We start from the raw sequence: 56,433 nt of genomic DNA on the forward strand, positions 1-56,433 counted from the left end.
TCCACGGCGCATGAGCACAATGAGCGCAATGCGTGGAATGGGTTGATTCCCCGTTAGCGAGCAGAAGGACGTTTGGTGGGCTGCGTCACCGTAGGGTGACTGCGAATCGCGGCCCCGTGTCGCCCGTCACACCCGCCGGCGTCCGCCGGTCCTCCCCGAATCAGGAGTTCCCATGCTCGTCCTACTGGGCTTCGCGATGGTGGCCACGTTCATGGTCCTCATCATGACGAAGCGGATGACGCCCCTGCTGGCGCTGATCCTCGTCCCCACCATCTTCGGCCTGTTCACCGGCGCCGGCCTCGGACTGGGGGACATGATCCTCGAGGCCATCGGCCAGATGGCCCCCACGGCCGCGCTGCTGATGTTCGCCATCGCCTACTTCGGCATCATGATCGACGTCGGCCTGTTCGACCGGCTGGTGAACTGGATCGTGCGCGTGGTGGGCCACGACCCCGCCAAGGTGGTCATGGGCACCGCCCTGCTGACGGCCGTCATCTCCCTGGACGGGGACGGTTCCACCACGTTCATCGTCGTCACCGCGGCCCTGCTGCCCGTCTATCATCGGCTGGGCCTGAGCCCGGTGGTGCTGACCTGCGTGGCCGGGCTGACCAACGGCACCCTGAACATCGTTCCCTGGGGCGGACCCACCGTGCGCGCGGCGGCGGCCCTGAACGTGGACGCAGCCGAGATCTTCGTCCCCATGATCCCCTCGCTGCTGGTGGGCCTGGCCGTGGTCTTCGCCTTCTCCTGGCTGCTGGGCCTGTCCGAGCGACGCCGCCTGCGCCGTGACGACCCCGAGCGCTGGTCCGGCCCCGGTGTCCCCGCCGGGACCTCGACCGGTGGACCCGGCGGCAGCCTCGTCCCGGCGGGGGCACCCACCGGGTCGCCGGGCACCTCCCTCACGCCGTCCGGCGTCGGGCTCCTGGAACGCACCGTGACCGAGACCGGCCCGGACATGTCCGGGACCGCGCTGGACCCGGAGCGCGAGACCCTGCGGCCGCGGCTGTTCGTGTTCAACCTCGCGCTGACCGTGGCCATCATGGTGCTGCTGGTGGCGGACATCGTGCCCCTGGCCTACCTGTTCATGATCGGCACCGCCGTCGCCCTGCTGGTGAACTTCCCGAACGTCAGGAAGCAGGCCGAGGTGCTGGGCAACCACTCCTCCTCGATCGTGGCCGTGGTGTCCATGGTGTTCGCCGCCGCCGTGCTCACCGGCGTGCTCTCCGGCACCGGCATGGTCGAGGCCATGTCCCAGTGGCTCGTGGACGTCATCCCGGACTCGATGGGACCGATCCTCGCGGTGCTCACCGGGCTGATCTCCATCCCCGCCACGTTCTTCATGAGCAATGACGCCTTCTACTTCGGCATCCTGCCGGTACTGGCCGAGACCGGTGCGCACTACGGGATCCCCGCGGTGGACATGGCCCGGGCCTCCGTCACCGGGCAGCCCGTGCACATGCAGTCCCCCCTGGTCCCCGCGATCCTGCTGCTGGTCTCCATGGCCAAGGTGGACCTGGGCGATCACCACAAGAAGGTCCTCTGGCGGGCCTGCATCGTCTCCCTGGCCATGCTGGCCTCGGGCGTGGCCTTCGGGGTCATCGGCATCCACGGCTGAGCGACGCCCTCCCGGCCACCGCACAGGGGGCCGGGAGGCTCAGCTGACGTCGCCGTCGTAGTAGAGCCAGGTGCCCTCGCGGCGCACGAACCGGGACGTCTCCTGCTGGGTCCGCCGGCCCGCAGGGGTCCGGAAGTGCGCCGTGAAACGCACCGTGCCCGCATGGTCGAACGGCCCGCCACCGGAGGTCTCCTCGACGTCGAGGCGAAGCCAGTCCAGGTCCTCGTCCGGTCCCGCTCCGGGGGCGTCGAGCGCCAGCGACGCCGGCCGGGTCTCCGGCGCCCAGCTTGCCAGCAGGTACCGCTCGGCCTCGGGGAACTCGCCCTCCGAGGCCAGCGCGAACGCCGAGTATCGCGAGCGCATCAGGGCCTCCGCCGTGGGCGCCGACAGGATGCCGTGCGCGGCGAACCGTGCGTGGAAGCGGCCGCAGCAGGACCCGTAGAGCTCTCCGGTGCCGCAGGGGCAGCGGCGCGCCGCCAGTTCCCGGGTGTCAGCGGCCATCGTCATCCACGGTGGCCCTGACCGCCACCTGCCCCGAGGGGCCGGTGGTGCCGGACCCGGCGGCCCGGCGGCCCGTCCCCGCCGCGGCGCCCGCCCGCTTCGCGGCCAGCTGCCGCACCGTCGCCCGGGACCTGCGCACCGACCAGGTGATCGCGACCCCCGCGGCCACCAGTGCGGCGGCCATGGCGGCCGGCAGCACCGACACCCCGTCGGCCCCGGTCATCCGTGCTTCTGTGCGCTCTCGTCCGCGGTCTCTGCTCTGCCCCATGGGCCCAGCGTAGGCCGGGGCCCCGGCCGGCCGGAACAGCGGGAACCCGGCGGGGAACGGTGGCGGCGCGGCCGGGTCACGTCACCCTTCGTTCCCGCGGGGGCGGCCCGCGGCGGGCCGGACTAGAATGGGGCAAGCCCTCCCGCTGAACCCTTGGAGAACTCCCCCATGCCCACGATCGTCGTCGACGTCATGCCCAAGCCCGAGATCCTTGACCCGCAGGGCAAGGCCATCGCAGGCGCCCTCCCCCGACTGGGATTCACCGGCTTCGCCGCGGTCCGCCAGGGCAAGCGCTTCGAGCTCACCGTGGACGGCGAGGTCACCGACGAGGTCCTGGCCCACGCCCGCGAGGCCGCCGAGCAACTGCTGTCCAACCCGGTGATCGAGGACGTCGTGAACGTCGAGGTCCTGCCCGACGCCGCGGGCCACCCGGCCGAGGGGCCGACGGCCTGATGAGCACGGACCTGCCCCTCATCGGAGACTTCTCCACGGCCGGCCCCGTCCTCACCGGGGCGCGCGTCGGCGTCGTGACCTTCCCCGGGACGCTCGACGACCGGGACGCGGCCCGCGCGGTGCGCCTGGCCGGTGGCGAGCCGGTCGCCCTGTGGCACGCCGAGACCGACGGCGGCGCGGCCCTGTCCTCGCTCGACGCGGTCATCATCCCCGGCGGCTTCTCCTACGGCGACTACCTGCGCGCCGGGGCGATCTCCCGCTTCGCCCCGCTGATGGACGCGATCATCGCCGCCGCCGGCGGACGGGACGGGTCCGGGAGCGGACTGCCCGTGCTGGGCATCTGCAACGGCTTCCAGATCCTCACTGAGGCGCACCTGCTGCCCGGGTCGATGATCAAGAACGACCACCTGAAGTTCATCTGCCGCGACCAGGCGCTGCGCGTGGAGAACAACGCCACGGCCTGGACCCGGGACTTCGGCACCGGTGAGGAGATCACCGTGCCGCTGAAGAACCAGGACGGCCAGTACGTGGCCGACGAACACACCCTCGACGAGCTCGAGGGGGAGGGTCGCGTGGTGTTCCGCTACGTCGGCTGGAACCCGAACGGCTCGCGCCGGGACATCGCCGGCATCTCCAACGCCGCCGGCAACGTGGTGGGACTCATGCCGCACCCCGAGCATGCGGTGGAGGCCGGGTTCGGCCCCGACTCGGACCACGGCATGCGCATGGGCACGGACGGACTGGGGGTCTTCACCTCGGTGCTGGCCTCGATCGCAGGAGAGACGAAGTGACTGACCAGACGAGCCGACAGGCCACCGCGACGTTCAACATCGACACCGTCGAGCACGCCGCGCAGACCCCGGACACCGAGCTGCCCTGGGCCGAGCTGGGGCTGAAGCAGAACGAGTTCGAGGAGATCGTGAGGATCCTCGGCCGCCGCCCCACCGCGGCCGAACTGGCCATGTACTCGGTGATGTGGTCCGAGCACTGCTCCTACAAGTCCTCCAAGGTCCACCTGCGCCAGTTCGGCGAGAAGGTCACCGAGGAGATGAAGAAGGACCTGATGGTCGGGATCGGCGAGAACGCCGGCGTGACCGACCTCGGGGACGGCTGGGCCGTGACCTTCAAGATCGAGTCCCACAACTCCCCCTCCTACGTGGAGCCCTTCCAGGGTGCCGCCACCGGCATCGGCGGCATCGTCCGGGACATCATCTCCATGGGCGCGCGCCCGGTGGCCGTGATGGACCCGCTGCGCTTCGGCGCGATCGACCACCCGGACACCGCTCGCGTCATGCACGGGGCCGTGGCCGGGATCGGCAGCTACGGCAACTCCCTGGGACTGCCGAACATCGGCGGCGAGATGGTGTTCGACCCGATCTACCAGGGCAACCCGCTGGTCAACGCCCTGGCCGTGGGGGTACTGCGGCACGAGGACCTGCGCCTGGCCAACGCCTCGGGCGTGGGCAACAAGGTGGTCCTGTTCGGCGCCCGGACCGGTGGCGACGGCATCGGCGGCGCCTCCGTGCTGGCCTCCGAGTCCTTCGACGACGCCAAGCCCTCCAAGCGCCCCGCCGTCCAGGTGGGCGACCCGTTCGCGGAGAAGGTGCTCATCGAGTGCTGCCTCGAGCTGTTCAAGGACTCCCTCGTGGAGGGCATCCAGGACCTCGGTGCCGCCGGCATCTCCTGCGCCACCTCCGAGCTGGCCTCCAACGGCGAGGGCGGCATGAACGTGGAGCTGACCTCCGTGCTGCTGCGCGACCCCACCCTGACCCCGGGCGAGATCCTCATGTCCGAGTCCCAGGAACGGATGATGGCCGTGGTGACGCCCGGGAACGTCGAGGCGTTCGAGGCCGTCATGGCCAAGTGGGACGTGGAGTACTCGTGGCTGGGCGAGGTCACCGACGACAACCGCCTGACCATCACCTGGAACGGCGAGGTGATCGTCGACGTCGACCCCCGCACCGTGGCGCACGACGGCCCGGTCTACGACCGGCCCTATCACCGCCCGTCCTACCAGGACGCGCTCGTGGCGGACACCTTCCGCTCGGCGGTCGACGCCGGTCGCGTCCCCGCGCTGCCGGGCACCGGTGACGAGCTGCGTGCCGCGGTGCTGGAACTGATGTCCTCGCCGAACCTGGCCGACGTCTCGTGGGTGACGAGGCAGTACGACCACTTCGTGCAGGGCAACACCGCCATGGCCGCCCCGGACGACGCCGGCGTGGTCCGGGTGGACGAGGAGACCGGGATGGGCGTTGCCGTCTCCACCGACTGCAACTCCCGGTACACCTACCTGGACCCGTACGCCGGTGCGCAGCTGGCGCTGGCGGAGTCCTACCGCAACGTGGCCACGGCCGGCGCGGTGCCCAAGGCCGTCTCGGACTGCCTCAACTTCGGCTCCCCCGAGGACCCCGAGGTGATGTGGCAGTTCGCCGAGGCCATCCGCGGCCTGGCGGACGCCTGTCAGCAGATGGGCGTGCCCGTCACCGGCGGCAACGTCTCCCTGTACAACCAGACCGGTTCCACGCCCATCCACCCCACCCCGGTGGTGGCCACCCTGGGCCAGTTCGACGACGTCTCCCGCCGCACCCCGTCCGGCTTCCACCGCGATGCCGACGGTCAGGCCGTGTACCTGATGGGCGTCACGCGCGACGAGCTGGACGGCTCCGAGTTCGCCCGATTGCGCGATCACCTCGGCGGCGTGCCCCCGCAGGTGGATCTGGCCACCGAGAAGCTGCTCGGCGAGCTGCTGATCAACGCGTCCCGGGACGGGATGATCGACGCCGCCCACGACCTCTCCGAGGGTGGTCTGGCCGCCGCGCTGTCCGAGATGGTGCTGCGCTTCGGCGTCGGCGCCCGGGTGTCCCTGGACGAGGTCATGCAGCGCGACGGCGTGGACGCCTTCACCGCCCTGTTCTCGGAGTCGCAGTCCCGCGCGATCGTGGCCGTGCCGCGGACCGAGGAGGTCCGGTTCAAGGACATGACCACGGCCCGCGGCTTCCCGGTGGCGCGGATCGGCGTGGTGGACGCCGCCTCCGGGGCACTCGAGGTGCAGGACCAGTTCGTGCTGCCCATCGAGGAACTGCGCGAGCGCTGGGCCGCCACGCTGCCCGAGTACTTCGGCTGACCCAGCTGACCCACCCAGGCAGCGCGGCCGGCCCGCGCGGTGACCATCAGGTGCTGGATTCGTCGCTCTCCCCGTACGTGGAGGGCGACGAATCCAGCACCTGATGCGTTCCGGGCACCCGGGCACGTCACCGGTCGGTGCTCAGTACGCGGTGCGGTCGGCGTTCTCCTGCCATGCCTCGAACGGCGCGGTGGAGCCCGGGGCGGCCCGGTGCACGATCGGCATCAGTCCACCCCGCTCCGGGGACGCGAAGTAGTCGTAGAAGGCCGCGTCATCGAAACCCGCTGCGGCGGCATCGTGACGGTCGGCGGCGAAGACCACCCGGTCCACCCGCGCCCAGAGCGCCGCGCCCAGGCACATCGGGCACGGCTCGCAGCTGGCGTACAGCACCGCCCCCGAGAGCTCGAAGGTGTCCAGCCCGCTGCAGGCCGCGCGGATCGCCGTGACCTCGGCGTGGGCCGTGGGGTCGTTGGTGGCCGTGACCCGGTTGGCGCCCTCGAAGGCGCGACCGTCCGCGGTCACCACCAGCGCCCCGAACGGTCCCCCGTCCGTGGCCGCGTTCGCGGTGGCCAGGGAGATGGCACGGGACAGGTGAAGCGCATCCTCGTCCGCCCCAGCGAGGGCTTCGTCGGAACCGTCCGCGGCGGCCGGGCCGGGGCCGTGCCCCGACCGCACGACCGGGTCGACGCGAGACACCGCGGCCACCGGCAGCGGTCCACCGTAGACGTGGGGGAAGCGCTCGGAGTCCGGGTCGGCGGGGTCACCGGGTTCCCTGACCACGCTCAATCCCGCCGCGGCCAGGGCCGCCTCGTCCAGCGTCAACACCACCAGGGGTTCGCCCACGTCCGCGTAGAAGCGCGTGAGCACCGCTCGGACCTGCTCCGGCCCGTCGCTGGCATGCAGGAAACCGACCTCCTCGATCGAGGCACCGCGGGTGGACCGGTCATAGGTCCCGGTCCGCTGGGCCTGGCGCCAGTCCTGCCGGAACGCGATGTGCTGGATGACCATGGCCCCAGTCTGACAGCCCTCGAGGGGTCGACGACGAGCGGCCCTCACCGGGGGCCGCCGTCGAACCGGCCGCCGTGGTCCCCCGGAAGCCACGGGTCTACCCTGTACCCATCACCCCCGAGTCCGCTTCCCGCCCTGCCGACCGCGTGCGACGGACGATGCGGAGGCATGTGCCGACCGGGGCCGCCCAGGCCCTCGACGAGGCCTCGGACCGCGCCGAGGAGGTCACCCGCCATCCCTGGTTCCGGAAGGCCGCCCGTGTCGGCCATGTCGCGAACGGGATCCTGCACATCCTCATCGGCCTGATCGCCTGGAGCCTGGCCTTCGGGTCGGCACCCCAGGACGCGGACCAATCCGGCGCGATCCAGCTGCTGGCCACCAGCCCGCTGGGCGTCGGCCTGATCTGGCTGTGCGCCGCCGGCTGTGTCCTGCTGGGCCTGTGGTACCTCAGTGAGGCGATCTGGGACCGCCGCTCCGCCCTCGACGGGGTCAAGGACGCGGGGAAGGCCGTCGTCTACGTGGCGATCGGGGTGATGTTCACCGTCGCGGCGCTCGGCGGGCAACAGGACTCCGGGGAGTCCACCAGCTCGGCCTCGGCCGCGCTCATGTCCCATCCGGTCGGTGCCGTGCTGCTGGTCGTGGCCGGCCTGGTCATCATCGGCATCGGCGGATACCACGTGTACTCGGGGGTGACCCAACGGTTCATGAAGGACCTGCGGTCCTCGAGCCGGCGTGAGGTCTCCCGCGCCATCCGCGTGACGGGCACCATCGGGTACGTCGCCAAGGGCATCGTGCTCGCCCTGGTGGGGTTGCTGTTCGTGGTCGCCACCCTCCAGCGGGACCCCGAGGACGCGACCGGGATGGACGGTGCCCTCAAGGCCCTGCTGGACCAGCCGCTGGGCCCCGTGCTCCTGGCCTGCATCGGCGTCGGACTGATGCTCTTCGGCGTCTTCGCCTGCATGCGTTCCCGTTACGAGGCCTAGGTGTACTAACCCAGGCCGGCCCGGGGTGGTGTCCGGCCACCGACGACCGGCCATTGTCGCAACCGTTGCACTGTGCCTAACGTGGCGTGCATCACATCCCTTCGCACGGCCCGAGGGCTGCGACGTCTCCGCTTCACCCCGTTGCCCGGTTGGGCCTGCTCGTCTCCCAGGAGCGCTCCATGGGCAGTGTTGGTCTGCTGTACGTGGGGGCGGTGTTGTTCATCAACGGCCTGATGCTGCTGGGGCTCGTCCCCGGCAAGGCCGCCGCCCCCATGAACTTCTTCGTCGGCATCATGCAGGTGGTGTTCCCCACCATCCTGCTCGTCCAGGCCGAGGGTGACCCCGCGGCCATCCTCGCCGCCTCCGGTCTCTACCTCTTCGGCTTCACCTACCTCTACGTCGGCCTCAACCTCACCTTCGGCCTGGACGGCGAGGGTGTGGGGTGGTTCTCCCTGTTCGTGGCCGCCATCGCCGTGGTGATGGGCATCCTCCAGTTCACCGTCGTGGCAGACCCCGTCTTCGGGGTCATCTGGCTCCTCTGGGCCGTGCTCTGGCTCATGTTCTTCCTGCTGCTGGGCCTCCGGCGGGAGTCCCTCACCGCGGCCACCGGGTGGTTCACGGCCATCATCGCGCACCTCACGGCCACCATCCCCGCCGTCCTGCTGCTCATGGGCGAGTACCGCAGCACGTGGACGTGGGCCGCGATCCTGGCCGTGGCCGGTGTCGTCGCCCTGGTCCTGTCGTTCCTGCTCGGCCGGCGCGGTCCGCTCAGGACGCCCCCCGAGCTGCAGGACACCGGACCGGACCACACCCTGCGCGGCCCGGTGGACAGTGACCCGCGGGACGAGGGGAGGCGCCGTGCCGCTGTATGAGTTCCGCTGCCCGGAGGGCACCGTCCTGGAGGCGTCCTACAGCATGACCTCCGTTCCCGATGCCGTGGACTGCCCGGACTGCGGGGCTCCGGCGGCCCGGCGCATCACCTCCGTACGGCTCTCCCGGGCCGGTTCCGCCGCCTATCGGCTCATCGAGTCGTCCCAACGCAGCGCGGCCGAACCAGAGGTGGTCACGGCCCTGCCCGCGGCCGGCCGCAAACCGCGCGAGGGCCCCCGCTACACCGGCAATCCCCTGCACCGGAAACTGCCCCGGCCCTGACCTCGGTGCAGTGGTACCGGCGCCCGCTGACCCCGGCGCCGCATGTCCTCCTCCCCCTGATCCCCTTCCCGCTCTCGTTCCCACAGCAAAGGATCCGTCACCATGCCTGACAACATCTTTCCCCTCGACTCGGCCAAGTCCTTCGAGGACCAGGAGAAGCTCGGCCACAACCGCTGGCACCCGGAGATCCCCCCGGTCGCCACCGTCAAGCCGGGTGACACCTTCCGGGTCGACTGCCGCGAGTGGTTCGACGGCGCCATCGTCAACGACGACTCCGCCGAGGACATCCTCAACGCGCCGCTGCTCACCGTGCACAAGCTCTCGGGCCCCTTCGCCGTCGAGGGAGCCCAGCCCGGCGACCTGCTGATCGTGGACATCCTCGACGTCGGCCCGATCCCCCAGGAGGACAGCGGTCCGCTGGCCGGCCAGGGCTGGGGTTACACCGGCATCTTCTCCCGGAACAACGGCGGCGGGTTCCTGACCGACCAGTTCCCGGACGCCTACAAGGCCATCTGGGACTTCAACGGCCAGGTCGCCACCTCCCGGCACGTCCCGGAGGTCCGCTTCGAGGGCCTCATCCACCCCGGCCTCATGGGCACGGCGCCCTCAGCCGAGCTGCTGGCCAAGTGGAACAAGCGCGAGGGTGACCTGATCGCCACCGATCCGAACCGCGTGCCCCCGCTGGCCCTGCCGCCCGAGGCCGAGCACGCGGTGCTCGGCGGGCTGGACCGGGGCGAGTGGCAGCGCGTCGGCTCGGAGGCCGCCCGGACGGCACCACCGCGCGAGAACGGCGGCAACCAGGACATCAAGAACCTGTCCAAGGGCACCCGGGTGTTCTACCCGGTGTTCGTGGACGGCGCCAACCTGTCCATGGGCGATCTGCACTTCTCCCAGGGCGACGGGGAGATCACGTTCTGCGGCGCGATCGAGATGGGCGGGTTCATGGACCTGCACGTCGACCTCATCAAGGGCGGCATGGAGACCTACGGGGTCAAGGAGAACGCCATCTTCATGCCGGGCCGGGTGGATCCCCGGTTCAGTGAGTGGATCGCGTTCTCCGGGACCTCGGTGACGCTGGACGGCGAGCAGCGTTACCTGGACTCGCACCTGTCCTACCAGCGCGCCTGCCTGCACGCGATCGACTACCTGGTGAAGTTCGGCTACTCCCCCGAGCAGGCGTACCTGCTGCTGGGTGCGGCCCCGATCGAGGGCCGGCTCTCCGGGGTGGTGGACATCCCGAACTCGTGCTCCACCGTCTACATCCCGACGGCGATCTTCGACTTCGACGTGCGGCCCAGCGCCAGCGGTCCGCACCAGGTCGATCCGGGGATCGGCGCCCCGAAGGCGGCCAACGCCTGATCCCGCCACGTCGTGCGGGCAGGGACGGGCGATCGTCCCTGCCCGCACGGTGCAGGGGGCACCGTCCGCTCAGTCGACCTGCAGCTCGCCCATCCGGTCCCAGCCCTCGCCCTCGACCTGGCGGCTGACGATCCTCGGGGTGGCGGCCAGCACGGGGCGCATCGCCTCCAGGCCCGCCGTGAAGTGCTCCGAGGACACGTGCGCCTCCCCCGCTCCGTCCTTGAACGCCTCGACGAGGACGAACTCGTGGGGGTCCTCCACGCTGCGGGACCACTCGAACCACAGGTTGCCCTCCTCGGCACGCGTGGCCCGCGTGTAGTCACGGACGCGGTCCATGAAACCGTCCACGTGCTCGGGCTTGACCTGGAATTTCACGACGATGAAGATCATGGCCCCACCCTAGCGGCGGGCCGGGGAGGTCAGTCGCCACGTAGCGAGGGGGTGGCCCGCACCTCGATGACGGGGCAGGTGTCCATGACCACGTCCAGTCCGGCGGCCGCGGCGCGCTCCGCCGCCGCCTCGTCGATGACCCCGAGCTGCAGCCACACGGCCCGCGCGCCGACGTCGATCGCCTGGTCCACGATCGCCCCGACCTTGTGGGAGTTGACGAAGCAGTCCACCACGTCGATGGTCCCGGGCACGTCCGCCAGGGTGCGGTACCCGGTCTCCCCGTGCACCTCCTGCGCCCCGAGGTTCACCGGGATGATCTCCATGCCCAGGTCGTCCCGCAGGAATCTCGAGACCCCGACGGCGGCCCGGCGCGGGTTGGGCGTGAGTCCGACGACGGCCCAGCGGGCTCCCCGGTCGGTCAGCAGCCGGCGGATGGTCGCCGGGTCATTGGTGTGTCCCATGGCTTCACGCTACCGACCCGGCCGGGCATCCGCGACGGGCAGCACACCCAGCCGGATGAGCCGGCGCCGGGCCGCCTGTTCCGAGGGGCCCGGCCCGGACAGGGCCGCGCCCACCACGGCCAGGGTGGCGCGGCCGCCGGCACGGGTCAGCCGCGGCACCGGTGTGGCGCGCAGGCCGAGCAGGTCCCGGTAGCGGGCCGGCAGGGTGTCCACGACCGCGGTGAAGAGCGCACGGTAGCCCCAGCCGAGCTGGCCGGGCAGCGGCGGGTTCCGCAGGAACCCGAGGACCTCGGTGACCCGGTCCCCGCCGGACAGCTCGCCGGCGTCGTCGAAGGCCTGCAGCCGGTCCTTGAGCTGCTGGCGGGTGGTCGGCGGGTCCTGCACGCCCATGAGGGATCCGGCGACGGACCACTCACGGACGTAGTCATCCGCCCCGCCCACGGTCGGCACGGGACCGATGAAGTCCTCGTGCGCGGCCAGGAAGGCGTCCGTGAAGGCCAGGTGCACCCATGCGGCCAGGTGCGGGGCGTTGGCGGAGTAATGCCGTTCCTCCCCACCCCGTCCTCATACCGCCCCCGCACCGGCACGTGCAGCCGGCGGACCTCGGCGCAGGCCTGGCGGGCCGCGTCGGTGGAACCGTAGGTGACGGAGAAGATCCAGCGGATGGTCCCCGCGAGCCGTTGCAGCGGGTCGGCCCGGTAGTCCGAGTGCTCGGCCACCCCCGCGAGCGCACCGGGGTGCAGCGCCTGGACCAGCAGGGCGCGGATGCCGGCGGCCACGGTGGACATCGACCCGTGGACCGCCCAGGTGGCCGAGTCGTGGGCGAAGTACCCGGCGTCATCACCCCGCTCTAGATCCAGTTGCCACTGCGGGACGCCGGCGTCGCGTTCACCGGAGAAGGTGTGGACCAGGTCCGAGCGCATTCGGGACAGCAGCCGGTCCGGCAGGATGGCGGCGGGGTCCAGGGCCTTCATGACGCCGACTGTACGGCAGCCTCGGTCACCACGGGGCACTCACCGCATGGCCTCCGCCTCCGGGATGACCCGGACCCATCCCGGGCCGAAGGCGGCAGGCGAGCACCCCGGGCGCCGGCCGGGGGCGCTCGCCTGCTTGGGCGGTCCACTGGAGACGACCCGGCCGGTCAGCCCTCCTCGGTGGTCGCGTCGTACCGCTGGAGGAAGGCGGAGATCTCCCCGCGGGTGATCTCCGCCGACTGGTTGAACCGGCCTCGGGTATCGCCCACGGTGATCTCCTCACTGGCCAGCCAGGTGATCGCCGCGTAGTTGGTCCCGCCGGTGCTCAGGTCGTTGAACGGTGAGGTCTGCGGTGCGGTGAATTCTGGATCGGCCATCCGGTACAGGAACGCCGCGAACTCACCTCGGGTCACCGGCTGCGAGGGCTTGAAGGTGCCGTCGGCGTAACCGGCGGTGATCTTCTCGTCCGCCGCCCAGGTCACCGCGGTGAAGAACGGGTCACCGGGGGCCATATCGTTGAACGGTGAGGACGTCGGCGAGGTGAATGCGGGGTCCATGTAGCGGTAGAGGAACGCGGTGGTCTCCCCGCGGGTGACCTTGCGGTCCTTCCGGAACGTCCCGTCCGCGTAGCCCACCGAGATCTCGTTCTCGGCCATCCACTGCACGGGGGTGAAGTACGGCGAGCCGGCGGGGTTGTCGGAGAACACCGGTGCGGCCGGTTGCTCCGGACCGGTCGGGTCAGTGGGCTCCTCCTCGTCCGGTTCGCTGGGGCCTGCGGGCTCTTCTGGGTCGACCACGGCCTCCACGATCACCGCGCGCGAGGCGATGGTCTGGTTGCCGTTGGCGTCCTCCACCACGTACGTCAGCGTGTAGGTACCCGGGGTCGCGGTGTCCAACTCACCCAGAACCTGCACCGAGGCGGTGACATCACCGTCGGTGTCGTCCGCGGCGGAGACCCCTGCCATCGCATCGAAGAAGTCCCCCGCCTGGATGGTCGCTGCATCCGGGACTGTCAGCTCCGGTGCCTTGGTGTCGGTGCCGGCGGCGGCAGCCGTGAAGATACCCATCTGACCGGTCTGACCTGCAACCAGCTCGTCACCGGTTTCAGTGTCGCGGCTGGTGACGTACCAGGCGTAGGTCTCACCCTGGTTCAGCCCGGTCCATTCCACCGACGCCGGCCAGCCGGACTTCGCGGTGGCCTCCCCGATGACATCGTCGGTCGGGGAGGTGAGGACCACCTGGCTGGTCGAGAAGGACGTCTTGCGGGTCTCAAGCTGAATCGGCAAGCGGGTGTCGTCTTCGGTGCCGTCGTAGCGGTTCCGGTCGTCATACTCGGTGGCCCCGAAGTCCTCCAACAGCGGAGAGTAGGTGTCCACCGCCATCTCGGAGCGGTCCACGTCGATCTGCAGGAGCCGGAAGAAGCTGGAACCGAACTGCAGCATGTCTTGCGGGGTGCGCCCGTCCACCCCCGTCAGTCCGAGTTCCTCGGCGGACACGGTGTAGAACTGGTAGTCGGCCAGCAGTTCGACGATGTTGTTGCCCTTGGTGCCGACGTCCTTGCGGACCTCGATGTCCACCCCGTGCTCATGGCCGGACAGCACCAGGAACACGTTGTCGTTCTTCTTGAGCAGACCCTGGTCGACTCGAGCACCGTCATGAGAGAACGCCGCACCGCGACCGTCGGGGCTGGTGCTGGGCTTGCGCTGGGCGTGCGTCAGGACGATCGCATTGCGATCGGAGTACTGCTTGAGCACCCCGTCGGCCCATTCGATCTCCTCGGCGGTGACGTCGTATCCCAGGTGCACGGCCACGAAGTCCAGGCCCTCGGCGGTGAAGAGGTCGTAGTGGTTCTGGTTGTCACCCTCCTTCCAGGGGGTGAAGGACGCGTTGGCCTCCTTCCAACCCTCGGTCTGCTCCAGGGCCTCGTAGCGTTCGGGGCCGAAGTAGTCGTTGTAGAGGCTGTCCGGGCCCACGTCCTTGCCGGAGCGGTTGTCGTGGTTGCCCGGCAGCGCCCCGTTGACGATCTGCGCGTCGTCGAGGATTCTCTGCGCCTCGGAGGCGAACTCGAACTCCTCGACGGCGATCTCTCGGTAAGCCTCCTCATCGGCCCGCTCCGAACCGGTGTGCCAGTTCTCCATGATGTCCCCGGTGTGGCCGACGTAGGCGATCTTGCGCTCCTCGGCGTTCTCCACGATCCAGTCGGTCACGTCTGTGTAGGCCTTCGCCCACACGGCCTTCTGCTCCTGCGAGTAGGTGTCCTCGGCGGCGCCCTCGGAGAGGTACTGGGTATCCGTCAGGTGCGCGATGGAGAAGTCGTAGGCGTCAGGGTCCTCGAACCCGTCCCTCACCTCGTTCTCCAGGTCGTCGGCGAAGGGATCCTCGCCGACGACCATCAAGGACGCCGTGCCCTCCCCATTCCGATGGTCGGCACCGAGGGTGCCGGTCAGCACCAGTTCGCCCTCGTCCAGGCCGCGGCCGGTGGCGAGTTCATCCCAGGCCCCGATCGCAGTGTTCCAGGCCAGCAGGTTCACCTGGCGGGTGGGGTCCGCGGTGCCGGCCCAGCGCACGGACTGGCCCTGCGTGGCTTCACCGGCCTCCACATCGAACCGCTGGAACGGGATCTGACCGGGGCTTGCGCTCAGGCTCTCACCGGAACCCTCTAGCCCGGTGGCCTCGGTGTGCTCGAACTCCAAAGTTTGGGGCATCTGCGACACCAGGCCCTGGAAGCCGCCCGCGGCGATCTCCGCCCGGCCTGCGTAGAAGGTGGAGGTGACGTCACCGCCGTCTGGGTTGACGGCGCGGGCCGAGAGCGTCACGGTGCCTTGTCCTTGCCCGGTCTGCGTGCCACCGCCCACGGGGATCGAGCCCGAGGTAAAGGTGACGGTCTCGGAAACCGGGGCGCCGAAGACGGTCTTGCCCTCGATGGACAGGACATGTTCACCGGCGGCCAGTCCGGCACCGATCAGCTGACCGAGTTCCACCGACTTCCCGTCGAGAGCGTAGGTGGTGCCGGCCGCCACGAGTCCGGGCCGGTTCCACTCGACCGCCAGTTCGGTGGCCCTGGTCAGCTCGGAGCCGGCAGCCGGGGTCGTGGACAACAGTTCGAGCTGCTGTCCGCGGGCCTGGTCCAATGCGGTGAGGTTCAGCGCGGCAACCTGCTGGGCGTCCAGCGCGTCCCCGAAGATCCGGGCCGAGGCCACGGTGGCCGTGGCATGGAACTGGCTACCGCCGTTGGAAGCGTCGGCACCGATGACCATGTTGTGGGCCAGAGCGTTGGGGGGCCACTTGATGGTGCTGTTGGCGGTGGGCACCTCGGCGGCGAGTTCGCCATTCACGTAGAGCCGGACCGTCTTGGTGTCCCCGTCGAACACGCCCACCGCGTGGTACCACTGATCCGGTTCGATCTGGATTCCGGCGTTGTGGTACGAACCCGTGTTGACCGCGAAGGTCAGCTTGTCGGCGTACATGGTCATCGAGAAGCCGCCGGCCTCCTTGTTGGCGCACAGGTTGGTCTCGCCGGAAGACGGCAGCTCGCCGTCATAGCGGAAGACGCACTCCACGGTCATCGAATCACCGAGGGTCTCGTACTGCTCCCCTAAGGGGTACAGCAACGCGTCGTCACCGTCGAAGGCAGCCACGTTCCGGCCCAGGGCCGGATCCTCCTGGATCACGGGTTCACCGTGGGTGGTGACAGCCAGACCCTGAGCCCTCTCGGCGGAGGTGCCGTCTGTGAAGTCCACATCGAAGACATCCGCCTTCGGCGCCACGACCTCCACGGCGAACTGCTCATTCAACGCAGCGACCTGCCCAGCGGAGGCCGGTGCGCTGAAAAGACGGGCGCTATCGATCTTGGCGATTGCATGCTGACCGGGCTCCCCGGGCCCGCTGTCAGCACCGACCACCAGGGCGTGGGCGCTCTCCTTCGGAGGGATCGTCATCGAACCGCCGGCTTTGGCCTCGCCAGCCAGTTCCCCATCGAGGTAGAGACGGACGGACTTGCCGTCGTACACGCCAGCGGCGTGGTACCAGCGTTCGGCCTCGATGTCCGCCCACACGATGGTGTACCCACCGTCGGTGTGGACCATGAACCCGGCCTCGTCACCCTTAACGACCACGGCGAATCCGCCGGCCTCCTTGTTGCCGCAAAGGGTGTCCTCACCGGAAGTCGCCGTGGCGTCGCGCTTGAAGGAGCATTCAACGGTGAACCCGTCGGTCAACTGCTCGTAGTCGGCCTCGGTGAGGGCGTAAGAGTAAGCCGATTCCCCGTCGAAGTCACCAACGGAGCGCGCTAGAGTGCCATCGACTGTGATCCCCGGAGTGCCGAAGGCCTCGGCCGTGCGGTTCTGAGCGGCGTCAGCCGGGGTGCCGTTCTCGAAGTCCACGTTCAGCAGGTCAGCCACCGGAGCGGCGGCAATATCGGCGGCCTGGGCCACTGCCGGGGCGATGGGGGCGGCTTCGGCCCGAGCGGTGGGAGCCGCCGTGGCGGCTGGCAGGACGGCACCGGTGGAGGTCAGTCCGACCGACAGGGCAAGAACGGCAAGGGGCATGCGCTTTGCGGTCATGTTCCATTCTTCTGTTGTGAGTGTCCGCGCGCGGTGGCGGCGGTGATGACACGCTGACGTTAGGAACCGTCGATGAACGGCGCACCGCCGTGTCATGAACCGCCCGTCACCGGGTCGTGAACCCCGCCTTTTCTGGGTGAACCCCGGGCAAACGGCGTTTGACATGGGCGGACAGCACGCTTCCGCGGGACTCGGGACCCGGTGGACCGCGAGCGCGAGGGGCCGGGTCCGGCGTCGTGCCGTCCTCCTCCGGGATGACCCGGATCAGGCCCGGATTCACCCCGCAGGTTGACCCCGTGCGGGACACGCGGCCACTACATTGGAGGGCATCGCTGCAGGTCGGCTCCCGTCCGGCTGCCCATTGCCTGCCGCCCGACCCAGGGAGACAATCAGCGTGAGCAACCCGGCCAGCACCGGCACCGGCGGACCCGCAACTGAGGAGGACACCATCCAGGACCTCCCCGGCGCAGGCTCACCCGCGGACCCCCACGCCGCCACCCCCGCTGGCTCCCGGACTCCTCGGGTCGGCTCCCCTGCCGCAGCGGTGGCCGGTGGAGCGGACCACCCCGACGTGCGCCGTCGCCACCACCTGCGCCGGCGCGGACTGGGGGCGATCGCCCGCCCGGACGACGAGGCCCTCGCCGCCCGCGGCCTGGACGAGTCCGCCGTTGAGGAGCGGATCGGCAAGGGGCTGACCAACCGCCAGCCGCGGGACACCTCCCGTTCGATCTGGAAGATCCTGCGCGTCCACGTGCTGACCATGTTCAACCTCGCCATCGGCGCCTGCGCGGTGGCGATCATCGTGCTGGGCCGCTGGTTCGACCTGGTGTTCTGCCTCGCGGCCGTGGCCAACGTGATCATCGGCGTGGTCCAGGAGTACTCGGCCAAGCGCAAGCTGGACCAGATTGCCCTGCTGCACCAGGACGCCGCCCACGTCATGCGCTCCGGTGAGCGGCAGGAGGTGCGGCTGGAGGACATCGTCCTGGACGACGCCGTGGTGCTGCGGCGCGGGGACCAGGTCCCGGCGGACGGGGTGATGCTGAGGGCGGACGGCCTGGACATCGACGAGTCCATGCTGACCGGGGAGTCCGATCCCGTGGGCAAGCTGCCCGGGGACGTGGTGCTCTCCGGCTCGGCCGTGCTCTCCGGGCACGGGGTGTTCCGCGTCTCGGCCGTCGGCGCGGACTCACACGCCTCGCAACTGGCGATCGAGGCCCGCACGTTCTCCAAGATCCCCTCGGAGCTGCGCGGGGCCCTGGACACGGTCGCCACGTGGCTCACCATCGCCCTGGTGCCGATCGTGGCGATCATCCTCAACGGCCAGGTCCAGGCGATCGGCGGCTGGGCGTACGCGGTACAGAACAACGCGATCGAGCCCGCGGTCGTGGCCTCCGTCGCCGCGATCACCTCGATGATCCCCCAGGGGCTGGCCCTGATGACCACGATCTCCTTCGCGGTGGCCGCGCTGAAGCTGGCCCAGGACCAGGTCCTGATCCAGGAACAACCGGCGGTGGAGATCCTGGCCCGCGTGGACACCGTCTGCCTGGACAAGACCGGCACGCTCACCGAGGGCCGCGTCATCTTCGACGGGGTCACCGACCTCTCCGCCTCCCGCCACATGCACGACGACGGCGCCCGCGTCCTGGCCTGGTTCGGCGCCGACGTGAACGCCAACCCCACGGCCCTGGCCCTGCGCGAGGCCTTCCCGCACGTCCCCGAGGAGGCGCCCTCTGCGCAGGTGCCCTTCTCCTCCGCCCGGCGCTGGTCCGCCGTCGCCTTCGGGTCCGAGGACGGCGCCGGCCCCTCGGGCCCGGGTTCCGCCCCGCACGGGGCGTGGGTCCTGGGCGCCCCGGAGGCCCTGCTCGACGGGGACCGTTCCGAGGGAACGGACACCCATCGGATCGAGGCCCTCTGCCAGGAGACGACGGACCGGGGGCTGCGCACCATGCTGCTCTGCCGGTCGGACACTCCGGTGGCGCCCGGTGCGTGGTTCGGGCCCAGGGGGCCGACGTCGGGACCGGGCGCCGGGCCCGCCACCGACACCGGGCCCGCCGCCGGGACCGGCAACGGCCGCCGGACCGGTGAGCGACTGCCCCGGGGGCTGGTCCCGGTGGCGTTGCTGACCTTCCGGGAGAAGGTCCGCGACGACGCCCACGAGACCCTCGAGTACTTCCGCGCCCAGGGCGTGGAGCTGAAGATCATCTCGGGGGACAACCCGCGCACCGTGGCCGCGGTCGCGCGCGAGGTCGGGATGACGCTGCACGGGGACGGTTACGACGCCCGGCACCTGCCCGAGGACGACGATCAACGGCGGGAGGTCCTGGACACCCACTCCGTGTTCGGCCGGGTCACCCCCGACCAGAAGAAGGGGATGGTCAAGGCCCTGCAGGAGGCCGGGCACGTGGTGGCGATGACCGGGGACGGCATCAATGACGCCCTGGCCCTGAAGTCCGCGGACCTGGGCATCGCCATGGGCAACGGCGCCCCGGCCACCAAGGCCGTGTCCCGCCTGGTGCTGCTGGACAGCCGCTTCTCCCGGTTGCCGGCCGTGCTGGCCGAGGGGCGTCAGGTGATCGCCAACATCGAGCAACTGGCCCACCTGTACCTGACCAAGACCGCCTACGCCGTGCTGTTCGGCGTGGTGTTCTCCCTGCTGGCCTGGCAGTACCCGCTGCTGCCGAGACAGGCCTCCACCGTGGACTTCCTGATGATCGGGCTGCCCACGTTCTTCCTGGCCCTGGCGCCCAACCAGCGCCGTTACGTCCCGGGGTTCCTCGGCCGCGCCCTGCGCTTCGCCATCCCCTCCGGGGTGGTCATCCTCACGGGCCTGCTGGCCGTGAACGGTTATGCCCGCTGGCTCACGGAGGAGGTCTCGGTCCGGCAGGTCCAGACCGCCTCCGTCATCACGCTGACCCTGATGGGCCTGTGGGTGCTCAACCTCATCTCCCGGCCGATGACCCGGTGGAAGCTGGTGCTCGTCGGTTCCATGTACGTGCTGCTGTTCCTGGTCCTCACGGTCCCGGCCTCTCAGGAGTTCCACCAGTTCGAGTACCCGCCCACGGACCTCACCGTGGCCGCCGTGGCGACCGGCGCGGTGGCCTGCGTCCTGCTCGAGGGCATCCACCAGGTCCACCGGTCCTGGCTCCACCGCTCGGGGACCCACCGGGCGATGTCCGGGACCGCGGACTCGGCCGGTTGAGGGACCGTGGGGGCGGTCACTCATGGTGGTGGGGTCGTTGCGGCCCGTGGTCGAATGGTCAGGCGGACCCCGCCGGGGCCGTAGAGCCCCTCCCCGTCCCACGGAGTCACGATGCCCCTTGCACCCCCAGAGCGAACCGCCGACGTCCTCGTGATCGGCGGTGGCAACGCCGGGATCTCCCTGGCCGCCCGGTTGCACCGCAAGGGCATCGCGGACATCGCCGTCGTGGAGCCCAAGTCCACGCACCACTACCGGCCGATGCTGTCCTACGTGGGTGCCGGGTTGAAGACCACGCACCAGATGTCCCGGGCCCAGCACCGCGTGATGCCCCGCGGTGTGCGATGGGTCCAGGACAGCGTCCGGGCCCTGGACCCGGTGGCACGGACCGCCACCCTGTCCACGGGCGAGCGCATCGGCTACCGGGACGTCGTGATCTGCGCGGGCTCGACCCCGGACTGGGATCACGTGCCCGGCAGCGCCGAGGCGGTGGCCGGCCCGCACGCCTCCACGAACTACACCGTGGACCTGGCCCCCAAGACCTGGGAGCTGATCCGCGGGCTGCGCCGCGGACGGGCGCTGTTCACCATCCCGGACGGCCCGGCCCCCACCCCGCAGATCGGGCAGAAGATCCTCTACCTCGCCTGTGACTACTGGCAGCGCCAGGGCGTGTTGCAGGACATCGAGGTGACCCTGCTGACGCCCACCGGGACCCTGTTCGGCCAGCCGGACGTGGACCGGGTCCTACAGCCGTGGGTGGATCGCTACGGGATCACGGTCCTGACGGACGCGCGCGTGCGCTCCATCGACGCCGGCGCCCGCCGACTGCACGCCACGGTCGACGGGACGCCCCGTGACCTGCCCTACGACCTGTTGCACCACTCCCCGGTCCACGCGGCACCGGCCTGGATCGCCGAGGCCGGACTGGGCACCGCCGCGGGCGGGGAGGCCACAGCGGGACCGGGCACGACCGCGGCCGGCTACGCGGACGTGGATCCGCACACCCTGCGCCACCGGCGGGTGCCCACCGTGTGGGCCTGCGGGGACGCGGCGGCGCTGCAGACCACCTCCTCCGGGGGCGGGCTGCGCCACCAGACCAAGGTCCTCGCCGCGAACCTGCTGGCCACCCGGGAGGGCCGCGCACCCACCGCCCGGTACGACGGCTACACAGTGACACCCGTGACCGTGCAGCGGGGGCGGGCGGTCTTCGCCGAGTACGACCGGGACAACGACCTGGCGCCCAGCATCCCCGGGGTCCCGCTGCTGGGCCCGAACCGCGCCCTCTGGTTCCTCGACCTCGAGGTCCTCCCGCGGGATTACTGGAACGTCATCCTCAGGGGTTTCTAGGGCGCGACAGCGTGACGACACACGACTGAGGAGTAGGTCTGCCCGCCGATAGACTCGGCCTCGATCAGGACTGGTCCGTCGGCCATGGAGCAGACGACCATTCGGCCCTCTCCTACGAAGGAGCTCTCATGGCAGCACCCAGCCCCGGTTATTCCATCACCCTGCAGGTCAAGGCCCCCGCGTCCTTCACTGCGACCTCCGACCTGACCGCAGAGGTGGCCGCCTCCGGTGCCGCCATCACCGGCCTGGACGTGGTGGAGTCCCACCACGAGTACATGATCGTCGCCGTCAGCTGCAACACCATCGACGCCGGCCACGCCGAGCGCGTGCGCCAGGCCCTGGACGCCCTGGACGGGACCGAGGTCCTGGAACTCTCGGACCAGACCTTCCAGCTGCACGAGGGCGGGAAGATCGAGACCACCCTGCGGGTGCCGCTGCGCACCCGCGACGACCTCTCCCGGGCCTACACCCCGGGCGTGGCCCGGGTCTGCCAGGCCATCGCCCAGGACAAGGACCTGGCCCGGCAGTACACCGTCAAGAAGAACACGGTCGCCGTGGTCACCGACGGCACCGCGGTGCTGGGCCTGGGGGACATCGGCCCCGAGGCCGCGATGCCCGTGATGGAGGGCAAGGCCGCCCTGTTCAAGCAGTTCGCTGGCGTCGACGCCTGGCCGGTGGCCCTGGACACCAAGGACACCGAGGAGATCATCTCCATCGTCAAGGCCATCGCCCCGGCCTACGGCGGCATCAACCTCGAGGACATCTCCGCCCCGCGCTGCTTCGAGATCGAGGCCCGCCTGCGCGAGGAACTGGACATCCCGGTGTTCCACGACGACCAGCACGGCACCGCCATCGTGGTACAGGCCGCGCTGACCAACGCCCTGAAGCTGACCGGCAAGAAGATCGAGGACGTGCGCATCGTCGTCTCCGGCGTCGGCGCCGCCGGCACCGCGATCATCCGCCTGCTGATGGCCTCGGGCGCCCGCCACATCGTGGCCGCCGGCCGGGCCGGGGTGATCGAGCGCGGCTCCACGCACACGGACTCCAACCGCCAGTGGCTGGCCGACAACACCAACGCCGACTCCTTCTCGGGCACGCTCAAGGAGGCCGTGGTCGGGGCCGACGTGTTCATCGGCGTCTCCGCCCCGAACCTGCTGGACGAGACGGACATCGCCGCCATGAACGACGGGGCCATGGTCTTCGCCATGTCCAACCCGGATCCCGAGGTCGACCCCGCAGCTGCCTCCAAGCACGCCGCCGTGGTGGCCACCGGCCGCTCTGACTTCCCGAACCAGATCAACAACGTGCTGGCCTTCCCCGGGTTCTTCCGCGGACTGCTCGACGCCGGAGCCTCCGACATCACCGACGAGATGCTGGTCGTGGCCGCCGAGGCCATCGCCTCCTGCATCTCCGACGAGGAGCTCAACCCCGGCTTCATCATCCCCTCGGTGTTTGACCCGGAGGTCTCCGAGCGCGTGGCCGAGGCCGTGGCGGCTGCCGCCACACCGCGTAGCTGATCCCTCTCACGGGACCGGTGGGATCTCGGGATCCCCCGTCCCGCGTCCTGGCGGCCGGCGCCACCGACCCTGGTCGGGGCGCCGGCCGCCGGCGTCTGCGGTAACCGAAGTCTGGGAACTGGCTGGGAAGTGTTTGACCGTCCGGCGGTGCGGGTGAAGACTCGAGGCATCACCCAACCGGCGGGACCCGCCACGAAGGAGACACGATGAAGCGATTGATCACCCTGGGCGTCGGCGCGGCGATCGGCTATCTGCTGGGGAGCCGCGAAGGCCGCCAGAACCTCGACAAGTTCGCGAAGAATGCGCAGAAGCTCTGGAACGACCCCAAGACCCAGGAGCAGGTCCACAAGGCTGCCTCCACCGTGAAGGACAAGGCCCCGGGCGTGGCGGACAAGGCCACCGGGCTGGCCGACAAGGCCGCTGACTCGATCCGGGACCGCGCCCCCGGCGTGGCGGACAAGGCCAGTGCCGCGGCCCACGCCGTGGCGGACAAGGCGACCGCCGCCACCCAGGACCTGGCCGACAGGGCGGGCACCAGTTCCCAGGAGTCGGGCGGCAAGCACGCCTCGGCCGGCACGTCCTCCGACACCGGTCAGCAGGGCGGCACTCCCACCCCCGGTCCGTCCCAGACCTCCGGAGGCAGCGGACCGGACCGCTACTGAGCGTCCCGTCTCCCGCGCGACAGGAGAAGACCCCGGTTCCCACCCAGGGAACCGGGGTCTTCTCGTCGTCGGGCCCTGGATGATCCGGGGCCCCGGTGGTCAGGCCTGCACGCGGTTGCGCAGCGCGAAGGAGGCCCCGTAGTGGTTCTCGGGCAGGTGGTCGCCCCGGCCGAACAGCTTGTGGCGCATGGTGCCCTCGGTGTACTCGGTCTTGTAGCGGCCCAGCTTCTGCAGTTCCGGGACCACGTACTGCACGATGTCCTCGAAGGTGCCCGGGGTGATGTGGTAAGCGAGGTTGAACCCGTCCACGTCGGTCTCGTCCTGGATGCGGGCCAGCTCCTTCGCCACGGTCTCGCCAGAGCCGATGATGACCGGGCCGAACCCGCCGACGCCGCACCACTCGGCGATGCGTCGCACCGTCCACGGGTTGCCGTCGTCCCCCGAGGCCTTCTTGAAGGTCTCGATGGTGGACTGGATGGCGTTGGACTCCACGTCGCCCAGCGGCTCGTCGAGGTCGAACTGGGACAGGTCGATGCCCATCCAGCCGCTCATCAGCACGAGGCCGCCCTCGACGTCGATGTACTTCGTGAGCTCCTCGTACTTGGCCTGCGCCTCCTCGTCGGTGGCACCCGTGACGATGGTCTGCATGGACATGATGCGGAGGTCGTACGGATCGCGGCCGGCCTCGACGGCGGCCCGGCGGAGCTTCGCCGCGGTGCCCTTGATGAGTTCAGCCGTGGGCGAGTTGATGAACACGGCCTCGGCGTGCTTGCCGGCGAATGCCCGGCCTCGCGTGGAGGCGCCTGCCTGGTAGATCACGGGGGTGCGCTGCTTCGACGGCTCGGTGAAGGCGATGCCGGGGGTCTTGAAGTACGTGCCCTCGTGCTCGATGCGGTGGACCTTGGACGGGTCGATGAAGACGCCCGACTCCTTGTCGTTGACGACCGCGTCGTCCTCCCACGAGCCCTCGAGCAGCTTGTAGACCACGTCGAGGTACTCGTCGGCGTGGTTGTAGCGCTCGTCGTGTTCCATCTGGTCCTCGTGCCCGAAGTTGCGGGCGGCCGAGGGCAGGTAACCGGTGACGACGTTCCAGCCCACGCGGCCCTCGGTGAGGTGGTCCAGCGTGGCGAGGCGGCGCGCGAACGCGTACGGGTGTTCGTAGGCGGTGCCCGCGGTGACGCCGAAGGTGAGGTGCTTGGTCACGGCGGCCATCGGCGGGACCACGAGGATCGGGTCGTTGGTGGGCACCTGGGTGCCCGCCTTCAGGGTGGCCTCGTCCGAGTTGCCGTAGACGTCGTAGGGACCCAGGACGTCGGCGATGAAGATGCCGTCGAACAGGCCCTTCTCCAGCGTCTGGGCCAGCCCCGTCCAGTACCCCAAGGTGTTGTAGTCGCGGGCATGGTCGTCCGGGTGGCGCCACAGGCCGGGGGACTGGTGGGCCACGCAGTTCATGTCGAAGGCGTTGAAGAGGATCTCACGCTGGCCGGCGGGGGTGGTCGGCACCCCGGCGGGCAGTCCGGCGGGGGTGTTCTGGGCATTCGATGACGTCATGGTGATGCTCCTTCCATCGGTCCTGGCGGTAGCACCGGTCCCGCGCCCCGGGGGCGCGTGGTGGTTGCTGCGGCGTCGACGAGCCAGGTCTCTCGGCCGCTCTGGATGGTTACCGGGCAATTGGAGCACACCGTCCGGGGCCCGGACGAATCCGGAGTCCTCCCGTGACGGAGCCCCTCGCCCGCCGCCGGGTCAGGCTGTCCCGGTGGAGAGGTACGGCACCGGCGCGGTGCCGTTGACCTCCCAGTCACCCACCATGCGGGCCATGAAGACCGCCGGGTCGTGGCTGGCCAGGGTCCGGGCGTTGCGCCAGTGCCGGTCCAGCTGCAGCTCGGTGCTCGTGGCGGAGGCGCCGAGGGTGTCGAAGAGGCGCGTGCAGGTGTCCAGGACGAGCCGGGGCACCATCACGTGCGCCCGATGGGCCGTCAGGGCGGCGCGCTGCAGGGCCTCGGCGGCAGCACCGTCGTCGCTGCCGTCACCGCCCGCGTCCGCCCCGACGGCGGCCCGCCCGCCCTGGGTGTCGCGCCCCGCGGCAGCGAGCGCCAGCGCCGTGTCCAGGTCACGCCCGGCGGCACGGACCAGTTCCTCGGCGGTGGCCTGCTGGGCGGACAGCTCGCCGATGATCCCCAGGAGCTGGTCGTCCTCCCGCGGGGTGAGCCCGCCCGCCGTGTTCGGTGACCGGCGCCGGCGCTTCGTCTGGTCGACCCCGTCCCTCAGCGCGGCCCGCCCGACCCCGGCGAGCAGGGCCATCAGGGTGGCCTCGTGGTGCAACGGCACGTGCCCGTCGGCCGGCGGCAGGGCCAGCAGCTCCTCGACGCCGGCCCGGTTGAACTCGACCGTGCCGGTACCGGTCAGCCGCTGGCCGAACCCGTCCCAGTCGTCCTTGACGAGCGTCCTCGGCTGGCGGACCCTCACGACGGCGAGCGCCAGCCGCGCGGAGTCCGGGGAGCCTCCGGTGGCGCCGGACGCCAGGTTCTGCCGGGAACGGCCGCGACGGCGCCCGGGCAGGGGAACGGCGTCGTCGAGGCGGGCCGTCGCCAGGGTCCACGTGGCGAAGATGCTGCCGGTGGTGTAGTACTTGCGGCCGCTGATCCGCAGCTGGCCGCCCTCGTCCCGGGAGACGGTCGTGTCCATCTCGCCCAGCGCCGGCCCGCGGGCCTCGGACAGCGCACTGCCGGCCAGTTCACCGTCCGCCACCCGTTCCAGCCACCTCGTGCGCAGGGCCTCGTCCGGCTGGGCGAGGACATGCTCGACGAAGCTGAGGTGGCTGCGGACCAGGTGCGCCGTGTTCGCGTCCACCGCGGCGAGGTCCATCAGCAGGCGCAGCATGTCCTCCTGACCGGCACCGGACCCCCCGGCCTCCACCGGGACGGTGAGCGCGCCGATCCCCGCCGCACGGAGCTGCTCGAGAGCGGCGAAGGGCAGGTGACGGCCAGCCTCCCGGGCCGGTTCCCCCCGGGCGATGTCCTGGAGGGCGGGGGCGAACCGCCCGGCCAGGTCCCGGTAGGTGGTGGCGTGCACGGTCGAGGTCATGGAATCTCCCATCGGTCCCGGCGGTAGCACCCGGTCCCCTGTCAAGGGCGGGTTGCTGCGGCGTCGTCGATCCGGGTCTCTCGGCCGCTCTGGATGGCTATGGCTCCATGGGAACAGCCCCGGCACCCCGACCCGCCACGATGTGACGTTTTGTGTCGAACGTCGTGCCCGCGCCGGATTGACAGGACTCCCCCGCGACCTGATTGACTGGACGCGCCAACCATCCAGAGCGGCCGAGAGATCTGGCTCCGTGACGCCGCAGCAACCCTCCGCTTCATCGCGGGCAAGGGTGCTCATGCCAGAAGCGATGGAGAGTGATCACCATGACTGCCCTTGCCGAGTTGAGCCCTGCCGGCCGCGCCCCCGCGCGGGCCCGGGGCGCCGCCACCGCCTCGGACGCACCGGAGAGCCTTGCGGTGGAGTTCCGCGGCGTCGGCCGCGCGTTCCCCACCGCCGAGGGCCCCCGGGCCGTCCTGCGGGACATCACCCTGACCGTGGAGCCCGGTGAGGTGCTGGCCATCCTCGGCGCCTCCGGTTGCGGCAAGTCCACCCTGCTGCGGGCCGCCGGCGGACTGGACACCGGCAATTCCGGGGACATCCTCATCGGTGGCGAGCCGGTCACCGCCCATGACCCACGCACCGCCGTCGGCTTCCAGGAACCGCGCCTGATGCCCTGGCGCACCCTGCACCAGAACGTGGCCCTGGGCCTGCCGCACGGCACGGGCCGCAGCGAGGGCCGGGAGCGCGTGGACGAGCTGCTCGATCTCGTCGGACTGGACGCCCACGCCGATCACCGGCCCCGCGAGGTCTCCGGCGGCATGGCCCAGCGGACCTCGCTGGCCCGGGCTCTGGCCCGGCGCCCCGGCGTGCTGCTGCTGGACGAACCGTTCGGCGCCCTGGACGCCCTGACCCGGCTGAAGATGCAGGACCTGCTCCTGGACATCCACGCCCGCACGGCCACCACCATCCTGCTGGTCACCCACGACGTGGACGAGGCACTGCAGCTGGCCGACCGGATCCTGCTGCTCGGCAAGGATCCCGGTGCCGCTCCAGGGGCCACCGCCCGCAAGGTCCTCACCGTGCCCGGGATGCGTCCGCGCCCCCGCGGCTCAGCCGAGCTGGCCGTGCTGCGCTCGGAGCTGCTCGACGGCCTCGGCGTCGACGCCCACCGGCACTGACCGCACCGGCGCTGCACCGACGGCACCGGACCCGCCGGCACTGACCGGTGTCCACGGTCCCCGGACCACCCCCTGCTCGACCCTCCCCACCCCCTTGCTCCGCCCTCCCGCCCCGTGCGATCCCCTGTCCTGAAAGGCACCACCATGCGCTCCCGACTCACGCTCTCCGCCGCGGTCCTCGCCGTCTCCGCCCTCGCCGTCACCGGGTGCGTGGCCGGGGAGGGTTCGGGCGGTGACGCCGCCCAGGCCGGTGCCCCGGCCGGCGGTGCCGACACCCTGGACATCGACTTCGCCACCTACAACCCGCTCTCCCTGGTCATCAAGGAGAAGGGCTGGCTGGAGGAGGAGCTCTCCGACGAGGGCGTCACCGTCAACTGGGTCCAGTCCGCCGGGTCCAACAAGGCCAATGAGGCGCTGCGCGCGGAGGCCGTCGACGTCGGCTCCACCGCCGGTTCCGCGGCCCTGCTGGCCCGCGCCAACGGCACCGAGATCAAGACGATCGGCCTCTACTCCCAGCCGGAGTGGGCGGCCCTGGTCACCACCGCCGACTCGGGCATCACGGAGGTCACCGACCTGGTGGGCAAGAACGTGGCCGCCACCAAGGGCACGGACCCGTACTTCTTCCTCATCCAGGCCCTCGAGGAGGCCGGAGTGGACCCGTCCGAGGTCACCGTGCAGAACCTGCAGCACGCCGACGGCAACTCCGCCCTGGCCAACGGCTCCGTGGACGCCTGGTCCGGACTGGATCCGATCATGGCCGGCGCCGAGGCCGAGGGAGCCGAGCTGTTCTACCGCAACGTGGACTTCAACACCTACGGCTTCCTCAACGCCACCGAGTCCTTCCTCGAGGAGTCCCCCGAACTGGCCCAGGCCGTGCTGGACGTCTACGAGAAGGCGCGCGCCTGGGCGCTGGAGAACCCCGAGGAGACCGCCGCGATCCTCGCCGAGGTCGCCGGTCTCGAGGAGGACGTGGCCACCACCGTCATCCAGGAGCGCTCCAACCTGGACGTGGACCCGGTCCCCGGGCAGGCCCAGCTCGACGTGCTCGAGAGGGTCGGCCCCATCCTGGTGGAGACCGGTGACGTCGCCAGCCAGGAGAACGTGGACGCCGCCCTGTCCGAGCTGCTCGAGCCCTCCTACGCCGAGAAGGCCACGCAGTGAGTGCGCCCGCGTCCCCGAACAACGTCACACCGGCCTCGGCCCCGGCGGACCTGGCCGCGGGCGAACGGAACCGGCGTGCGGCACCGGCCGGTTCCAGCCCCGGGACGCCGCGCGCCCGAGGAGCCCTGGGCACCGCGGGCGGCCGGGCCACCGTCGGGCTCCTGGTCCCGGTGCTGCTCGTGGTGCTGTGGTGGGCGGTGACCGAGGCCGGACTGTTCTCCCCGGTGCAGTTGCCCTCGCCGGCCTCCGTGGTGCAGGCGGGCGTCCAGCTGGCGGCGGACGGCCCCCTGTGGCACCACATCGCCATCTCCGTGCAGCGGGTGCTGATCGGCTTCGCGATCGGCGGCGTGCTGGGCCTGCTCGTCGGTTCCGTGCTGGGACTGTCCCGGTGGGCGGATGCCCTGTTCTCCCCGCTCACCGGGGCCATCCGCGCCGTGCCGTCCCTGGCGTGGGTGCCGCTGCTGATCCTGTGGATGGGGATCGGCGAGGACTCGAAGATCACGCTCATCGCGATCGGGGCGTTCTTCCCGATCTTCACGAACGTCTACTCGGCACTGAAGCACGTGGACCCGCACCTGGTGGAGGCCGGCCGGGCCTTCGGCTATCACGGCCTGCGCCTGTTGCGCACCGTCCAGCTGCCGGCCGTGATCCCCTCGGTGTTCTCGGGACTGCGCCTGGCCCTCGCCCAGGCATGGCTGTTCCTGGTGGCCGCCGAGCTCATCGCCTCCTCCATGGGCCTGGGCTTCCTGCTCACCGACTCGCAGAACAACGGGCGCACCGACCGGCTGATCCTGGCGATCGTCCTGCTGGCCGTGATCGGCAAGGTCACGGATGCCGTCCTGGGCCTGGTGGAGAAGTGGGCGGTGCGGCGCTGGTCCTAACCCGGGCGGGTGGCCTCCGTGTCGATGAAGTGCTGCGCGCGCTGCAGGGTGTGCGAGGAGTACGTGCCCCCGGAGCGGGCGTCCAGCAGCGCGGCCTGTTCCACCTCGACCAGCTGCCGGCGCAGCTCCCGGTACTGTTGCCGCTGGCTGTCCGGGGCCACCTCGGCCACCATCGCCGCCAGTGCCTGCGTGGCCGCCCGGCCCTCCCGTCGGGCCCGCTCCACCACGGCGGGGTCGAAGGGACTGCCGTCCTCACGGAGCAGCGTCCTGTTCTGCAGGTAGGCCTGGCGCGCGGCGATGATCTCATTGGCCAGACGGCCGATCTCCCGGCGTTGCGCCTCCTCGTCGGTTCCCTTGATGCCGAGCACCCGGATCAGCAGCGGAAGGGTGCCGCCCTGGACCACGAGCGTGAGGATGGCCACGGAGAAGGCGATCAGGATCAGTTCGGGACGGTACGGGATGTCAGCCGGGAGGGACTGGGCCGCGGCCAGGGTGATGACGCCGCGCATCCCGGACCACGCCAGCACGGCCCCGCCCCGCCAGCCGAGGCCCTGCGTGGCCAGGAAGTGCGCATCGGCACGCCACCGCCGCAACCGGGCCACCGTCCGCGGGTGGGGCGGCTCCCCGGACGCCGTGGACTCGATCGCGGCATCGAGGTTCCGCGCCAGCTGGGGGACCCGCCTCTGCCGCGCCCGGAGCACGGCGATGAGCGGCACCACGAAGGCGATGCGCACCGCGACGAGGACCGCGGTGCACAGCACGGCGATCCCGACGGCGAACCACAGCCCCCGCCCCGAGGCCTCCGCGTCCGCGACGATCGAGGTGATCTCGAAGCCCATGAGCAGGAACACGCCGTTCTCCAGCAGCAGCTGGATGGTACGCCAGTTGGTGCGGTCGGTGAGCCGGTCCGCCGCGCTGAGGCGCTGGGGTGCCTGGTGGCCGGTGAGGAGGCCTGCAGTGACCACGGCGATGACGCCCGAGGCCTGCAGGTTCTCCGCGGGCATGTACGCCAGGAACGGCACGGTCAGGGAGATCGCCGTGGTGAGGACGGGCTGCTGCCGGATCCTGGACCGGAACCAGACGGTCCCGGCGCCCACGAGGAGGCCGAGGACGATCCCGGCGCTGACGGCGTAGGCGAAGTCACCGATGGCGCCCCAGAAGGTCACGGCGCCGGCGGTGGCCGAGATAGCGGTGCGGAGCATGACCAGCGCGGTGGCGTCATTGACCAGGCCCTCCCCCTCCAGGATCATCACCAGCCGGGGCGGCAGGCCCAGTCTCTTGCCGATGGAGGTGGCCGCGACGGCGTCCGGCGGGCTGATGACCGCACCCAGGGCCACGGCGGCCGCGAGATCGATGTCCGGCAGCAGCCACCAGATCAGCCACCCCGTGGCGAAGGCGGAGGCGATCACCAGGAACACGGACAGGGCGCTGATGGTGCCGAGGTCCCGGCGGAAGTCCGTGATGGGGACGTTGACCGCCGCCGAGTAGAGGATCGGCGGCAGCGCGATCATGAGGATCCATTCCGGGTCCAGCAGGATCTGGGGCGCCCCGGGGATCATGCTGCAGCCGATGCCCACCAGGACGAGCAGGATCGGCGCCGCGACGCCGAGCCGGGGCGCGAACAGCGAGACCAGCACGATGATCAGGACACCGGCCACGGCCAGCAGTGCGATGTCCTCCATGTGCAGTCCCTGTCCGTCGGCGTCGGTGCACGTCAAAACTAGGGCATCAGGCCGGCGCGTAGCACTGCTTCACCCGTTTCGCCCCGCGGACAGGACCGGTCGTAGAGTGGAGGAGACCATCCCGAGCGGCTGAGAGATCTGGCTCCGTGACGCCGCAGCAACCCGTCCGTGATCCTGCGGTGCCCTCCCGGCACTGCAAGGACCGGACCAGGTGCTACTGCCAGATTCGATGGAAAGAAGGTTCTGTCTTGTCTGTTGCCCCGCACGCCGCTCCCACCGCCACCGCGCGCGACACCCCCGCCCACGCCCACGCCCACGCCCCCGGTGCCCTGCCCGGCCCGCTGCCGGCCGACGTCGTGGACGCCGCCGATCCCTCCGTCCACCCGGGCCGGCCCGCGGGCCTGTTGCACGGCGGGCTCGGGGACGGCCGGTCCGTGCGCGAGGAGGACCGGGCCGCGTTCTGGGACTCCGCCGCGCGGCGCCTCGACTGGGAGACGCCCTGGCACACCACCCACTCCTGGACCCCTGCCGACCCGGCCGCCGAGCGCGGCCCGGAGATCCGCTGGTTCGAGGGCGGCCGGCTGAACGTCGCGGTGAACTGCGTGGACCGGCACGTGGCCGCCGGCCGCGGGGAGAAGGTGGCCCTGTACTTCGAGGGCGAGCCCGGTGACCGCCGCGCCGTGACCTACGCCCAGCTCCAGCGCAAGGTCAGCCAGGCCGCCAACGCCCTGCTGGAACTGGGCATCGGCAAGGGCGACCGCGTGGTGGTCTACCTGCCGGTGCTCGTGGAGACGATCGTCATCACCCTGGCCTGCGCGCGGATCGGCGCGGTGCACTCGCTGGTGTTCGGCGGCTTCTCCGCCGAGGCGCTGCGCTTCCGCGTGGAGGACACCGGCGCGAAGTTGCTGGTCACCTCCGAGGGCCAGTACCGCCGCGGCCAGGCCGTGCCCGTCAAGGACAATGCGGACGAGGCCGTCTCCGGCCAGAACCAGATCGAGCACGTGCTGGTGCTCAACCGCACCGGCCACACCGAGGTCGGGGACGGCCCGGGCCAGATCAGCTGGACCGAGGGCCGGGACGTGTGGTGGCACGAGATCGTGGACCGCCAGCCGGAGACCCACACACCGGAGTACTTCGACGCCGAGACCCCGCTGTTCATCATGTACACCTCGGGCACCACCGGACAGCCCAAGGGTCTCGTGCACACCTCGGGCGGTTACCTCACCCAGGCCTCCTGGTCCTATGACTACCTGTTCTCCCATCCGGACGTGTCCGAGCGGGAGAAGGACGTGCACTGGTGCACCGCCGATCTCGCCTGGGTCACCGCGCACACCTACGAGATCTACGGACCGCTGTCCAACGGCGTCACCGAGGTCATCTACGAGGGCGTGCCGAACGCCCCGCACCCGGGCCGGCACTTCGAGGTCATCGAGCGCTACGGCGTCACCTCCTACTACACCGCTCCCACCCTGGTCCGGTCGTTGATGGGCTGGTTCCCCGAGGGCATCCCCGCGGGGCACGACCTCTCCTCGATCCGCCTGGTCGGCACCGTGGGCGAGGCCGTCAACCCGGAGGCGTGGGCCTGGGCCCGCACCCAGATCGGCCGCTCGCACCTGGACGTGCTGGACGCCCGGCTCCAGGCCGAGACCGGCGACGACGACGCGCGGGTCCCCCGCGACGGTTCCGTGGGCGTGCCCATGGTGGACACCTGGTGGCAGTCCGAGACCGGTGCCACCGTGCTCTCCCCGCGCCAGACGGACGAGCGGTTCAAGCCCGGGTGCGGCTCCCGCCCGCTGCCCGGGGTGGACGTGGCCGTGGTGGACGACGCCGGGGCGCCCGTGGCCGCCGGGCTGCAGGGCAAGGTCGTGGTCACCCGCACCGGCCCGGCCATGGCCCGCACCGTGTGGGGCAACCCGAGGCGCTACTTCACCTCGTACTGGAAGGACTACGCCGGGCAGGGCTGGTTCCTGGCCGGCGACGGTGGCAAGGTCGACGAGGACGGGGACACCTGGATCCTCGGCCGCATCGACGACGTCATCAACATCTCCGGACACCGCCTATCCACCATCGAGATCGAGTCAGCGCTCGTGTCCCACCCCGAAGTGGTCGAGGCCGGGGTCTGCCCCGTTCCGGACGCGAAGACCGGGCACGCCGCCGTGGCCTTCGTGGTGGCCCGGGCGGGCTTCGGGGACGACTCCGTGCCTGCCGGCACCGGGGCCGGGCCTGCCTCCGATGCCGCCGAGGAGCTGCGCCGGCACGTCGGCCGGGTCATCGGGCCGGTGGCCAAGCCACGCGAGGTCGTCTTCGTGCCCGACGTCCCCAAGACCCGCTCCGGCAAGATCATGCGCCGCCTGCTGACCCAGCTCTACGAGGGCACCGCCCTGGGCGACACCACCTCCCTGCAGAACGAGCCCTGCGTCGGCCAGATCGCCGAGGTCATGGGCCGTCGGTCGCCGCACCGCCCGGCCGCCGCGCAGGACGGCTGACCCCGGACCGTCGCGACGGTCGCGGCTCAGGACGATGCGGCCCCGTGCCGGTCACAGGCCGGGTCCACCACGGCCACCTGGACGGGGTTCACGATGAGCCGGATGCACCCACAGGGGTCCGTCGACGTGGTCTCCGGGTTGCCCTCGGCGCCGTAGGGCCGGAGCGGGGCGAGGGTCTTGCACAGGCAGAAGTAGTCCCGGTGCGGGGTGCCCGTCCGGCACTTCATGGTGATGGTCTTGGCATCGAGCATGGCAGCGGCTCCAGGGTGTGCAGTCAACGGGCTGGGTGAGACCGGTGCTGTCATCGACCATGGCTGCCCGGGGGTCCTCACAGCCTAGAAATCGGGGCACCCCGCTGGTAGTGGACGTTCGTCCACTACTTTCCGGTAGAGGGCCTTCCGGGCGGCACCATTGGACAGGTCCGGGCGCTGGGCGCGGCGCCCGGGCAGCCCCGGGCCCAGGGGGTCAGTCCCCCGACGAGCCGCGGCTCCAGTACGAGGACAGCGAGAGCATCCGCCGGTCCACGCCCCGGTCCTCCAGCAGGTGCCGCCGCAGGGACTTCACGGCGGCCTTCTCCCCGTGCACGAAGGCCTGTACCCGTCCCGGAGGCCACTCCATGGCCTGGACGGCGCCGGGCAACGGTGACGGGACGTGCTCTCCCAGTCCCCGGTGCAGCCAGCTCACCTCCACCCCCTGGGGCGCCTCGAGCTCCCACTCGTCGGCCGGGCCGGGGACCTCGATGAGGGCCGCCCCCACGGCATCGGCCGGCAGGGCGGCCAGGGCCGCGGAGATCGCCGGCAGTGCCGCGGTGTCCCCCACGAGGAGGTGCCAGTCGGCCCGCGGGTCCGGGGCGTACTTGCCCCCCGGGCCCGAGAACGCGACCCTGTCCCCCACCCGGGCCGTCGCGGCCCAGGGCCCGGCGACGCCCGAGTCCCCGTGGACCACGAAGTCGATGACGAGGGTCCGGGCGTCGGGGTCCACGGAGTGCACCGTGTAGGTCCGCCGGACCGGGCGCTGGTGTCTCGGCAGGGTCTTGCGCAGGACCTGGAGGTCATAGGGCGGCTGCAGGCGGAGCGCGGGGTCCACGAACAGGATCTTGACGTACTTGTCCGTGTAGGCGTTGTCCCGGAAGTCCTCGAAGCCGTCACCGCCCAAGGTCAGACGCTGGACGTGCTCGCCGATCCGCTCCGTGGCCACCACCTCCAGGACGACCTGCCGGCGGCCTCGCCGTTCCCGGCCGTGGTCCACCCCGTCCGGACGCGGTTCCCCCTCGCGCCGCGACCTAGTCTCCGGGAGGCGGTCGTCATACCGGTGGCGGCCGTACGTCCCATGATGTTCGCGATACTTGCGGTGATGGCCGTGCTCACGGCGTCCCTTGGGGTCCTGCCCCGCCCGGAGGCGTGCCGCCTTCAGCGCGTACTTGGCCGCCTTGTACTCGTACTTGGCCACGGAGTACCGCTCCGCTGCGACGCGGTGGCGTTCCACCGCAGACGCGAGGTCCGCCTCCGCGGCACCGGGGGTGCCGGTTCCGTCACCGGCACCGGTGCCGGTAGCGGCATCCGCGGGCACCCGGCCGCCGTCGTGCCTGTGCGGCGTGCCGTGGTCGCTGCCCATGCCATGTCTCCTCGACTGCGTTCTGTCCTGCGTCGCACCAGGCTGACTCGTGCAGACCAGTGCCGTGCCGATCAGCGTACGGCGCGTGCGGGGACAGCGGAACCGGCCGACGGGTCCGACCGCCTGGGCCGGGACGCTCAGGCCTCCGGGAAGATCTGCCCGATCGGTTCGCGCTTCTCCGCCTGGAAGGCCTCCTCGGCCCGGCCATAGGCCCAGTAGGCGGACAGTGACATCTGCCGGCGGTCCACCCCGCGCACGTCGGCCAGGTACCGGCGCAGGTCCTTGATCATCTCCCGCTCCCCGTGGGCGAACACCTGCACGGCGCCCTCCCTCCACTCGGCGTCGATGACCGCCTGGGCCAGCTTCGTGGTCTCGGGCGTGAACTCCGCCCCGCGGTGCAGCCAGGTGACGGTGATCCCCTGGGGCACGGACAGCCCGACCTCGTCCTCGGGGCCGTTCACCTCGATGATGGCCTGCCCGACGGCGTCGGCCGGCATGGCCTCGAGGGCCGCGCCGATCGCGGGCAGCGCGGACTCGTCCCCGGCCAGCAGGTGCCAGTCCGCCGCGGGGTCGGGCAGGTACATCCCCCCGGGGCCGGTGAGGCACACCCGGTCCCCGGGCCGGGCGGAGTCGGCCCAGGGGCCGGCCAGGCCGTCACTGCCGTGGACCACGAAGTCGATGGTGAGGGTGCCGGCCCCGGGGTCCACCGAGCGCACCGTGTAGGTACGGCGCACGGGCATCTGCTCGGGGGCCAGGCGCTCGCGCAGGACCTCCAGGTCGTACGGCATCTCCAGGCCCAGCGCCGGATCGGCGAACATCAGCTTGACGTACTTGTCCGTGGCGTCCTTGTCCTGGTAGAGGCCGAAGCCCGGTCCGCCCAGGGTCAGCCGGACCATGTGGGGGCCCAGTCGTTCGGTGGCCGTCACCTCCAGGACCACGGGGGGCTTGGGCTGGCGCCGCGGCCGGGCGGCCGGGGGCTGCGGCACGGACTTCTGCTCGGTCATGGGGACACCTCTTCGTCGGGTCACCGGCTGGCGGCCGGCGGGCACGGGACGGGTCGACGCACCGCCCACGCATCCGACATTACGTCATTGACCCGTGACCCAATAATGCCCCGTCCGGGATCTTCACACCGGGCCGCACGGAACGTGTGACACACCTCACCGGCATCCTCTATGATCGTCAAAGTAACCGAACGGTCGGTCACTAATCCGTAACCTCATCCCCGCGAAGCATCCGCACCATCACCTGGAGCACACCATGGCACATCACGACGCCGCAGTGGCCTCTCCCCGGGGGCGCACCCCCGAAGAGAAGAGAGTCCTGGCCGGAACCCTCGTCGGCACCACCATCGAGTGGTACGACTTCTTCATCTACGCCCAGGCCGCCGCCTTCGTGCTGGCCCCGCTGTTCTTCGCCCCGCTGTCCGCTGACAATCCCGGCCTCGCGCAGGTCGTCACGTGGGCGACCCTGGGCATCAGCTTCCTGTTCCGCCCGCTCGGCGCCGTGGTCGCCGGACACCTCGGTGACAAGCACGGCCGCAAGCTCGTGCTGGTGATCACCCTGATCGGCATGGGCGGCGCCACCGCGCTGATCGGCGTCCTGCCGACCTACGCCCAGATCGGCATCTGGGCCCCGATCCTCCTGCTGCTGATGCGCATCATCCAGGGCTTCTCCGCCGGTGGTGAGTGGGGCGGCGCCGCCCTGATGTCCGTGGAGCACGCCCCGAAGAACAAGCGCAGCGCCTTCGGCTCCTACCCGCAGATCGGCGTGCCGCTGGGCATGCTGCTGGCCACCGCCTTCATGTGGATCCTGACCAGTTCGATGTCGGCCGAGGACTTCCAGGCCTGGGGCTGGCGCATCCCGTTCCTGTCCTCCGTGGTGCTGATCGTGGTCGGTTACCTCATCCGCAAGGCCGTGGACGAGTCCCCGGTGTTCAAGGAGATGCAGCTCCGGAAGAAGGAGTCCGCGGCTCCCCTGGGCGTGCTGCTGAAGTCCCACAAGAAGAACGTCACTCTGGCGGCCCTGATCTTCATGGCGAACAACGCCGCCGGCTACCTGGTGATCGCGTTCTTCGCCTCGTACGGCGCGAACGTGCTGGGCATGAGCCGTGAGGCCACCCTGATCGCCACCTTCGTCGGCGGCCTGGGCTGGCTGGTGTTCACGATGTTCGGCGGCTACATCGGGGACAAGATCGGCAAGATCCGCACCTTCCAGATCGGTTACGCCATCATCATCGTGTGGGCGATCCCCATGTGGTTCATGCTGGACACCGCGTCCCTGCCGCTGTTCGCCCTGGCGATCGTGATCCTCACCATGGGCCTCGGCCCGTCCTACGGTCCGCAGTCCGCCCTGTACGCCGAGATGTTCCCCGCCCACGTGCGGTACTCGGGCGTCTCGATCGGCTACGCCTTCGGCTCCATCATCGGCGGTGCGTTCGCCCCCATGATCGCCCAGCTGCTGCTGAACCAGACCGGTATGGGCTGGACCATCGGCGTGTACATCGCCGTGCTGGCCATCATCTCCCTCGTCGCCGTGTCCATGGTGCCTAAGTCCATCGAGGGCACGGACCTGCACGTCGACGAGGTGCACGAGCAGTACCTCGCCGAGCACCCGGAGGACGCCGCCATCGTGCAGCAGGCCGCCCAGGCCCACGGTGAGGCGGGCACGCCGACCGACCGGGGTGGCCGGCACTGACCCTGCCCCCTCACGAACCGGGCCCCGTCGCACCACTGGTGCGGCGGGGCCCGGTCTCGTTCCGTCTCGTTCCACCTCATCCCGTCGTGTTCCGCGGGACTGTCCGGCTTCCGTGGGACGGCCCGGCGCCATCCGGACGGTCCCGGTTCAGCGCCGGGCGGCCCCCACCGCACGCCGGTACGCTGCGCCCTGGTGGTCCGCGGCCAGGCGCGGTCCGGCACCGGTCAGGGCCTCCCGCAGGGTGCCCCCGGTCCCCTCGGCGAGGATCCCGCGGCGCCGCAGTTCCGGGGAGACCAGGGCGGTGAACCGCTCCAGGTCCGCGGGACGGACCGCCGCGGAGATGTTGAAGCCGTCGACGCCGGCCGCCTCCTGCCAGCGTTCGAGCTCGTCCGCCACGGTGGTCGGGGAACCGGCGATGACCGGTCCGCGGCCCCCGATCGCGATGAACTCGGCCAGGTCCCGTACCGTCCACGTCCTGTCCGGCGACAGCGAGGTGAAGGACGCCAGGGCGGACTGGTTGGCCTCGGTGGCGACGTACTCGAGCGGGGAGTCCGGGTCGGCGCCGGCCAGGTCCACGCCGGTCCAGCCCCCGAACAGGGCCAGTGCGCCCTCGACGTCCACGTGCCGGCGGTACCCGTCCAGCCGGGCCCGGGCCTCCTCGTCCGAGTCGGCCACCACCACCGTGGCCATGGTGAACACCTTGACGGCGTCCTCGGCACGGCCGCGTCCGGCCAGTCCCGCCCGCACGCCGTCCGTCCAGCGCCGGACCAGCTCCGGGGTGTTGCCGATGAAGAAGATCGCCTCGGCATGGTCCAGGGCGAACTCCTGGCCGCGCGTGGACGCCCCCGCCTGGAACAGGAACGGGGTGCCCTGCGGCCCGGGGTGTGTCAGCGCCTGGCCCGGGACGGAGAAGTACGTCCCGTGGTGGCCGATCGGGTGCACCCGGTCCGGGTCCACGAACACTCCCGTCTGGGCGTCGGCGCGGACCGCGCCGGGATCGAACGATCCCTCGAAGAGCTTGTACATGACCTCCATGTACTCGTCGGCCCGGTCGTACCGCTCGTCGTGCGGCAGTTGCCGGTCCATGCCCAGGTTGCGCGCGGCCGAGTCCTGGTAGGAGGTGACCACGTTCCAGGCCACCCGCCCGCCGGTGACGTGGTCCAGCGTGGCGAGGGTGCGGGCCAGCAGGTAGGGCGCCTCGTAGGTGACCGAGGCGGTGACCCCGAAGCCGAGCCGCTCGGTCACGGCGGCCATCGCGGGCACCATCACCAGTGGGTCGAGCACCGGGTACTGCACCCCGCCGCGTGCCGTGGCCCCGGTCCCTGCGCCGTAGACGTCGTAGACACCGGGGATGTCCGCCAGGAACAGGGAGGCGAACCCGCCCTCCTCCAGCGTCCGGGCCAGCGAGGTCCAGTACGCCAGGGTGTCGAAGCGGGACACCCCGGACTCCGGGTGCCGCCAGAGCCCCGGGGACTGGTGCACCGGGACCATCATGTCGAAGGCGTTCAGCAGCATGGGGCGGGTCATACGGTCGTCCTCTCGGGGGTGCCTGCGGGAGCGCCCTGGAGGGCGCCCTCAGCGGCGTTCTCGGTGGTGCGCGGGGTGCCGGAGCCGGGCGCGGGACCGGCAGGGCCGGCGTCGGGCGCGAGGTCCTGCGCGGGGCCGTGCAGATCGGTGAGCTCCGTGCCGTGCTGGTGCCGGGCGGGATCCTTCGCGGCCAGCCCGGCGATGACGGACAGCACGGCCAGCCCGGAGAGGTAACCGGCGATCAGCCACGGGGTGTCACCACCGGCGGCGAAGAGCAGCGCAGCGATCAGGGGCATCAGCCCCCCGCCCAGCACCGTGCCGACCTGGTAGCCCAGGCTCACGCCCGAGTAGCGCACGTGCACCGGGAACTGCTCGGCGAACCAGGCGGCCTGCGGTCCGTAGATCGCGTCGTGGATGAGGTTGATGCCCAGGATGATGACGAGGGGCAGCAGGGCCAGCGGTCCGGCCCCCAGGTAGGCGAACAGCACCCAGCCGAACACGCCGATCGCCGCATAGGCCGTCACGGAGACCACCTTGCGTCCCACCCGGTCGGACAGCCAGCCCCAGAACGGGGTCGAGACCAGGCCGATGGCCGAGGCGATCATCACTGCCGTGACACCCGAGGAGGAGTCCCCCCGCTCGTCGCGCAGGTAGGTCAGCATGTAGACCGTGACCAGGTAGTACACGGCGTTCTGGGCCAGCCGCAGACCGATCGTCACCAGCAGCGGGCGGCGGTGGTGCGTCAGCAGCACCTTCAGCGGCGCCTTCTCGACCTTCCCGGAGGCCTGGTGCTCGAGGAACTCCGGGGCATCGGAGACGCCGAGCCGGATCCACAGTCCCAGGGCCACCAGCAGCGCGGAGAGCAGGAACGGGATCCGCCATCCGAAGGCGGCGAACTGCTCGGCGCTCAGCACGTTCTGCACGATGAAGAACGCACCGGTGGCCAGCAGCATCCCCGCGGACGATCCGATCTGCGTGAAGGACCCGAAGAAGCCGCGGTGCCGGGCCGGGGCGTGCTCCACGCTCAGCAGCGCCGAACCGCCCCACTCCGCCCCGGCGGACAGGCCCTGCAGGATGCGCAGCACCACCAGACCGACGACGGCCCACCAGCCGATCGCCTCGAAGGTGGGCAGCAGCCCGATCAGGGTCGAGGCCACGCCCATCAGCAGCAGCGAGGCCACCAGCAGGGCCTTGCGGCCGATCCGGTCCCCCAGGTGACCGGCCACGATGCCGCCCAGCGGCCGGGCGATCACGCCGACGGCGAGCGTGGCGAACGAGGCGACGATGCCGCCGAGCTCGGTGGCCATCGGGAAGAACTGGACGTTGAAGACCAGCGCGGCGGCGGTTCCGTAGAGGTAGAAGTCGTACCACTCGATGGTGGTTCCGGCGAAGGCCGAGGCGAGGACGCGCTTCTTGCCGTCGAAGACCCGCGCGGGTCCCTGCCGTGGCCCCCCGGCGGTCGTGATGGTCGGGGCGCTCATGCGGCAGGCCCCGCCGTCTTCGCGTCGCCGATGGCGTTCAGGCCCTCCGGCAGGGTGCCGTTGATCTGGTAGTCGCCGAGGGCGCGGGCCCGGAAGGCGATCGGGTTGTGGGTGGCCACGGTCTGGGCGTTGCGCCAGTGCCGGTCCAGCCCCTTGGACGTGGAGGTCGCGGAGGCACCCACGGTCAGGAACAGGTCCTGGGCGGCGCCCAGTGCCAGTTCGGGCACCGTGACCTGGGCATGCTCGACGGCGATCTCGGACTCGTACAGGGCTTTCGGCAGGGTGCCGGTGAACTCCGGGACGTCCGCCCCGGCGTCGATGACGGCCTGGATGCCGGCGTCGAGTGCCCGCGCGGCGTGCAGCACGGTGGCCTCGGCGGCGAAGGCCTTGGCGGAGATCCGCCCGGTGGCCTCCTGGATCAGCGGGTCCTCGCGGAACGGCAGGCCCAGCCCGGTGTTGAAGGTGCGCTTGCGGGTGGCGATGGTGGCGACGGTGTCGCGGCGGGCGGCCCGGGCGATGCCGGCCAGCACGGCCAGCAGCACCAGCTGGAAGAAGGCGGCCTCGTGGACGGCCTCGGCGCTGCCCGCGGCGCGGTCCAGCACGGCGTCCTCGGGGACGGCGACGTCCTCGAAGAGGGCCGTCCCGGTACCGGTGAGCTTCTGCCCGAAGCCGTCCCAGTCGTCCTCCAGCGTGACACCGGGGGCGTCCGTGGACACCACCGCGAAGCGCCGTCCGTCCTCGCCGTCCAGGGAGGCGGAGACCCGCGTGTAGTCCGAGAAGATCGATCCGGTCGCGTAGAACTTCCGGCCGTTGAGCACCCAGCCCTCCCCGCTCCGGGTCAGCACGGTGTTCAGGGTGCCCAGGGCGTTGCCGCCCTTCTCGGTGGACGCGTTGCCCACCGTCGCCCCCGCCAGGACCCGCGGGTACCAGGCCTCCTGGAGGCGGGCGGGCAGGAAGCGCAGGGACTCCACGAAGCCGTAGTGGGACCGGTACAGGTGGGCGATGTTCGAGTCGGCCTCGGCCAGGTCGATGAGCAGCCGGGTGAAGTCCTCGATGCTCACCCCCGGACCGCCGTGGGCGGCCGGGACCCTCAGGGTGCCGAACCCGGCACGATCCAGCGTGCGGACCTCCTCCCGGGGCAGCCTGCGCTCCAGGTCCCGCTCCAGGGAACCGGCCGCGATCGAGGCGAAGACCGGGGCGAAGTGCTCGCGCAACCCCGCGTAGGAGGCGGGCAGGCCGTCGGCGAGGTTCGCGGCCCCGGCCTCCGGTCCCGGCCGGGAGAGGTGTTCGGTGGTGGCGGCCTTCTCGGCCGTGCTCTGCGACATTCGGCGGTCCTTCCGGTCACACCGAGGATTACCGGCAGTCACGCCAACGGCTGGTCCGGCGCAGGCAGCGGACACCGACGCACAGACCGACTGCAGATCCGGGATCTCCATCGGTCCTGGCCTTAGCACCCGTCGTTGGGGAGATGATCCCCTCGGGTTGCTGCGGCGTCGTCGAGCCAGGTCTCTCAGCCGCTCTGGATGGTTACGGGTTCACCCTAGCAATGGATCACCGGGGCGTGGATGTCGCCCACGTCACGTCAGGACACACAGTCATCCCGCGGTGGCGTCCCCGGACCGGGTCATGGCCCCCGCCGCCAGCGTCAGGCCGCTGTGCGAGGGGTCGCCGTCGAATTCCTCCTGGGAGACGTCCACCACCGGGAACCGGTCGAGGTCGACGCCGTCCGGCACCGGCAGCGTGGTGGTCTGGCCGGACACCGTGCCCAGCGAGATCAGCCGGCTGGCCTGTTCGTCGCGCAGCCACACTTCGTAGTACCCCTCCTGGGGTCCCTCGGAGACGTCGACGGTCAGGCGCAGGGCGCCGTCGGGCCCGGCGACCATCTCGGCGCGCCCCTCCACGTCCCGGTCCGTCACCGGCGCGAGGACCGCCTCACCGACGGCAACCGGCTGGGACGGCGTGTCCTGCCCGCCGTCCCCCTGGCTCATCAGGCCGGCCACGACGGCGGCACCGACGGCGCCGACGACCAGCCCGGCGGCCGCGGCGGCCGTGATGACGGGCCACCGGCGTCGCTGGGTCCGGGGCAGGAAGCTCACCGTGCCGGCGTCGTCGGCACCGAGTGTCCCCCCGCCACCGTGCCCTCCGGGCGCGGTCTCCGCAGACGTGCCGGACGACTCCGGGGCGCCCGGGACCGCGGTGATACCGGGTCCGGCGTGGGGATCCTGCCGGAGGCCCAGCTCCCGTTCGATGCCCGCCCACACGTCGGCGGACGGCTCGTGGAGGGTGACCGGTGCCGCGAGCGCGGACACCACGCGCTCGGTCCGGTCGAGGTCCAGGCGGCAGGCGGGGCAGGAGCGCAGGTGGGCTGCGGCCCCGGGGCCGGGCGCCTGGCCGGCGGCGATCGAGGCCAGGTCCTCCTCGGTCAGGTGCCGTTCCGCGGTCTCAGCCATCGTTCACCTCCAGTGCTGCTCGAAGCCGGGCCAGTCCCCGGTGGACATGCGACTTGACCGTTCCCAGGGGCATCCCCAGCCGTTCGGCGATCTGCCCCTGCGGGAGGTCCTGGACGAAGGCCATCCTCAGGATCTCATCCTGGGGCGGACCGAGCCTCTCCAGCGCCTCATGGACCAGCACCCGGTCCACGACCTGCTCGGACAGTTGCCGGTCCTCCCGCTGATGCTGGCCGGACGTCGCGTCCACGAGCTGCCGCTGGCGGTCCCGGGCCGCGAACGTGTCCGCCACGACCCGACGGGTGATCCCGGTCAGCCAGCCACCCAGCGGACGGGTGGGGTCGTAGGTCTCCCGCGAACGCCAGGCCCGCGTGAACACCTGCTGCGTGGCGTCCTCCGCGTCCTGCCGGTTGGACAGCGCCGCCATGCACAGGGAGAAGACGAGACGGCCATGCTGGTCATAGGCCTCACGCATGGCGTCCGGACTCCCCGCAGCGAAGCGTCGGGAGAGGTCGTCGCTGTCCAGCGTCCCTCCTCGGTCGTGGCCCCGGCGGGCGGCGGTGGTCCATCACGTCACCCCGGGACGGACCCGGGGCACGGACTGCTTCCGAGGATACGGCTCAGTCCACTGACTCTGCCACCACGATGATGTTGTCCGCATAGCTCTGCCTCTCCGGCAACCACTGTCCACCACAGGTCACTAGGACCAGCCGTTCCGGCCCGGAGCGGGTGAAGTAGGGGGTGAAGTCCAGCCCGTCCTTGCCCAGGCGCTCCACCTGGGTGACCCGGTAGGCGTGCCACCGCCCGGACTCGTCCCCGACCCGGACCGTGTCCCCCGTCCGCGCCGTGCGCAGCGCGTACAGCGGCCCCTCGGGCGTGTGCTCCGAACCGGCGTGGGCGGCGATCACCGTGTTGCCCTCGCCGTCTGCCGGTGCCGGGCCGAACCGGTACCAGGCGGCGATGGAGGCGTCCTCGGGGATCTCCATCTGCCCGTCCCCGGCCACCCCCGTGGGCACCACCGTCATCTGCGCCCCGATGGCCTCGTAGTCCAGCCGCACCGGCGCGGGCACCGGGGCCGCGGGCCGCAGGGCCGCGGAGGCCACCGGGACCTCCGCGGTTCCCGCACGGGACGCGGGGACGCCGGGGCCGGCGTCACCTGGATCCCCCGGCGCCGGGGACGAGGCCGCCGGCGCCGGGGAGACGGAGGAGGATGGTGCGGCCGCAGCCGGGTCGGAGGAAGGGGGCTCCACCACACCGGCAGGTGCGCAACCGGCGCCCGCGAGGGCGACTGCGACCGCCAGGGCGACGAGGACTCCCCCCGCCGCCCTGGACCCGCGGGGCGAGGACAGGCCCCGGCGGGTCGTCTCAGGCACGGACGGAGGACCGACGCCGCAACGCCGCCACCGCGCCGGCCGCGGCCAGGAGGAGCGCGCCCCCGCCCGCGGCCCACCACAGGCCCTGGCCCTCGGCGGGCACCTGGGTGTTGCCCGTGGGGACGCCACCGGGGGCGGAGTGCATCCCCTCGACCGTCTGGGTGGCCAGGGCGAGCGAACCGTCCTCCGCCGAACCCCAGGCGTAGACGATCGTCGCGGCTCCCTCGGTGACCTCCACGTCCGCGGGGCCGAGCACCGGGTCGGACTCACCCGCCACGGAGACCGCGGCCTCGATGGTGCCGGCCGGCAGGTCCAGGGACTGCTCGTCCGGGTTGGCCAGGCCGGGGACGGCCACCTCACCGTTCGCCCAGACGTCCACGGCCGGGGCCGCCGCGACGTGACGGACCACGAGGCGCCCGTTCCCGGCCTCCAGTGCGGAGGTGTCGTTCACGAAGGCGGTGGCGGTGGGCTGGCCCTCGGCGTCGAGATGGGCCGCCGCGGTGTAGTCGACCCCGCCGTCCAGGGTGACGTTCACCGGGCCGATGACGGGTTCCGAGTCGTCCTGCGCGTCCGCGGCGGTGACCGCGATCTCGTAGTCACCGGTGGGAAGTTCCAGGGGGCCGGCCAGGTCGCCCGGGGCGAAGTCGTCCAGGGTGCGCTCACCGTTGACGAACACGTCCACGGTGGTGTCGGGAACGCCGTGGAGCACGGAGAGCATCGCGGTGTCCCCGCCGGATCCCTCCGTCTCGCCGGCCGTGGCCGGCAGCGCCGTGCCGAGCATCGCCACGCCGCATGCTGCGGTGACTGCCAGGGGAAGTGCCTTACGCATGGTGTCGTCCTTTCACGGGACCCACAGTCGGGGCCGTCCACATGAGCACGTTTGTCCTCACACCGCCTACTACCGGCGGAGGCGCCGAAAGGTTGCACGAGGGGCGAAGTCGCTCCGGACGATGTTCCGGCCGGGGGAATCCGGGGAATAGCCTGGGCGGATCCACCGTTGGACCACCGGAGTCATTCCGGCTCCCTGCGCAACCCGAGGAGAACCCACAGTGTCGCCTGCCCCCGCCGAAGACCCCCAGCAGGGCACCATCACCGCCCCCGCGCCGCAGGCCGGCGCGTCCGCCAGGCCCGCTGACCCCGGGCTCCCGGCCGGTGCCACGCGCGTGATCTGGCTGCTGGTCGTCTCGGCCTTCGTGGTGATCCTCAACGAGACGATCATGAGCGTCGCGCTGCCGCAGCTGATGCGCGAGTTCAGCGTGGGGGCCGCCACCGCCCAGTGGATGACCACCGCGTTCATGCTCACCATGGCCGTCGTCATCCCCATCACCGGTTACCTGCTGACCCGGTTCCCGCTGCGGACGGTGTTCACCATCGCCATGGTCAGCTTCCTGCTCGGCACCGTGCTGGCCGCCGTGGCCCCCACGTTCCTCGTCCTGGTCCTGGGACGCGTGGTCCAGGCGGTGGGCACGGCCATCATGATGCCGCTGCTGTTCACCACGGTGCTCAACGTGGTCCCGGCCCACCGCCGCGGCCGCACCATGGGGGTCATCTCCATCGTCATCGCGGTGGCCCCGGCCACCGGCCCGACCATCGGCGGGGTGATCCTGGACCTGCTGCAGTGGCGCTGGATGTTCCTGCTGATGTTGCCGATCGCCACGCTGGCCCTGGTCCTGGGCGTGACCATGATCCGCAATGTCACCGACACCCAGAGGATCCCGCTGGACGTGTTCTCCGTGGCGCTGTCCGGCATCGGCTTCGCCGGCCTGGTGTTCGGGCTCAGCAGCATCGGCGCCGCGGCCGAGGGAGACGCCCTGATGCCGCCGTGGATCCCGCTCGTGGTGGGCGTCCTCGCCCTCGCCGTCTTCACGTGGCGCCAGCTCGGACTGCGCGACCACGCGCTGCTGGACGTGCGTGCCTTCCAGGCCCCGGCCTTCACCATCTCGCTGGGCATGATGATCATCGGCATGATGGCCATGTTCGGCACCCTGATCGTGCTGCCCATCTACCTGCAGAACGTCCTGGGCGAATCCACCATGGACACCGGCCTGGCGTTGCTGCCCGGCGGACTGGTGATGGGCGTGCTCGGCCTGATCGTCGGCCGCCTGTTCGACCGCGTCGGCGCCCGCCCGCTGGTGATCCCCGGCACCGCGATCGTCTCCGCGGCCCTGTGGGGCATGACCACGTTGACCGCCGAGTCGTCCCTGGGCACGGTCATCGCCTGGCACGTGCTGCTCAACGCCGGGCTGTCCTTCATGTTCGGCCCGCTGATGACCTCGGCCCTGGGCGCCCTGCCGCGCCGCCTGTACTCGCACGGCAGCGCCATCCTCTCCACCCTGCAGCAGGTGGCCGGGGCCGCGGGCACCGCCGTGTTCATCACCGTCATGACGACGGCGACCATCGCCGGGGCCGCCAGCGGCACCGAGCCGACGGTCGCCCTGATGAACGGCATCCACAACGCGATGGTCTGGGGTGCGATCATCTCGCTGGTCGCGTTCGCGGGCTCCTTCGTCGTCCGGTCCACCCCCGCCGAGGAGGAGGTCCGGCCGGTGCCCGCCCAGGTCCCGGCCGGCGTCGACGCCTGATCCCCTGACCGCACCTGGCGGTCAGGGGGGTGACGTCAGACCCCCGGATCCCGGGCGGGGACGTCATCCGTCGACCGCTGGATGCCGGGGGGCTCAGCCGCGCAGGTCGATGGACGCCGAGGTCCCGGACCGGCCGGCGTCGGGCGGGGTGACGGAACCGTCGGCCTCCTCGTCGCCCTCCGCGGCGAGCTGCCCGCAGGCGCCGTCGATCTCCTTGCCGCGGGTGTCGCGCAGGGTGGTGGGGATGCCGGCGTCGTTCAGGCGGTCGATGAACTCCTGCGTGACGTCCGGCTCGGAGGAGGTCCAGATCGAGCCCGGGGTCGGGTTCAGCGGGATGGGGTTGACGTGCACCCAGCCCCGGCCGCGGGCGTTGAGCTTCTTCGCCAGCAGGTCGGCCCGCCAGGCGTGGTCGTTCATGTCCTTGATCAGCGCGTACTCGATCGACACGCGCCGCCCGGTCTTCACGAAGTAGTTGTAGGCGGCGTCGATCGCCTCATCGGCCTTCCACCGGGAGTTCACGGGGATCAGCTCGTCACGCAGCTCGTCGTCCGGGGCGTGCAGGGACAGTGCGAAGGTGACCGGGATGCCCTCGTCCGCGAGCCGGTTGATGGCCGGGACCAGCCCCACGGTGGAGACCGTGATGTGGCGGGCGGACATGCCCAGGCCCTCGGGGGCGGGGTCCACCATCCGCCGGACCGAGGCGATGACGCGCTTGTAGTTGGCCAGCGGTTCGCCCATGCCCATGAACACGATGTTCGTGACGCGCTCGGCGTCGTGGCCGCCGTCGCGCCGCAGTCCCCCCAGCCCGCCCTCGGCGATCACCTGGTTGGCCCGGACCACCTGCTCCACGATCTCCGCGGTGGACATGTTCCGCGTCAGCCCGTTCTGGCCGGTGGCGCAGAACGGGCAGTTCATCCCGCAACCGGCCTGGCTGGACACGCACAGCGTCACCCGGCCCGGATAGCGCATCAGCACCGACTCCACCAGGGCACCGTCGAACAGGCGCCACAGGAACTTGACGGTGTCCCCGTTGTCCGTGGTCAGCCGGCGGACCTCGGTGAGCAGTGGCGGGAACATCTCGGCCACGAGCGTCTCGCGCTGGGCCGCGGGCAGGTCCGTCATGCGCTCGGGGTCCGAGGTGTGGTGCACGAAGTAGTGGGTGGAGAGCTGCTTGGCGCGGAAGCCCGGCAACCCCAGTGCCTTGACCCTCTCCTGGCGTTCGGCCAGGGTCAGGTCGGCCAGGTGCGTCTTCGGCTGGGCCACGCGCGGCTGCTTGAACTGCAGCAGCGGCCGCCCGTCCTCCGTGGTCTGCTGCGTCCAGCCCTCCGCCTGCGGCCGGACCTGGGGACGGTTGGCGTCAGGGCCCGTGGCCGCGGCGGCCGGGTTGGAGAGCATCCGCCCGTCCAGGGGCCCGCCGATGCCCTGGCGCTGGAGCCGCTCGCGGTCCTCGGAGAGCTGCCGGGCCTCGGTCTCGTCGATCAGTCCGCGCTGGGGACGGTTCAGCTTGAGCTTGCCGTCCCGGGCGTGCTCGAGGTGCGCGTCCGCGGGGTCGGCGGCGCGGCGGGACTGCCGGCCCTGCTGCACCGGTGCGGTGCGGGGCGGGCGGTCCGGGGTGCGGGAACGGTTCTGGTCAGCCATCGGCCCCATTCTCCCACGGCTGTCCAGCCCCGGTAGGGGCCGACGCCGGCCAGGGGCAGGGGGCGCCAGGGCCCCTCGCCGTCAGGAACGGACTTCGTCGCCATCCCCGGGCGAGGATGGCGTCATTTCCCGCATCTGATGCGGTGGCCGCGGACCTGATGCGGAGACCGCGGACGGACGCCCCACGGTCACTCCTCGACGGCCCGGTCCCGCCCGGCCAGCCAGCCGAACACGGCCGCTCCGAGCCCGGAGGCCGCGAACAGCCATGCCGCGGGACCGAAGGAGCCCGTGACGGCGAAGACCTGCCCCGTGATGAACGTCCCCGAGGACCCCAGCCCGTACCCGAGGCCCTGCATCATGCCGGAGACCCGGATCGCCATGTGGGCGGACTCACTGCGCAGGGTGATCATGGTCAGGGCCAGCGCCGTCAGCGCCCCCTGGCCCACGCCGAGCACGCCGGTCCACACCCAGATCCCCGCCATGGGGCCGTGGATGGACAGGATGAACCCGGCGGCGGTCAGCGCGGCCGCGGCCACGTTCAGCGCCGACTGGCTGCGCATCCGGGCCGCCAGCACGGGGGCGGCCAGGGAACCGGCCATCTGCAGCACGATCGACACCGCCACGATCAGCCCGGCCAGCCCGCCGTCGAGGCCGCGCTCGCGCAGGATCGGGGCCAGCCAGGCGAAGGCGGTGAAGGACGTCATCGCCTGGAAGACCATCATCAGGGTGATGTGCCAGGCCACCGGGGACGTCAGCGGGCTGCACCCCGTGGTGGACGTGACCGGCCGGGCACCGGACCGGTGCCTCCGGAGCACGGGCACGAGCAGCCCGGCCGTCACCAGCACGGGCACGGCCCAGATCCCCAGGGCCAGCCGCCAGTCCCCCACCGCCTCGTACACGGGGAACGTGAGCCCGGCGCCGAGGGCTGCCGACCCGCAGATCGCGGTGGTGTACAGCCCGCTCATCAGCCCCAGGTGGTTGACGAAGTCCTGCTTGACGATGCTGGGCAGCACCACGTTGGCCAGCGCGATCGCCGCCCCGGAGAACACGGTGCCGACCAGCAGCGTGACCATCGCGCCGCCGTCGGGAACGGGGACCGAGCGCACCACCAGGCCGAGCGTGAGCAGCAGCAGGGCGCCGAAGAGCACCCGCCAGGACCCGAAGCGGCGCGCGAGCACGGGGGCCAGCGGGGCGAAGACGCCCAGCAGGGTGGCCGGCACGGTGGTCAGCACGGTGGCGCCCCACCCCGGCAGTCCGGTGGCCGCGGTGATCTCCGGCAGGATCGCGGAGAACGAGGAGAACAGGGTCCGCAGGTTCAGCGAGACCAGCACCACGCACACCGCCAGGTACAGCCAGGAGACCGGTGACGGCGACGGGAGTGTTCTCGATCTCACAAGGGGCATCATGCCACCCGCTCAGGCCAGGGTGCGCAGCACGAGGGCGGACGGCAGCTCACGCAGGCGCCGGGGCAGCCTCGGATAGATGCCCCGCACCACCCGCCACAACCGGTCCTCGCGCACCGAGTCCGCGCCGTCCCAGTCCAGCCCCAGACCGGTGCGGACCGGGTGCGGCAGCATGCCGGCGGCGGTGAAGCGCACCAGCGGCATGAGGCGGCGCAGCCACCAGGGGGCGGTCTCGGCGGCGAACAGGTCCCGGCAGATCACCCGGGCCTCCTCGGTCACCTCCAGGGTCCCGACGGCGGTGCTCCAGTACCGCTCGAACCCCCCGCGGTCCCGCGGCCAGAGGTCCGCGGGCATGCCGAGCAGGGTGCCCAGGACGGCGTAGTCGCGGTAGATCTCCTCGGACCGGGCGTCGTCGAGCGTGCCCCACAGCCGCCAGCGCGCCTCCTCGGCGGCACGGTAGAGGGTGGCCGTGACCCACAGCTGGGCCTGCGGGTCGGCCGCCGAGTACGACCGGCCGCCGTCGTCGGTCCCGCTCACGGGACGGTGGGCCGCCCGGACCCAGCCGGTGACCGCGTCCCGCATGCCGGCGGCCTCCGGCAGGACCGCGGCGTAGACGTACTGCAGGGTGTGCCGCAGCCGTCTCACCGGGTCAGCGGCGAAGTCCGAGTGCCGGGCGACGCCGGCCCCGACGGGCCTGTGTGCGACCTGGAGGAGGATCGCCGCCCCGGCGCCGGCCAGCACGATGGCCTCCCGGGCCAGGCCGATCGTGGTCAGCGGCGCGTCCCGGTGCCCGCGCGGGACGGGACCTGCGGGGACCACCGGTCCGGTCACCGCCGCTCCCCCGGGTCCACCCGCCAACCGCGGTACGGCGGGGGAACGCGGCCGGCGCCGCGGCGGGGACCGGGGCCTGGGTCCTCACCGGCTCCGTCCGGGCCTCCAGCGCCGTCTCGAGCGCCTCCATCTGCTCATCGCGCTCGGCGTCGCCGAGGCCGGCCACGGTGAGGACGGCGTCGAGGTTGCGGATGAAGACCACCAGCCAGGCGTAGACGATCCCGGCCATCGCCAGCTCGAACCCGGTGAGGTTGTAGTAGCGCAACGGGAACCACAGCAGGGTGGCGACCACCCCCAGGGCGACCATCAGGTAACTGGCCACGTACACCGCGGCCGGGAAGCCGGGCAGCCACCACTGGATGGAGGCCAGCATGAGCAGGAACGCCGCCCCGAGGACGCGGATGAACGTGGAGTGGACGGGGTCGGAGAGGTTGATCGGCACGATCCCGGCACCCACCATGCACAGCCCGATGACCACCAGGCCCCCGCGCAGCACGGTGATCCTGGCCCGCCGCCCGCCCGCCGACTCGCGGGCCCGGGCCCAGGCGTAGAGGTCCTGGGTGATGAAGGAGGCCAGCGTGGTCAACACCAGCCCGGAGACGGTCAGGGTGGTGTTGAAGGTCCAGAAGGACAGGATCCCGGCCTGCCCGGTGCCCAGTTCGGAGAAGAACGCGTGCCACCAGAACGGGTTCTCGGCCAGCAGCATGGACACGATCATCCCGGACGCCATGAACACCGCCAGCAGCGAGGACAGCGAGCGGGTGGAGATCCGGGCCGCGGAGTTGAACCCCAGGTACCCGGCCACCGCACTGATGATCGTCATCATCACCGTGGCCGCCACCCGGTCCACGGTCAGCCCCGTGAACGCCTCCTGGAAGAGGCGGAACAGGGCCAGGCAGGCCATGACGGCGATCGCGGCATGGACCACCAGCAGCCCGACCGCGTCGGCCACGAACCAGCCCCAGCGTCGGCGGGTCATCCACTGATGGGTGGTCCGGGTGGACCGAGCGAGCCCCACCAGGCAGGCCACACCGGCGCAGGCGCCGGCCGTGATGGCGGCGATCATGCCGACGGACCCGTCCCCGGACAGTGGCCGCCGGTCCTGGAACAGCAGCAGCCCGACGGCGGCTCCCACCGCCGCGGAGGCGATGGCCACCCAGATGGCCAGCGACTCCCGCACCACCGGGTTCGTCACCCGGCGGGCGGCAGGGTGTCGCTCCGCCGCCGGCTCGTGGTGGTTCGGGGGGCCGCCCGGGCCGGCGGTGGCGGGTGCAGGGTGTGGGCTCACGTCCGTCACGGTGGCCGATTGTGGCACGACCGGGTGAACCGTCGTCCACCGGGACCCGCCACCGGCCGTCCGATCGGGGGAAGAGTGTTGCGTTCCTCACAGGATGTCTTATAGTGATTCATGTTCTGTTCACCTGGCGTTCACTTTGAACGGGGTGACGGAGGGCGACGAGGTCGTCGCCGAGAGAAGCAAGGAGATGCCATGACCACCCACGTCATGACCGATGACCGGCCGAGCGGCCGTCATCTCACCACCGCCGTTGCCGCGCGCAACGGGATGGCCGGCGGACTTCCCACCGGTGCCAACGACATCGTCCACGCCCGCGTGCTGGACCGGGCGGTACAGCGCCTGAACGTCACGTACGGGAGTGACCTGGAGGCCGGCCTCATCCGCCGGACCGTCCAGAAGGCCTACCGGGAACTCGAGGCGTCCGCCCGGCTGAGGACGTTCCTTCCCGTCACCGCAGCCCATCTCGCCGAGAACCGCCTGCGCGAGCTGGCCAGGGCGGCCCGGGACGGGCGTGCCGGCGCCGCCCGTCCGCTGTCCACGACCACCGAGGCCGGCCCCGCGGGCACCACGCGACCCCGGGAGCGGGCCGCCGCCTGACCCATCCGAGGCCCCGGTGGGCGCGGGCGTTCCCGCCCGGGGCGTCAGCACGGGAGTGATGACCATGCACCAGGATCCAGACACCCAGGTCCTGGCCGGACGGACCGGCCAGGACCACCGCGAGCGCGACCAGCAGGTGCTGGCCCGCCTGGCGGCGCACCTCTACGAGCGGTATGCCCCGGCCGTGGACCGGGCCACGGTGGACCGCCTGGTGGCGGAGACCTATGCGGAATTCGACCGTCGGGCGACCGTCAAGTCCTTCCTCGCCACCACCGCCGGACGGTTCGCGGAGAGCAGGATCCGCGCGCTGGCCGTGGCCCGCGGAGCCATCGAGTCGCCGTTGCCGCGAGTGCTCTTCATCGACGACGCCAACGCCGGCCGCTCACAGATGGCCGCGTCCCTGACGCTCAAGCACTCGGACGGCCGGATCACCGCCCGCTCGGCGGGGCTGGAGCCTGCCGGCTCCATCTACGAGGACGCCCTGACCGCGATGGACGAGGTCGGCATCCCGTTGCACTACGCCTTCCCGAAGCCGTTGACGGCCGACGTCCTCGAGGCGGCCCAGGTGGTCATCACCTTCGACTGCGCGGACCGGGTCGACCGGCTGGAGGGGAAGGACTATCGCGACTGGGGCATCCCCAACCTCGTCGGCCGCCCCCTGGAGGACGTGCGCCGGGCCCTCGCGGAGATCGAGTCCCGCGTCCTGGATCTGGTCCGGGAACTCGGGCCCGATTCCCGGCAGGCCGCGTCCGGGCCGGCGCCGTCAGCACCCACCACGACCTGAAGGCTGACACCCCTGCCGGGGGTCCAGCGACCACCCCCGCCTCCACCCGGTGTGGGACACCGGGCGGGCCCGGACGGGGTCTTGACCGGCCCCCTCCCGCTGGCCAGCATGGTGCCCGGCGGCCCCGGACAGGGCCGTCCGGTCCCGGGCCCCGTCCGTGGCCGTCATCGGCCCTGCACGGGCCCGCCACCGTTGGAGTGATGATGGACCGGAACACCACGCCCCAGGACACCGCCCACGACGACAGCCATGCCTCTCGCGCCCTCGACCGCAACGTCCTGGCGCGCACCGCCGCCCACCTCTACGAGCGGTACGCCCATGTGGTGGACCGGGAGACGGTGGAGCGGGTGCTCCAGGAGTCCTACGAGGAGCTGGAACGCACCGCCGCCGTGAAGACCTACCTGACCGCCTCGGCCGGCAATTTCGCGGACAGCAGGCTGCGTTCCCTGGCCATCGCCCGGGGTGCCATCGAGGCGAGGAACCCGCGCGTGCTGTTCGTGGACGACGCGAACGCCGGCCGGTCCCAGATGGCGGCCTCGCTGGTCCTCCAGCACACCGAGGGCAGGATCACCGCCCGCTCCGCCGGTCTGGAACCGGCCGGGGCGATCTACGACGCCGCCGTCGAGGCCATGGCGGAGGTCGGCGTCAACCTGGAGCACGCCTACCCCAAGCCGCTGGCCGACGACATCCACCGGGCCGCCCAGCTGGTCGTCACCCTCGCCTGCGCCGACCGCGTCGAGCGGGTCGACGGCGTCGAGTACCGCGACTGGGACATCCCCAGCCTGGAGGGCAGCGACATCGAGGACGCGCGGCGGGTACGGGATGACATCGACACGCGGGTGCGGGAGCTGATCGCCGAACTGGGCCACGGCGCGGAGTCCTGAGGCGGGGCCCCGGGGGGCCTGGGCCTATGATCGCCGCATGACGGTTGACCGAGTCGCCCCCGGCCATCGGCACGGTACCACCGCGGCACGCGGGCGACTCGCGACCGCCTTCGGCATCACCTCCGCGATCCTCGTCGTCGAGGTGGTCGGCGCGGTGCTGACCGACAGCCTGGCCCTGCTGGTCGACGCCGGGCACATGCTCACGGACGCCGGCGGCCTGCTCGTGGCGCTGGTCGCGGCCCAGCTGGTGCTCAGGCCGCCCTCACGCCGCCGCACCTGGGGCCTGCTCCGGCTGGAGGTGCTGGCCGCCGGCGCCCAGGCCACCATCCTGCTCCTGGTGGGAGCGTTCGCCCTGGTCAACGGCGCGTTCCGGCTGGCGGACCCGCCCGAGATCCACGCCGAGGGCCTGTTGCTCTTCGGCGCGCTGGGACTGCTGGGGAACGTCGCCTCCCTGGCGGTCCTCGCCGGCGGCAGGAAACACTCCCTGAACCTGCGGGCGGCGTTCCTGGAGGTGGTCAACGACGCCCTGGGCTCGGTGGCGGTCATCGTGAGCGCGGTCGTGGTGGCCACCACCGGCTGGATGCGCGCCGACGCCGTGGCCGGCATGCTCATCAGCCTGCTCATCATCCCCCGGGCGGTGGTGATCATGCGCGAGGCCGGCAGCGTGCTGCTGGAGTCGGTGCCCGCCGAGCTGGACCTGACGGACATCCGGCGGCACCTGCTCAGCATGCCCCACGTCCTGGAGGTCCACGACCTGCACGTGTCCCGGATCGACACGGGCACGCCCGTCCTGACCGCCCACGTGGTGGTGGAGCGCGGCTGCTTCGACGACGGCCATGCCACCCAGATCCTGCAGGACCTGCAGGACTGCGTCACGGAGCACTTCCCCCTGCCCGTGGAGCACAGCACCTTCCAGCTGGAACCGCCCGGGCACCGGGAGGGGGAGGGCCACGTCCACTCGTGAGCGCCCCGGCGGCCCCGGGGGGCGCGCCCCCGCCGGGACCCCCGGGCATACACCCCCTAGGGGTACTTGCCCCGATACCCCTAGGGGGTATATGGTCGGGGCATGAGCAGCGAAGCGAACCTCACTGCCGGCCCCGTCGTCCCCACGGCGGGCCGGGACGTCCGGCCGGCCGACGAGGCCGACGGCACCCCGGGCCACGGATACAGCCCGCGCAAGGACGAGTACCTGAAGCGCCTGCGCCGGGTCGAGGGACAGGTCCGCGGCATCAGC

At 71.4% G+C, this 56,433-nt stretch carries 47 protein-coding genes, 2 pseudogenes and 5 riboswitches (1 of these 54 only partly in view); of the genes and pseudogenes, 23 read left to right on the plus strand and 26 right to left on the minus strand.

Translation table 11 applies throughout. The features are described 5' to 3' along the window. The first annotated feature begins 172 nt into the window (after positions 1 to 172). A complete protein-coding gene (locus CITRI_RS0106600) occupies positions 173 to 1,615 on the plus strand; it encodes a CitMHS family transporter (RefSeq protein ID WP_010143890.1) in 1,443 nt (480 codons plus the stop codon). 39 nt (positions 1,616 to 1,654) lie between these two features. Here the strand turns inward: CITRI_RS0106600 and CITRI_RS0106605 are convergent, their stop codons facing one another. Next, positions 1,655 to 2,116 (minus strand): YchJ family metal-binding protein, encoded by a 462-nt coding sequence (locus tag CITRI_RS0106605; RefSeq protein ID WP_010143891.1) that lies wholly within the window; start codon positions 2,114 to 2,116, stop codon positions 1,655 to 1,657. After that, positions 2,106 to 2,384, minus strand: coding sequence for a hypothetical protein (locus CITRI_RS0106610; protein ID WP_141565990.1), 279 nt, complete (start codon positions 2,382 to 2,384; stop codon positions 2,106 to 2,108). The genes CITRI_RS0106605 and CITRI_RS0106610 overlap by 11 nt, the downstream gene beginning before the upstream one ends. A gap of 168 nt (positions 2,385 to 2,552) precedes the next feature. On the opposite strand from CITRI_RS0106610, the gene purS reads away from it, so the two are divergent. Genes purS through purL form a run of 3 tightly spaced genes read left to right on the plus strand, consistent with a single transcriptional unit; the run spans position 2,553 to position 5,961 of the window. Next, on the plus strand, positions 2,553 to 2,837 hold the full coding sequence (gene purS, locus CITRI_RS0106615) for a phosphoribosylformylglycinamidine synthase subunit PurS (protein ID WP_010143893.1): 285 nt from the start codon (positions 2,553 to 2,555) through the stop codon (positions 2,835 to 2,837). After that, the gene (gene purQ / locus CITRI_RS0106620) at positions 2,837 to 3,628 is read left to right on the plus strand and encodes a phosphoribosylformylglycinamidine synthase subunit PurQ (RefSeq protein WP_010143895.1); all 792 of its coding nucleotides are present in this window, start codon (positions 2,837 to 2,839) and stop codon (positions 3,626 to 3,628) included. Before purS ends, purQ begins: the two co-directional genes overlap by 1 nt. Next, the gene (gene purL / locus CITRI_RS16655; protein ID WP_010143896.1) at positions 3,625 to 5,961 is read left to right on the plus strand and encodes a phosphoribosylformylglycinamidine synthase subunit PurL; all 2,337 of its coding nucleotides are present in this window, start codon (positions 3,625 to 3,627) and stop codon (positions 5,959 to 5,961) included. Before purQ ends, purL begins: the two co-directional genes overlap by 4 nt. Positions 5,962 to 6,102: 141 nt before the next feature. Here the strand turns inward: purL and CITRI_RS20160 are convergent, their stop codons facing one another. Together CITRI_RS20160 and CITRI_RS20165 are read right to left on the minus strand one after the other, a co-directional pair. Further along, positions 6,103 to 6,552 (minus strand): nucleoside deaminase, encoded by a 450-nt coding sequence (locus tag CITRI_RS20160; RefSeq protein WP_040385919.1) that lies wholly within the window; start codon positions 6,550 to 6,552, stop codon positions 6,103 to 6,105. Positions 6,553 to 6,657: 105 nt separating this feature from the next. Then, a pseudogene (locus CITRI_RS20165) lies at positions 6,658 to 6,969 on the minus strand (DUF952 domain-containing protein); the annotation flags it as partial. Between the two features lie 170 nt (positions 6,970 to 7,139). Here CITRI_RS20165 and CITRI_RS0106635 point away from each other — a divergent pair. The 4 genes from CITRI_RS0106635 (at position 7,140) to fmdA (ending at position 10,463) form a co-directional block, all read left to right on the plus strand. Beyond that, positions 7,140 to 7,952 (plus strand): DUF1206 domain-containing protein, encoded by an 813-nt coding sequence (locus tag CITRI_RS0106635; protein WP_010143898.1) that lies wholly within the window; start codon positions 7,140 to 7,142, stop codon positions 7,950 to 7,952. 179 nt (positions 7,953 to 8,131) lie between these two features. Next, complete coding sequence (locus CITRI_RS0106640) at positions 8,132 to 8,824, plus strand: AmiS/UreI family transporter (protein ID WP_010143899.1); 693 nt, start codon at positions 8,132 to 8,134, stop codon at positions 8,822 to 8,824. Then, positions 8,811 to 9,104, plus strand: coding sequence for an FmdB family zinc ribbon protein (locus CITRI_RS0106645; RefSeq protein WP_010143900.1), 294 nt, complete (start codon positions 8,811 to 8,813; stop codon positions 9,102 to 9,104). The genes CITRI_RS0106640 and CITRI_RS0106645 overlap by 14 nt, the downstream gene beginning before the upstream one ends. A 102-nt stretch (positions 9,105 to 9,206) precedes the next feature. Continuing rightward, entirely contained in the window at positions 9,207 to 10,463 is a 1,257-nt protein-coding gene (gene fmdA / locus CITRI_RS0106650) for a formamidase (RefSeq protein ID WP_010143901.1), read from the plus strand. Positions 10,464 to 10,532: 69 nt separating this feature from the next. Here fmdA and CITRI_RS0106655 read toward each other — a convergent pair whose 3' ends face one another. From CITRI_RS0106655 to CITRI_RS16670, 5 genes and pseudogenes are all read right to left on the minus strand, one after another. Continuing rightward, positions 10,533 to 10,853 (minus strand): putative quinol monooxygenase, encoded by a 321-nt coding sequence (locus tag CITRI_RS0106655; RefSeq protein ID WP_010143902.1) that lies wholly within the window; start codon positions 10,851 to 10,853, stop codon positions 10,533 to 10,535. 29 nt (positions 10,854 to 10,882) lie between these two features. Next, positions 10,883 to 11,314 carry a CoA-binding protein gene (locus CITRI_RS0106660; RefSeq protein WP_010143903.1) on the minus strand — a complete coding sequence of 144 codons (432 nt, stop codon included), beginning with the start codon at positions 11,312 to 11,314 and terminating at the stop codon, positions 10,883 to 10,885. Positions 11,315 to 11,323: 9 nt separating this feature from the next. Beyond that, positions 11,324 to 11,821, minus strand: a complete 498-nt coding sequence (locus CITRI_RS20595; RefSeq protein WP_010143904.1) for an oxygenase MpaB family protein — start codon at positions 11,819 to 11,821, stop codon at positions 11,324 to 11,326. A 44-nt stretch (positions 11,822 to 11,865) separates the two neighbouring features. Continuing rightward, a pseudogene (locus tag CITRI_RS20600) lies at positions 11,866 to 12,288 on the minus strand (oxygenase MpaB family protein); the annotation flags it as partial. Positions 12,289 to 12,455: 167 nt separating this feature from the next. Continuing rightward, positions 12,456 to 16,850, minus strand: coding sequence for a LamG-like jellyroll fold domain-containing protein (locus CITRI_RS16670; RefSeq protein ID WP_141565991.1), 4,395 nt, complete (start codon positions 16,848 to 16,850; stop codon positions 12,456 to 12,458). Positions 16,851 to 17,244: 394 nt separating this feature from the next. Here CITRI_RS16670 and CITRI_RS0106675 point away from each other — a divergent pair, with 394 nt between their 5' ends. The 4 genes from CITRI_RS0106675 (at position 17,245) to CITRI_RS20170 (ending at position 23,572) form a co-directional block, all read left to right on the plus strand. Then, positions 17,245 to 20,049 carry an HAD-IC family P-type ATPase gene (locus CITRI_RS0106675; RefSeq protein WP_010143907.1) on the plus strand — a complete coding sequence of 935 codons (2,805 nt, stop codon included), beginning with the start codon at positions 17,245 to 17,247 and terminating at the stop codon, positions 20,047 to 20,049. Between the two features lie 111 nt (positions 20,050 to 20,160). Further along, on the plus strand, positions 20,161 to 21,393 hold the full coding sequence (locus CITRI_RS0106680) for an NAD(P)/FAD-dependent oxidoreductase (RefSeq protein WP_029139099.1): 1,233 nt from the start codon (positions 20,161 to 20,163) through the stop codon (positions 21,391 to 21,393). A gap of 128 nt (positions 21,394 to 21,521) precedes the next feature. Continuing rightward, positions 21,522 to 22,910, plus strand: coding sequence for an NAD-dependent malic enzyme (locus CITRI_RS0106690; RefSeq protein WP_010143909.1), 1,389 nt, complete (start codon positions 21,522 to 21,524; stop codon positions 22,908 to 22,910). 206 nt (positions 22,911 to 23,116) lie between these two features. Then, positions 23,117 to 23,572, plus strand: coding sequence for a YtxH domain-containing protein (locus CITRI_RS20170; protein WP_010143910.1), 456 nt, complete (start codon positions 23,117 to 23,119; stop codon positions 23,570 to 23,572). 99 nt (positions 23,573 to 23,671) lie between these two features. Here CITRI_RS20170 and CITRI_RS0106700 read toward each other — a convergent pair whose 3' ends face one another. Beyond that, entirely contained in the window at positions 23,672 to 25,123 is a 1,452-nt protein-coding gene (locus CITRI_RS0106700) for an LLM class flavin-dependent oxidoreductase (protein ID WP_010143911.1), read from the minus strand. Between the two features lie 10 nt (positions 25,124 to 25,133). Beyond that, positions 25,134 to 25,235, minus strand: a riboswitch (SAM riboswitch). 80 nt (positions 25,236 to 25,315) lie between these two features. After that, positions 25,316 to 26,656: an acyl-CoA dehydrogenase family protein gene (locus CITRI_RS0106705; protein WP_010143912.1), complete on the minus strand. Its 1,341-nt coding sequence runs from the start codon at positions 26,654 to 26,656 to the stop codon at positions 25,316 to 25,318. A 5-nt stretch (positions 26,657 to 26,661) separates the two neighbouring features. Beyond that, positions 26,662 to 26,756: riboswitch (SAM riboswitch) on the minus strand. A gap of 117 nt (positions 26,757 to 26,873) precedes the next feature. Further along, positions 26,874 to 26,970: riboswitch (SAM riboswitch) on the plus strand. Between the two features lie 9 nt (positions 26,971 to 26,979). Between CITRI_RS0106705 and CITRI_RS0106710 the strand changes: the two genes are divergently transcribed. The 3 genes from CITRI_RS0106710 (at position 26,980) to CITRI_RS0106720 (ending at position 29,876) form a co-directional block, all read left to right on the plus strand. Continuing rightward, a complete protein-coding gene (locus CITRI_RS0106710) occupies positions 26,980 to 27,834 on the plus strand; it encodes an ABC transporter ATP-binding protein (protein WP_083843354.1) in 855 nt (284 codons plus the stop codon). Positions 27,835 to 27,978: 144 nt separating this feature from the next. Continuing rightward, complete coding sequence (locus CITRI_RS0106715; RefSeq protein ID WP_010143914.1) at positions 27,979 to 28,995, plus strand: aliphatic sulfonate ABC transporter substrate-binding protein; 1,017 nt, start codon at positions 27,979 to 27,981, stop codon at positions 28,993 to 28,995. Then, the gene (locus CITRI_RS0106720) at positions 28,992 to 29,876 is read left to right on the plus strand and encodes an ABC transporter permease (protein WP_010143915.1); all 885 of its coding nucleotides are present in this window, start codon (positions 28,992 to 28,994) and stop codon (positions 29,874 to 29,876) included. Before CITRI_RS0106715 ends, CITRI_RS0106720 begins: the two co-directional genes overlap by 4 nt. Here the strand turns inward: CITRI_RS0106720 and CITRI_RS0106725 are convergent. Then, positions 29,873 to 31,558 (minus strand): sodium:proton antiporter, encoded by a 1,686-nt coding sequence (locus CITRI_RS0106725; protein ID WP_010143916.1) that lies wholly within the window; start codon positions 31,556 to 31,558, stop codon positions 29,873 to 29,875. The genes CITRI_RS0106720 and CITRI_RS0106725 overlap by 4 nt on opposite strands. 113 nt (positions 31,559 to 31,671) lie before the next feature. Beyond that, positions 31,672 to 31,794: riboswitch (SAM riboswitch) on the plus strand. Between the two features lie 93 nt (positions 31,795 to 31,887). Between CITRI_RS0106725 and CITRI_RS0106730 the strand changes: the two genes are divergently transcribed. Further along, positions 31,888 to 34,044 (plus strand): AMP-binding protein, encoded by a 2,157-nt coding sequence (locus CITRI_RS0106730; protein ID WP_083843355.1) that lies wholly within the window; start codon positions 31,888 to 31,890, stop codon positions 34,042 to 34,044. A 26-nt stretch (positions 34,045 to 34,070) separates the two neighbouring features. Here the strand turns inward: CITRI_RS0106730 and CITRI_RS0106735 are convergent, their stop codons facing one another. The 3 genes from CITRI_RS0106735 to CITRI_RS0106745 form a co-directional block, all read right to left on the minus strand. Beyond that, positions 34,071 to 34,295, minus strand: coding sequence for a hypothetical protein (locus CITRI_RS0106735; RefSeq protein ID WP_010143918.1), 225 nt, complete (start codon positions 34,293 to 34,295; stop codon positions 34,071 to 34,073). Positions 34,296 to 34,509: 214 nt separating this feature from the next. Further along, the gene (locus CITRI_RS16680) at positions 34,510 to 35,658 is read right to left on the minus strand and encodes a siderophore-interacting protein (RefSeq protein WP_010143920.1); all 1,149 of its coding nucleotides are present in this window, start codon (positions 35,656 to 35,658) and stop codon (positions 34,510 to 34,512) included. 137 nt (positions 35,659 to 35,795) lie between these two features. Then, a complete protein-coding gene (locus CITRI_RS0106745; RefSeq protein ID WP_010143921.1) occupies positions 35,796 to 36,662 on the minus strand; it encodes a siderophore-interacting protein in 867 nt (288 codons plus the stop codon). A 256-nt stretch (positions 36,663 to 36,918) separates the two neighbouring features. Here CITRI_RS0106745 and CITRI_RS0106750 point away from each other — a divergent pair, with 256 nt between their 5' ends. Further along, positions 36,919 to 38,355: an MFS transporter gene (locus CITRI_RS0106750; protein WP_010143922.1), complete on the plus strand. Its 1,437-nt coding sequence runs from the start codon at positions 36,919 to 36,921 to the stop codon at positions 38,353 to 38,355. Between the two features lie 147 nt (positions 38,356 to 38,502). Here the strand turns inward: CITRI_RS0106750 and CITRI_RS0106755 are convergent, their stop codons facing one another. The 7 genes from CITRI_RS0106755 to CITRI_RS0106785 all read right to left on the minus strand — a co-directional run bounded on the left by CITRI_RS0106755 (position 38,503) and on the right by CITRI_RS0106785 (position 46,012). Further along, positions 38,503 to 39,882: an LLM class flavin-dependent oxidoreductase gene (locus tag CITRI_RS0106755; RefSeq protein ID WP_010143923.1), complete on the minus strand. Its 1,380-nt coding sequence runs from the start codon at positions 39,880 to 39,882 to the stop codon at positions 38,503 to 38,505. Next, entirely contained in the window at positions 39,879 to 41,363 is a 1,485-nt protein-coding gene (locus CITRI_RS0106760; RefSeq protein WP_010143924.1) for an MFS transporter, read from the minus strand. The genes CITRI_RS0106755 and CITRI_RS0106760 overlap by 4 nt, the downstream gene beginning before the upstream one ends. Continuing rightward, on the minus strand, positions 41,360 to 42,688 hold the full coding sequence (locus tag CITRI_RS0106765; protein ID WP_010143925.1) for an acyl-CoA dehydrogenase family protein: 1,329 nt from the start codon (positions 42,686 to 42,688) through the stop codon (positions 41,360 to 41,362). Before CITRI_RS0106765 ends, CITRI_RS0106760 begins: the two co-directional genes overlap by 4 nt. A 104-nt stretch (positions 42,689 to 42,792) precedes the next feature. Further along, positions 42,793 to 42,893, minus strand: a riboswitch (SAM riboswitch). Between the two features lie 65 nt (positions 42,894 to 42,958). Then, the gene (locus CITRI_RS16685) at positions 42,959 to 43,813 is read right to left on the minus strand and encodes an anti-sigma factor domain-containing protein (protein WP_010143926.1); all 855 of its coding nucleotides are present in this window, start codon (positions 43,811 to 43,813) and stop codon (positions 42,959 to 42,961) included. Then, positions 43,806 to 44,285, minus strand: a complete 480-nt coding sequence (locus tag CITRI_RS0106775) for an RNA polymerase sigma factor (RefSeq protein ID WP_010143927.1) — start codon at positions 44,283 to 44,285, stop codon at positions 43,806 to 43,808. Before CITRI_RS0106775 ends, CITRI_RS16685 begins: the two co-directional genes overlap by 8 nt. A gap of 145 nt (positions 44,286 to 44,430) precedes the next feature. Beyond that, positions 44,431 to 44,913: a class F sortase gene (locus tag CITRI_RS16690; protein ID WP_010143928.1), complete on the minus strand. Its 483-nt coding sequence runs from the start codon at positions 44,911 to 44,913 to the stop codon at positions 44,431 to 44,433. Positions 44,914 to 45,175: 262 nt separating this feature from the next. Then, positions 45,176 to 46,012, minus strand: a complete 837-nt coding sequence (locus CITRI_RS0106785) for a DUF4397 domain-containing protein (RefSeq protein WP_010143930.1) — start codon at positions 46,010 to 46,012, stop codon at positions 45,176 to 45,178. Between the two features lie 220 nt (positions 46,013 to 46,232). On the opposite strand from CITRI_RS0106785, the gene CITRI_RS0106790 reads away from it, so the two are divergent. Next, complete coding sequence (locus CITRI_RS0106790; RefSeq protein WP_010143931.1) at positions 46,233 to 47,765, plus strand: MDR family MFS transporter; 1,533 nt, start codon at positions 46,233 to 46,235, stop codon at positions 47,763 to 47,765. 93 nt (positions 47,766 to 47,858) lie between these two features. On the opposite strand, the gene rlmN is transcribed toward CITRI_RS0106790, so the two are convergent. From rlmN to CITRI_RS19605, 4 genes are all read right to left on the minus strand, one after another. After that, the gene (gene rlmN, locus CITRI_RS16695) at positions 47,859 to 49,160 is read right to left on the minus strand and encodes a 23S rRNA (adenine(2503)-C(2))-methyltransferase RlmN (protein ID WP_192807892.1); all 1,302 of its coding nucleotides are present in this window, start codon (positions 49,158 to 49,160) and stop codon (positions 47,859 to 47,861) included. A 431-nt stretch (positions 49,161 to 49,591) separates the two neighbouring features. Beyond that, positions 49,592 to 50,806 (minus strand): MFS transporter, encoded by a 1,215-nt coding sequence (locus CITRI_RS0106800; protein WP_369732108.1) that lies wholly within the window; start codon positions 50,804 to 50,806, stop codon positions 49,592 to 49,594. A gap of 12 nt (positions 50,807 to 50,818) precedes the next feature. Next, a complete protein-coding gene (locus CITRI_RS0106805; protein ID WP_010143934.1) occupies positions 50,819 to 51,547 on the minus strand; it encodes an oxygenase MpaB family protein in 729 nt (242 codons plus the stop codon). Beyond that, positions 51,456 to 52,925: a hypothetical protein gene (locus CITRI_RS19605; RefSeq protein ID WP_157998908.1), complete on the minus strand. Its 1,470-nt coding sequence runs from the start codon at positions 52,923 to 52,925 to the stop codon at positions 51,456 to 51,458. Before CITRI_RS19605 ends, CITRI_RS0106805 begins: the two co-directional genes overlap by 92 nt. A gap of 201 nt (positions 52,926 to 53,126) precedes the next feature. On the opposite strand from CITRI_RS19605, the gene CITRI_RS0106815 reads away from it, so the two are divergent. The 5 genes from CITRI_RS0106815 to CITRI_RS0106835 form a co-directional block, all read left to right on the plus strand. After that, on the plus strand, positions 53,127 to 53,531 hold the full coding sequence (locus tag CITRI_RS0106815) for a three-helix bundle dimerization domain-containing protein (RefSeq protein ID WP_010143936.1): 405 nt from the start codon (positions 53,127 to 53,129) through the stop codon (positions 53,529 to 53,531). A gap of 58 nt (positions 53,532 to 53,589) precedes the next feature. Beyond that, entirely contained in the window at positions 53,590 to 54,315 is a 726-nt protein-coding gene (locus CITRI_RS16705; RefSeq protein ID WP_010143937.1) for a low molecular weight phosphatase family protein, read from the plus strand. A 203-nt stretch (positions 54,316 to 54,518) separates the two neighbouring features. After that, complete coding sequence (locus CITRI_RS0106825; protein WP_237709015.1) at positions 54,519 to 55,199, plus strand: three-helix bundle dimerization domain-containing protein; 681 nt, start codon at positions 54,519 to 54,521, stop codon at positions 55,197 to 55,199. A gap of 37 nt (positions 55,200 to 55,236) precedes the next feature. After that, the gene (locus CITRI_RS0106830) at positions 55,237 to 56,163 is read left to right on the plus strand and encodes a cation diffusion facilitator family transporter (RefSeq protein ID WP_010143939.1); all 927 of its coding nucleotides are present in this window, start codon (positions 55,237 to 55,239) and stop codon (positions 56,161 to 56,163) included. Between the two features lie 102 nt (positions 56,164 to 56,265). Continuing rightward, a protein-coding gene (locus tag CITRI_RS0106835) for a metal-sensitive transcriptional regulator (RefSeq protein WP_010143940.1) crosses the window boundary here: on the plus strand, positions 56,266 to 56,433 show its start. It continues 216 nt past the right edge of the window; 168 of the gene's 384 nt are visible here — the first part of the coding sequence; it begins with the start codon at positions 56,266 to 56,268; its stop codon lies beyond the right edge, outside the window.

The organism is Citricoccus sp. CH26A (assembly GCF_000224415.1).
GTDB lineage: Bacteria > Actinomycetota > Actinomycetes > Actinomycetales > Micrococcaceae > Citricoccus.

What these genes read in the sequence shown, in the direction of transcription:
- CITRI_RS0106830 (WP_010143939.1), top strand. Translation starts at nt 55,237, where the DNA reads ATGACGGTTGACCGAGTCGCCCCCGGCCATCGGCACGGTACCACCGCG.
- CITRI_RS0106655 (WP_010143902.1), bottom strand. Translation starts at nt 10,853, where the DNA reads ATGATCTTCATCGTCGTGAAATTCCAGGTCAAGCCCGAGCACGTGGAC.
- CITRI_RS0106700 (WP_010143911.1), bottom strand. Translation starts at nt 25,123, where the DNA reads ATGACGTCATCGAATGCCCAGAACACCCCCGCCGGACTGCCCGCCGGG.
- CITRI_RS0106710 (WP_083843354.1), top strand. Translation starts at nt 26,980, where the DNA reads ATGACTGCCCTTGCCGAGTTGAGCCCTGCCGGCCGCGCCCCCGCGCGG.
- CITRI_RS16670 (WP_141565991.1), bottom strand. Translation starts at nt 16,850, where the DNA reads ATGACCGCAAAGCGCATGCCCCTTGCCGTTCTTGCCCTGTCGGTCGGA.
- CITRI_RS0106765 (WP_010143925.1), bottom strand. Translation starts at nt 42,688, where the DNA reads ATGTCGCAGAGCACGGCCGAGAAGGCCGCCACCACCGAACACCTCTCC.
- CITRI_RS0106825 (WP_237709015.1), top strand. Translation starts at nt 54,519, where the DNA reads ATGGACCGGAACACCACGCCCCAGGACACCGCCCACGACGACAGCCAT.
- CITRI_RS0106640 (WP_010143899.1), top strand. Translation starts at nt 8,132, where the DNA reads ATGGGCAGTGTTGGTCTGCTGTACGTGGGGGCGGTGTTGTTCATCAAC.
- CITRI_RS16680 (WP_010143920.1), bottom strand. Translation starts at nt 35,658, where the DNA reads ATGGGCAGCGACCACGGCACGCCGCACAGGCACGACGGCGGCCGGGTG.
- CITRI_RS0106705 (WP_010143912.1), bottom strand. Translation starts at nt 26,656, where the DNA reads ATGACCTCGACCGTGCACGCCACCACCTACCGGGACCTGGCCGGGCGG.
- CITRI_RS0106800 (WP_369732108.1), bottom strand. Translation starts at nt 50,806, where the DNA reads ATGCCCCTTGTGAGATCGAGAACACTCCCGTCGCCGTCACCGGTCTCC.
- CITRI_RS0106680 (WP_029139099.1), top strand. Translation starts at nt 20,161, where the DNA reads ATGCCCCTTGCACCCCCAGAGCGAACCGCCGACGTCCTCGTGATCGGC.
- purQ (WP_010143895.1), top strand. Translation starts at nt 2,837, where the DNA reads ATGAGCACGGACCTGCCCCTCATCGGAGACTTCTCCACGGCCGGCCCC.
- CITRI_RS0106610 (WP_141565990.1), bottom strand. Translation starts at nt 2,384, where the DNA reads ATGGGGCAGAGCAGAGACCGCGGACGAGAGCGCACAGAAGCACGGATG.
- CITRI_RS0106760 (WP_010143924.1), bottom strand. Translation starts at nt 41,363, where the DNA reads ATGAGCGCCCCGACCATCACGACCGCCGGGGGGCCACGGCAGGGACCC.
- CITRI_RS0106775 (WP_010143927.1), bottom strand. Translation starts at nt 44,285, where the DNA reads ATGCGTGAGGCCTATGACCAGCATGGCCGTCTCGTCTTCTCCCTGTGC.
- fmdA (WP_010143901.1), top strand. Translation starts at nt 9,207, where the DNA reads ATGCCTGACAACATCTTTCCCCTCGACTCGGCCAAGTCCTTCGAGGAC.
- CITRI_RS0106725 (WP_010143916.1), bottom strand. Translation starts at nt 31,558, where the DNA reads ATGGAGGACATCGCACTGCTGGCCGTGGCCGGTGTCCTGATCATCGTG.
- CITRI_RS0106660 (WP_010143903.1), bottom strand. Translation starts at nt 11,314, where the DNA reads ATGGGACACACCAATGACCCGGCGACCATCCGCCGGCTGCTGACCGAC.
- CITRI_RS0106745 (WP_010143921.1), bottom strand. Translation starts at nt 36,662, where the DNA reads ATGACCGAGCAGAAGTCCGTGCCGCAGCCCCCGGCCGCCCGGCCGCGG.
- CITRI_RS20170 (WP_010143910.1), top strand. Translation starts at nt 23,117, where the DNA reads ATGAAGCGATTGATCACCCTGGGCGTCGGCGCGGCGATCGGCTATCTG.
- CITRI_RS0106605 (WP_010143891.1), bottom strand. Translation starts at nt 2,116, where the DNA reads ATGGCCGCTGACACCCGGGAACTGGCGGCGCGCCGCTGCCCCTGCGGC.
- CITRI_RS0106815 (WP_010143936.1), top strand. Translation starts at nt 53,127, where the DNA reads ATGACCACCCACGTCATGACCGATGACCGGCCGAGCGGCCGTCATCTC.
- CITRI_RS0106785 (WP_010143930.1), bottom strand. Translation starts at nt 46,012, where the DNA reads ATGCGTAAGGCACTTCCCCTGGCAGTCACCGCAGCATGCGGCGTGGCG.
- CITRI_RS16705 (WP_010143937.1), top strand. Translation starts at nt 53,590, where the DNA reads ATGACCATGCACCAGGATCCAGACACCCAGGTCCTGGCCGGACGGACC.
- CITRI_RS0106690 (WP_010143909.1), top strand. Translation starts at nt 21,522, where the DNA reads ATGGCAGCACCCAGCCCCGGTTATTCCATCACCCTGCAGGTCAAGGCC.
- CITRI_RS0106735 (WP_010143918.1), bottom strand. Translation starts at nt 34,295, where the DNA reads ATGCTCGATGCCAAGACCATCACCATGAAGTGCCGGACGGGCACCCCG.
- CITRI_RS0106600 (WP_010143890.1), top strand. Translation starts at nt 173, where the DNA reads ATGCTCGTCCTACTGGGCTTCGCGATGGTGGCCACGTTCATGGTCCTC.
- CITRI_RS0106755 (WP_010143923.1), bottom strand. Translation starts at nt 39,882, where the DNA reads ATGACCCGCCCCATGCTGCTGAACGCCTTCGACATGATGGTCCCGGTG.
- CITRI_RS0106750 (WP_010143922.1), top strand. Translation starts at nt 36,919, where the DNA reads ATGGCACATCACGACGCCGCAGTGGCCTCTCCCCGGGGGCGCACCCCC.
- CITRI_RS0106715 (WP_010143914.1), top strand. Translation starts at nt 27,979, where the DNA reads ATGCGCTCCCGACTCACGCTCTCCGCCGCGGTCCTCGCCGTCTCCGCC.
- purS (WP_010143893.1), top strand. Translation starts at nt 2,553, where the DNA reads ATGCCCACGATCGTCGTCGACGTCATGCCCAAGCCCGAGATCCTTGAC.
- CITRI_RS16685 (WP_010143926.1), bottom strand. Translation starts at nt 43,813, where the DNA reads ATGGCTGAGACCGCGGAACGGCACCTGACCGAGGAGGACCTGGCCTCG.
- rlmN (WP_192807892.1), bottom strand. Translation starts at nt 49,160, where the DNA reads ATGCTCTCCAACCCGGCCGCCGCGGCCACGGGCCCTGACGCCAACCGT.